The 55,925-nt window shown below is 70.9% G+C and carries 54 protein-coding genes and 1 tRNA gene (2 of these 55 running past the window's edge); 37 read left to right on the top strand and 18 right to left on the bottom strand.

Annotated elements, in window-relative coordinates; genetic code table 11:
- Together dprA and DJ010_RS17095 are read left to right on the top strand one after the other, a co-directional pair.
- Positions 1-1,190: the 3' portion of a DNA-processing protein DprA gene (gene dprA / locus DJ010_RS17100; RefSeq protein ID WP_109695979.1), read on the top strand. 7 nt of this gene lie to the left of the window's left edge; the window shows 1,190 of its 1,197 coding nt (coding positions 8-1,197); the start codon falls outside the window, past its left edge; it ends in the stop codon at positions 1,188-1,190.
- Positions 1,187-2,140, top strand: coding sequence for a tyrosine recombinase XerC (locus DJ010_RS17095; RefSeq protein WP_245927646.1), 954 nt, complete (start codon positions 1,187-1,189; stop codon positions 2,138-2,140). Before dprA ends, DJ010_RS17095 begins: the two co-directional genes overlap by 4 nt.
- Before the next feature lie 12 nt (positions 2,141-2,152).
- Here DJ010_RS17095 and DJ010_RS17090 read toward each other — a convergent pair whose 3' ends face one another.
- Positions 2,153-2,716 carry a M23 family metallopeptidase gene (locus DJ010_RS17090; protein ID WP_109695976.1) on the bottom strand — a complete coding sequence of 188 codons (564 nt, stop codon included), beginning with the start codon at positions 2,714-2,716 and terminating at the stop codon, positions 2,153-2,155.
- Positions 2,717-3,021: 305 nt separating this feature from the next.
- Here DJ010_RS17090 and rpsB point away from each other — a divergent pair, with 305 nt between their 5' ends.
- The 10 genes from rpsB to rlmN all read left to right on the top strand — a co-directional run bounded on the left by rpsB (position 3,022) and on the right by rlmN (position 11,768).
- Positions 3,022-3,999, top strand: coding sequence for a 30S ribosomal protein S2 (gene rpsB / locus DJ010_RS17085; protein ID WP_109695974.1), 978 nt, complete (start codon positions 3,022-3,024; stop codon positions 3,997-3,999).
- A gap of 51 nt (positions 4,000-4,050) precedes the next feature.
- Positions 4,051-4,860, top strand: a complete 810-nt coding sequence (gene tsf / locus DJ010_RS17080; protein ID WP_109695971.1) for a translation elongation factor Ts — start codon at positions 4,051-4,053, stop codon at positions 4,858-4,860.
- Between the two features lie 155 nt (positions 4,861-5,015).
- A complete protein-coding gene (locus tag DJ010_RS17075) occupies positions 5,016-6,206 on the top strand; it encodes an SHOCT domain-containing protein (RefSeq protein WP_109695969.1) in 1,191 nt (396 codons plus the stop codon).
- Position 6,207: 1 nt separating this feature from the next.
- On the top strand, positions 6,208-7,536 hold the full coding sequence (locus DJ010_RS17070; RefSeq protein WP_109695967.1) for a TFIIB-type zinc ribbon-containing protein: 1,329 nt from the start codon (positions 6,208-6,210) through the stop codon (positions 7,534-7,536).
- Positions 7,533-7,817: a hypothetical protein gene (locus DJ010_RS17065; protein WP_211318846.1), complete on the top strand. Its 285-nt coding sequence runs from the start codon at positions 7,533-7,535 to the stop codon at positions 7,815-7,817. The genes DJ010_RS17070 and DJ010_RS17065 overlap by 4 nt, the downstream gene beginning before the upstream one ends.
- A gap of 34 nt (positions 7,818-7,851) precedes the next feature.
- Positions 7,852-8,565 carry a UMP kinase gene (gene pyrH / locus DJ010_RS17060; RefSeq protein WP_109695965.1) on the top strand — a complete coding sequence of 238 codons (714 nt, stop codon included), beginning with the start codon at positions 7,852-7,854 and terminating at the stop codon, positions 8,563-8,565.
- A gap of 52 nt (positions 8,566-8,617) precedes the next feature.
- Positions 8,618-9,172 carry a ribosome recycling factor gene (frr, locus tag DJ010_RS17055; RefSeq protein ID WP_211318857.1) on the top strand — a complete coding sequence of 185 codons (555 nt, stop codon included), beginning with the start codon at positions 8,618-8,620 and terminating at the stop codon, positions 9,170-9,172.
- A 20-nt stretch (positions 9,173-9,192) separates the two neighbouring features.
- Positions 9,193-10,119 carry a phosphatidate cytidylyltransferase gene (locus DJ010_RS17050; RefSeq protein WP_109695963.1) on the top strand — a complete coding sequence of 309 codons (927 nt, stop codon included), beginning with the start codon at positions 9,193-9,195 and terminating at the stop codon, positions 10,117-10,119.
- A gap of 70 nt (positions 10,120-10,189) precedes the next feature.
- Positions 10,190-10,621: a hypothetical protein gene (locus tag DJ010_RS17045; RefSeq protein ID WP_245927644.1), complete on the top strand. Its 432-nt coding sequence runs from the start codon at positions 10,190-10,192 to the stop codon at positions 10,619-10,621.
- Positions 10,622-10,625: 4 nt separating this feature from the next.
- The gene (gene rlmN / locus DJ010_RS17040) at positions 10,626-11,768 is read left to right on the top strand and encodes a dual-specificity RNA methyltransferase RlmN (RefSeq protein ID WP_109695962.1); all 1,143 of its coding nucleotides are present in this window, start codon (positions 10,626-10,628) and stop codon (positions 11,766-11,768) included.
- Positions 11,769-11,775: 7 nt separating this feature from the next.
- Here the strand turns inward: rlmN and DJ010_RS17035 are convergent, their stop codons facing one another.
- The 3 genes from DJ010_RS17035 to DJ010_RS17025 are packed head-to-tail and all read right to left on the bottom strand — an operon-like array spanning position 11,776 to position 15,123.
- Entirely contained in the window at positions 11,776-13,470 is a 1,695-nt protein-coding gene (locus DJ010_RS17035) for a TIGR03767 family metallophosphoesterase (protein WP_211318845.1), read from the bottom strand.
- Positions 13,471-13,522: 52 nt separating this feature from the next.
- Positions 13,523-14,410 (bottom strand): LOG family protein, encoded by an 888-nt coding sequence (locus DJ010_RS17030; RefSeq protein ID WP_211318844.1) that lies wholly within the window; start codon positions 14,408-14,410, stop codon positions 13,523-13,525.
- Positions 14,407-15,123 (bottom strand): winged helix-turn-helix transcriptional regulator, encoded by a 717-nt coding sequence (locus DJ010_RS17025; protein WP_109695960.1) that lies wholly within the window; start codon positions 15,121-15,123, stop codon positions 14,407-14,409. Before DJ010_RS17025 ends, DJ010_RS17030 begins: the two co-directional genes overlap by 4 nt.
- 102 nt (positions 15,124-15,225) lie before the next feature.
- Here DJ010_RS17025 and DJ010_RS17020 point away from each other — a divergent pair, with 102 nt between their 5' ends.
- The gene (locus DJ010_RS17020) at positions 15,226-16,371 is read left to right on the top strand and encodes an acyl-CoA dehydrogenase family protein (RefSeq protein WP_109695958.1); all 1,146 of its coding nucleotides are present in this window, start codon (positions 15,226-15,228) and stop codon (positions 16,369-16,371) included.
- A gap of 36 nt (positions 16,372-16,407) precedes the next feature.
- Here the strand turns inward: DJ010_RS17020 and DJ010_RS17015 are convergent, their stop codons facing one another.
- Positions 16,408-17,271, bottom strand: a complete 864-nt coding sequence (locus DJ010_RS17015) for a serine protein kinase RIO (RefSeq protein ID WP_109695956.1) — start codon at positions 17,269-17,271, stop codon at positions 16,408-16,410.
- A 187-nt stretch (positions 17,272-17,458) separates the two neighbouring features.
- Between DJ010_RS17015 and DJ010_RS17010 the strand changes: the two genes are divergently transcribed.
- The 6 genes from DJ010_RS17010 (at position 17,459) to DJ010_RS16990 (ending at position 21,963) form a co-directional block, all read left to right on the top strand.
- Positions 17,459-18,859, top strand: coding sequence for a M1 family metallopeptidase (locus DJ010_RS17010; protein ID WP_109695954.1), 1,401 nt, complete (start codon positions 17,459-17,461; stop codon positions 18,857-18,859).
- A gap of 83 nt (positions 18,860-18,942) precedes the next feature.
- Positions 18,943-19,110, top strand: a complete 168-nt coding sequence (locus tag DJ010_RS22130; protein ID WP_158283047.1) for a hypothetical protein — start codon at positions 18,943-18,945, stop codon at positions 19,108-19,110.
- A 10-nt stretch (positions 19,111-19,120) separates the two neighbouring features.
- Complete coding sequence (locus DJ010_RS17005; protein ID WP_109695952.1) at positions 19,121-19,645, top strand: PH domain-containing protein; 525 nt, start codon at positions 19,121-19,123, stop codon at positions 19,643-19,645.
- Between the two features lie 25 nt (positions 19,646-19,670).
- Complete coding sequence (locus DJ010_RS17000; RefSeq protein WP_109695950.1) at positions 19,671-20,177, top strand: MarR family winged helix-turn-helix transcriptional regulator; 507 nt, start codon at positions 19,671-19,673, stop codon at positions 20,175-20,177.
- A gap of 23 nt (positions 20,178-20,200) precedes the next feature.
- A complete protein-coding gene (locus tag DJ010_RS16995; protein ID WP_109695948.1) occupies positions 20,201-21,199 on the top strand; it encodes a co-chaperone YbbN in 999 nt (332 codons plus the stop codon).
- A gap of 17 nt (positions 21,200-21,216) precedes the next feature.
- The gene (locus DJ010_RS16990; RefSeq protein WP_109695947.1) at positions 21,217-21,963 is read left to right on the top strand and encodes an EI24 domain-containing protein; all 747 of its coding nucleotides are present in this window, start codon (positions 21,217-21,219) and stop codon (positions 21,961-21,963) included.
- Here DJ010_RS16990 and DJ010_RS16985 read toward each other — a convergent pair.
- Entirely contained in the window at positions 21,941-22,831 is an 891-nt protein-coding gene (locus DJ010_RS16985; protein ID WP_109695945.1) for a LysR family transcriptional regulator, read from the bottom strand. The two genes, DJ010_RS16990 and DJ010_RS16985, sit on opposite strands and share 23 nt — an antisense overlap.
- Positions 22,832-22,904: 73 nt before the next feature.
- On the opposite strand from DJ010_RS16985, the gene DJ010_RS16980 reads away from it, so the two are divergent.
- Together DJ010_RS16980 and DJ010_RS16975 are read left to right on the top strand one after the other, a co-directional pair.
- The gene (locus tag DJ010_RS16980) at positions 22,905-23,816 is read left to right on the top strand and encodes an EamA family transporter (RefSeq protein WP_109695943.1); all 912 of its coding nucleotides are present in this window, start codon (positions 22,905-22,907) and stop codon (positions 23,814-23,816) included.
- A gap of 855 nt (positions 23,817-24,671) precedes the next feature.
- Positions 24,672-25,910 carry an HNH endonuclease gene (locus DJ010_RS16975; RefSeq protein WP_109695941.1) on the top strand — a complete coding sequence of 413 codons (1,239 nt, stop codon included), beginning with the start codon at positions 24,672-24,674 and terminating at the stop codon, positions 25,908-25,910.
- A gap of 375 nt (positions 25,911-26,285) precedes the next feature.
- Here the strand turns inward: DJ010_RS16975 and DJ010_RS16970 are convergent, their stop codons facing one another.
- The 8 genes from DJ010_RS16970 to DJ010_RS16940 all read right to left on the bottom strand — a co-directional run bounded on the left by DJ010_RS16970 (position 26,286) and on the right by DJ010_RS16940 (position 36,675).
- The gene (locus DJ010_RS16970) at positions 26,286-27,056 is read right to left on the bottom strand and encodes an NUDIX domain-containing protein (protein WP_109695939.1); all 771 of its coding nucleotides are present in this window, start codon (positions 27,054-27,056) and stop codon (positions 26,286-26,288) included.
- 42 nt (positions 27,057-27,098) lie between these two features.
- Positions 27,099-27,641, bottom strand: a complete 543-nt coding sequence (locus DJ010_RS16965) for a hypothetical protein (RefSeq protein WP_109695937.1) — start codon at positions 27,639-27,641, stop codon at positions 27,099-27,101.
- Positions 27,642-27,729: 88 nt separating this feature from the next.
- Positions 27,730-28,284, bottom strand: coding sequence for a hypothetical protein (locus DJ010_RS16960; protein WP_109695935.1), 555 nt, complete (start codon positions 28,282-28,284; stop codon positions 27,730-27,732).
- Positions 28,285-28,360: 76 nt separating this feature from the next.
- On the bottom strand, positions 28,361-30,262 hold the full coding sequence (gene glgB / locus DJ010_RS16955) for a 1,4-alpha-glucan branching protein GlgB (RefSeq protein WP_245927643.1): 1,902 nt from the start codon (positions 30,260-30,262) through the stop codon (positions 28,361-28,363).
- Positions 30,259-31,644, bottom strand: coding sequence for a maltokinase N-terminal cap-like domain-containing protein (locus DJ010_RS22495; protein ID WP_158283046.1), 1,386 nt, complete (start codon positions 31,642-31,644; stop codon positions 30,259-30,261). The genes glgB and DJ010_RS22495 overlap by 4 nt, the downstream gene beginning before the upstream one ends.
- Before the next feature lie 3 nt (positions 31,645-31,647).
- Positions 31,648-33,378 carry a maltose alpha-D-glucosyltransferase gene (treS, locus tag DJ010_RS16950; protein ID WP_211318842.1) on the bottom strand — a complete coding sequence of 577 codons (1,731 nt, stop codon included), beginning with the start codon at positions 33,376-33,378 and terminating at the stop codon, positions 31,648-31,650.
- Positions 33,375-35,378 (bottom strand): alpha-1,4-glucan--maltose-1-phosphate maltosyltransferase, encoded by a 2,004-nt coding sequence (locus tag DJ010_RS16945; protein ID WP_109695929.1) that lies wholly within the window; start codon positions 35,376-35,378, stop codon positions 33,375-33,377. The genes treS and DJ010_RS16945 overlap by 4 nt, the downstream gene beginning before the upstream one ends.
- A gap of 40 nt (positions 35,379-35,418) precedes the next feature.
- Positions 35,419-36,675 carry a molybdopterin molybdotransferase MoeA gene (locus DJ010_RS16940; RefSeq protein WP_245927641.1) on the bottom strand — a complete coding sequence of 419 codons (1,257 nt, stop codon included), beginning with the start codon at positions 36,673-36,675 and terminating at the stop codon, positions 35,419-35,421.
- Between the two features lie 174 nt (positions 36,676-36,849).
- Here DJ010_RS16940 and glgP point away from each other — a divergent pair, with 174 nt between their 5' ends.
- Positions 36,850-39,465 carry an alpha-glucan family phosphorylase gene (gene glgP / locus DJ010_RS16935; RefSeq protein WP_109695927.1) on the top strand — a complete coding sequence of 872 codons (2,616 nt, stop codon included), beginning with the start codon at positions 36,850-36,852 and terminating at the stop codon, positions 39,463-39,465.
- Positions 39,466-39,476: 11 nt separating this feature from the next.
- On the opposite strand, the gene glgX is transcribed toward glgP, so the two are convergent.
- Positions 39,477-41,612, bottom strand: coding sequence for a glycogen debranching protein GlgX (gene glgX / locus DJ010_RS16930; RefSeq protein ID WP_109695925.1), 2,136 nt, complete (start codon positions 41,610-41,612; stop codon positions 39,477-39,479).
- 74 nt (positions 41,613-41,686) lie between these two features.
- Between glgX and DJ010_RS16925 the strand changes: the two genes are divergently transcribed.
- From DJ010_RS16925 to DJ010_RS16910, 4 genes are all read left to right on the top strand, one after another.
- Positions 41,687-42,469 carry an enoyl-CoA hydratase/isomerase family protein gene (locus DJ010_RS16925; protein WP_109695923.1) on the top strand — a complete coding sequence of 261 codons (783 nt, stop codon included), beginning with the start codon at positions 41,687-41,689 and terminating at the stop codon, positions 42,467-42,469.
- Positions 42,470-42,474: 5 nt separating this feature from the next.
- A complete protein-coding gene (locus DJ010_RS16920) occupies positions 42,475-42,825 on the top strand; it encodes a hypothetical protein (protein ID WP_109695921.1) in 351 nt (116 codons plus the stop codon).
- 172 nt (positions 42,826-42,997) lie between these two features.
- Positions 42,998-43,786, top strand: a complete 789-nt coding sequence (locus DJ010_RS16915; protein ID WP_109695920.1) for an electron transfer flavoprotein subunit beta/FixA family protein — start codon at positions 42,998-43,000, stop codon at positions 43,784-43,786.
- 14 nt (positions 43,787-43,800) lie between these two features.
- Entirely contained in the window at positions 43,801-44,754 is a 954-nt protein-coding gene (locus DJ010_RS16910; protein WP_109695918.1) for an electron transfer flavoprotein subunit alpha/FixB family protein, read from the top strand.
- Between the two features lie 75 nt (positions 44,755-44,829).
- Here the strand turns inward: DJ010_RS16910 and DJ010_RS16905 are convergent, their stop codons facing one another.
- Positions 44,830-46,332, bottom strand: coding sequence for a lysyl oxidase family protein (locus DJ010_RS16905; RefSeq protein ID WP_109695916.1), 1,503 nt, complete (start codon positions 46,330-46,332; stop codon positions 44,830-44,832).
- A 113-nt stretch (positions 46,333-46,445) separates the two neighbouring features.
- On the opposite strand from DJ010_RS16905, the gene DJ010_RS16900 reads away from it, so the two are divergent.
- From DJ010_RS16900 to DJ010_RS16865, 9 genes are all read left to right on the top strand, one after another.
- Positions 46,446-47,696 carry a glutamate-5-semialdehyde dehydrogenase gene (locus DJ010_RS16900; RefSeq protein WP_109695914.1) on the top strand — a complete coding sequence of 417 codons (1,251 nt, stop codon included), beginning with the start codon at positions 46,446-46,448 and terminating at the stop codon, positions 47,694-47,696.
- 22 nt (positions 47,697-47,718) lie between these two features.
- Entirely contained in the window at positions 47,719-48,366 is a 648-nt protein-coding gene (locus DJ010_RS16895) for a CDP-alcohol phosphatidyltransferase family protein (RefSeq protein WP_109695912.1), read from the top strand.
- A complete protein-coding gene (locus DJ010_RS16890) occupies positions 48,363-48,824 on the top strand; it encodes a hypothetical protein (protein WP_109695910.1) in 462 nt (153 codons plus the stop codon). Before DJ010_RS16895 ends, DJ010_RS16890 begins: the two co-directional genes overlap by 4 nt.
- Positions 48,825-48,859: 35 nt before the next feature.
- On the top strand, positions 48,860-49,018 hold the full coding sequence (locus DJ010_RS22310; protein ID WP_170124660.1) for a hypothetical protein: 159 nt from the start codon (positions 48,860-48,862) through the stop codon (positions 49,016-49,018).
- A gap of 4 nt (positions 49,019-49,022) precedes the next feature.
- On the top strand, positions 49,023-49,646 hold the full coding sequence (nadD, locus tag DJ010_RS16885) for a nicotinate-nucleotide adenylyltransferase (RefSeq protein WP_109695908.1): 624 nt from the start codon (positions 49,023-49,025) through the stop codon (positions 49,644-49,646).
- Complete coding sequence (gene rsfS / locus DJ010_RS16880) at positions 49,643-50,032, top strand: ribosome silencing factor (RefSeq protein WP_109695906.1); 390 nt, start codon at positions 49,643-49,645, stop codon at positions 50,030-50,032. Before nadD ends, rsfS begins: the two co-directional genes overlap by 4 nt.
- 5 nt (positions 50,033-50,037) lie before the next feature.
- Positions 50,038-50,688: a histidine phosphatase family protein gene (locus DJ010_RS16875; RefSeq protein WP_158283045.1), complete on the top strand. Its 651-nt coding sequence runs from the start codon at positions 50,038-50,040 to the stop codon at positions 50,686-50,688.
- An 83-nt stretch (positions 50,689-50,771) separates the two neighbouring features.
- Positions 50,772-50,844: transfer RNA gene (locus DJ010_RS16870), tRNA-Ala, on the top strand.
- A gap of 100 nt (positions 50,845-50,944) precedes the next feature.
- A complete protein-coding gene (locus DJ010_RS16865; protein ID WP_109695904.1) occupies positions 50,945-51,883 on the top strand; it encodes a S1 family serine peptidase in 939 nt (312 codons plus the stop codon).
- On the opposite strand, the gene DJ010_RS16860 is transcribed toward DJ010_RS16865, so the two are convergent.
- Positions 51,869-52,546, bottom strand: coding sequence for a LuxR C-terminal-related transcriptional regulator (locus tag DJ010_RS16860; protein ID WP_211318841.1), 678 nt, complete (start codon positions 52,544-52,546; stop codon positions 51,869-51,871). The two genes, DJ010_RS16865 and DJ010_RS16860, sit on opposite strands and share 15 nt — an antisense overlap.
- 191 nt (positions 52,547-52,737) lie before the next feature.
- On the opposite strand from DJ010_RS16860, the gene DJ010_RS16855 reads away from it, so the two are divergent.
- Positions 52,738-54,333, top strand: coding sequence for an AMP-binding protein (locus tag DJ010_RS16855; RefSeq protein ID WP_109695902.1), 1,596 nt, complete (start codon positions 52,738-52,740; stop codon positions 54,331-54,333).
- Here the strand turns inward: DJ010_RS16855 and DJ010_RS16850 are convergent.
- Positions 54,330-55,703, bottom strand: a complete 1,374-nt coding sequence (locus tag DJ010_RS16850; RefSeq protein ID WP_211318840.1) for a UDP-glucose dehydrogenase family protein — start codon at positions 55,701-55,703, stop codon at positions 54,330-54,332. The two genes, DJ010_RS16855 and DJ010_RS16850, sit on opposite strands and share 4 nt — an antisense overlap.
- Positions 55,704-55,879: 176 nt before the next feature.
- Here DJ010_RS16850 and DJ010_RS16845 point away from each other — a divergent pair, with 176 nt between their 5' ends.
- Positions 55,880-55,925, top strand: partial view of a glycosyltransferase family 4 protein gene (locus DJ010_RS16845; protein ID WP_109695900.1) — the 5' end (the start) only. Its footprint extends 1,097 nt past the window's final position; 46 of the gene's 1,143 nt are visible here — the first part of the coding sequence; its start codon is at positions 55,880-55,882; its stop codon lies beyond the right edge, outside the window.

Here is a 55,925-nt window from a genome sequence, read left to right as displayed (position 1 = left end):
CGGAGGAGACCGACGAGCGGCGCGCGCGGGTCGTCCTGAGCCTGATCAGCGAGCCGGGTGACCCGCGGTTCACCGACCTCGCCCACGAGGTCGGGGGCGTGCGCCTCCTCCAGGCGATCCGCACCGACCCCGAGCGGCACGACCTGCTGATGAGCGCGGCGGCCCGCCTGCGGGAGCTCGACGTCGACGCCGAGCTCGCGCGGGCCGAGCGCTGCGGCGCCCGGTTCGTCATCCCCGGCGACGGGGAGTGGCCCTCCCAGCTCGACGACCTTGCAGCAGTCGCACCGCTCAACGAGCGGGGTGGGGTGCCGATCGGCTTGTGGGTGCGCGGGCCGCTCCGCCTCGACACCCTCGCGGGGTCGGTGGCGATCGTCGGCGCGCGGTCGGCGACGTCGTACGGCAACGAGGTGGCGGCCGACATCGCCGCGGAGATCGGGCTCGCCGGGGTTCCCGTCGTCTCAGGGGCGGCCTACGGCATCGACTACGCAGCCCATCGCGGGGCGCTCAGCGCGGACGCCCCGACGGTCGCCGTGCTGGCGTGCGGTCCCGACCGGGCCTACCCGGTGGCGCACCGGCGGCTGCTCGAACATCTCGCCACCCACCACGCCGTCGTGTCGGACGCGCCGCCCGGGGCGGCACCCACCCGGATCAGGTTCTTGTCCCGCAACCGCTTGATCGCCGCCCTCGCCCGGGGGACCGTCGTGGTCGAGGCAGCCGCGCGCAGCGGTTCGCTGACCACGATGAACTGGGCGGAGCGCCTCAGCCGGATCACGATGGGCGTGCCCGGGCCCGTCACCAGCGCGGCCTCGGTCGGCGTGCACCAGGCGATGCGCCACGGAGCCTCGATCGTCACGTCCGGCGCCGACGTGCTCGAGCTCGTCGGGGCGGCAGGAGCCAACCTGACCGAGGACCCTCGCGCGCCCCGGACGGCGCGGGACCGCCTGTCCGTGCACGACCGCCAGGTGCTGGACGCCGTCCCGGTGACCCTCGGTGCACCTGCCGACTCGATCGCCAAGGTCGCCGGCCTCGGCATCCTGTCGGTCCAGCCGGCTCTGACCCGCCTGCGCAGGGGCGGCCTGGTCGAGCGCGACCCGCACGGATGGCGGTTGACCGAGGCCGCACGGGAGTCCGGCGGCCACGGCGCGACCTCCCACGTCGCCCGCCCTGCAGTTCCTACGATCGAGGGGTGACCGAGGACCAGGCCCAGCGTGCGGAGGAGGGAGCCTTCCTCCCCGAGAGCCTGACACGGGTGCTGGGCGACTACGAGCGCCACCTCGCGTCCGAGCGCAACCTGGCGCCGCACACCGTGAAGGCCTACGCGGGGGACATCGGCGGGCTGCTCGAGCATGCGCACCGGCTCGGGTTCGCCGACGTCTCTGACCTCGATCTGCGGACGCTGCGGAGCTGGCTGGCGAAGCAGCAGACGATGGGGCGGTCGCGCACCACGTTGGCGCGGCGCGCGACCGCGGCGCGGGTGTTCACAGCCTGGCTGGCGCGCACCGGCCGCGCGACGACCGACGTCGGGTCGGCCCTCGGCTCGCCGAAGCCGCACCAGACCCTCCCCAGCGTGCTCCGCGTCGACGAGGCACACGAGCTGATCGCCTCGGCGACCGCGCTGGCCGACGACGGCAGCCCCGTCGGGCTCCGCGACGTGGCGATGCTGGAGCTGCTCTACGCGACGGGCATGCGGGTCGGCGAGCTCTGCGGCCTCGACGTCGACGACGTCGACCGCGACCGCAACGTGGTCCGGGTGTTCGGCAAGGGCCGCAAGGAGCGCGCCGTCCCGTTCGGGCAGCCGGCGGCTGCGGCGATCGACGCGTGGCTCACGCGGGGGCGCGGTCGGCTCGCGCGCCCCGGCTCCGGGCCGGCCCTCTTCCTCGGCGCCCGGGGCGGGCGGATCGATCAGCGCGCCGTGCGGGGCCTGGTGCACCGGCGGATCGCCGACGTGCCCGGCGCGCCCGACCTCGGGCCGCACGGCCTGCGGCACACGGCAGCGACGCACCTGCTGGAGGGCGGGGCGGACCTGCGGTCGGTGCAGGAGCTCCTCGGCCACGCCTCGCTCGCCACCACCCAGCGCTACACCCACGTCACCACCGAACGGCTGCGCAACGCCTACCGGCAGGCGCACCCCCGGGCCTGACCGGCAGCGCGCTCAGTCCCAGAGCGCCGGCGGCCGCCAGTCGGCGTACGGCCGGGCGAGCAGCCCCACCGTCGCGTCATGGGCCGGCGTGTCCCGCCACAGCGGCAGCAGCCGGACCGGCACGGCGCCGACCAGGCGGAGGGGATCGAGATAGACCTCGCCGCGCAGCCAGCCCCAGTGCAGGCAGGTCCGCGGGGCGCAGTGCGAGGCGAACGACTGGAGCGCGCCGATCACGGCCCCGCGGCCGATCGCATCGCCCACCGACACCCGCGCGGCGACCGGCTCGTAGGTGGTGCGGGTGTCGCCGTGACCGACCACCACGACGCCGCGCCCGGCGAGCATGCCGGCGAAAGTCACCGTGCCGGCCAGGGCGGCCCGGACGGGCTGGCCGGCGCGTCCCAGGAGGTCGACACCCCGGTGGCCCGGACCGTACGGCGTCGCCGGCGGGTCGAACCGCGCCACCACCTCCGGCTCGGGGTGCAGCGGCCACACGCCCACCGGATCGTCCTCGGCCGCTGCCGGCGCGGCGAGGAGCACGAGCAGGGTCACGACCAGGGCCCCGAGAGCGGTTCTCATGAGACGACCCTGGCCCGCGAGGCCGACCCGACGGTCGTCGTACCGCCAGGCCTGTGGACGAGGCGTGTCGCCGGGCGCCCCTGTGCGTGGTTGCCGGCCCGTCCGCGATTGGTCGGAGGCGACTCAGGGCGGGTACGCTGAGCGGACCGGTCCCAGGACCGGAATTCGCACGTCAGCAGACCACGACGGCGCTCTCTCCGAACGCCGACCGCCCGTGGGTGACGGCCCTCAGTCCCGAGCAATCGGGTCCGGCCGCACGCAGGCGTCAGGACCGAACTGAAAACAACCCAACAGGAGACACCATCATGGCTGTCGTGACCATGCGCCAGCTCCTCGAGAGCGGCGTCCACTTCGGACACCAGACCCGTCGCTGGAACCCGAAGATGAAGCGCTTCATCATGACCGAGCGCAACGGCATCTACATCATCGACCTGCAGCAGTCGCTGGCCTACATCGACCGCAGCTACGCCTTCATCAAGGAGACCGTGGCCAAGGGCGGGACGATCATGTTCGTCGGCACCAAGAAGCAGGCTCAGGAGGCGATCGCCGAGCAGGCGACCCGCGTCGGCATGCCCTACGTCAACCAGCGCTGGCTGGGTGGCATGCTCACCAACTTCTCGACCGTGCACCAGCGGATCAACCGTCTCAAGGAGCTCGACGAGATCGACTTCGACGACGTCGCCGGCAGCAGCCGCACCAAGAAGGAGCTGCTGCAGATGCGCCGCGAGCGCGACAAGCTCAACAAGTCGCTCGGCGGCATCCGCGAGATGACCCGGACCCCGTCCGCGGTCTGGATCGTCGACACCAACAAGGAGCACCTGGCGGTCGAGGAGGCCCGCAAGCTGCGGATCCCGATCATCGCCATCCTCGACTCCAACTGCGACCCGGACGACGTCGACTTCCCGATCCCGGGCAACGACGACGCCATCCGCGCGGTCGGCCTGCTGACCCGCGTGGTCGCCGACGCCGTCGCCGAGGGCCTCATCGCCCGCTCCGGTGCGAAGACCGAGGGTGAGACCGCCCCGGGTGCCGAGGAGCCGCTGGCCGAGTGGGAGCGCGAGCTGCTGAGCGGTGACGCCGCTGAGGTCGCCGTCGACGCCACCGGTGGCGACGCAGCCACCGACGCGCCCGCCTCGGAGTCGACCGGCGCGTCCGTCGAGGGCGCCGAGGCCGCTGCCGTCGCCGAGGAGGCCCCGGCCGCGGCCGAGGAGACCCCGGCCGCGGAGGAGGCCCCGGCTGCTGCCGAGGAGACCACCGAGGCCGAGGCTCCCGCCGAGGCCTGAGCCCGGCTACTTCCTGACTCACCCACCACTTGTTGATCCGAGGGAGGATCCATGGCATACACCGCTGCCGACGTGAAGAAGCTCCGTGAGCTGACGCAGGCCGGGATGATGGACTGCAAGAAGGCGCTCGACGAGACCGACGGCGACTTCGACAAGGCCGTCGAGCTGCTCCGCGTCAAGGGTGCGGCGAAGGCCGCCGCCCGCGCCGCCGAGCGCGAGGCCTCGGCCGGGCTGGTCGCGGCCTCGGGCAGCGCCCTGGTCAGCCTCAAGGCCGAGACCGACTTCGTCGCCAAGAACGAGGCGTTCATCAACGCGGCCCAGGCCATCGCCGACGCCGCGGACGCCAACAAGGCGGGCGACGCCGAGACGCTCAAGGCTGTGTCGCTGGGCGACAAGACCGTCGGCGAGACCGTCGAGGAGCTGGCCCGGACCATCGGCGAGAAGATCGAGCTCGGCGAGGTGGCCTACTTCGACGGCGCGACCACGGTGTACCTGCACAAGAAGGCGACCGACCTGCCCCCGACGCTCGGCGTGCTCGTCGAGTACGAGGGTGACGAGGCCGCCGCCCGGCAGGCCGCGCAGCAGGCCGCCGCGCTGAAGGCGCAGTACCTCACCAGCGACCAGGTCCCGGCCGAGGTCGTCGAGGCCGAGAAGGACGTGCTGACCAAGAAGACGCTCGAGGAGGGCAAGCCCGAGGCTGCCGTCGCCAAGATCGTCGAAGGCCGGATCAACGCGTTCTTCAAGGAGATCGTGCTGCTCGACCAGGAGTCGGTGTTCGAGGCCAAGAAGTCCGTCAAGCAGGTCCTGGACGCGGCCGGCACCTCCGTCACGCGCTTCGCGCGGTTCGAGGTCGGCGCCTGACCCAGGCACCCCGCTCCACGACCGAAGGCTCGTCCCTCATCCTGAGGGACGAGCCTTCGGCGTTTTCGGTTTGGACCGCGCGCGCTTCGGATAGTTTCGGATGACGTGCTCGCGTACGGCGCGAGCGCGCCCCATGACTGACAAGGAGATCTGAAGTGGGACTCATCCAGGCTGCCATCGGTGCGATCGGCGGAACCCTCGCCGACCAGTGGGTCGACTTCTTCACCGTGCCTGACGGCATGGGACCGACCGCCGCGGTCTTTCCCGCTGTGAAGCGGGGCGAGAACGCCGGCCGGGGGAGCAACACCGAGGGCTCCGACGGGGTCATCACCAACGGCTCCAAGTTCGTGGTCCCCGAGGGCTACGGCCTGGTCCTGCTCGAGGACGGCGGCTTCACCGGCTTCGCAGCCGAGCCGGGCGCCTACGAGTGGAAGTCCGACGACCCCGCCTCGCAGTCGGTGTTCACCGGCGGCGGCCTGATCGACTCGGTCATCAAGCAGAGCTGGGAGCGGTTCAAGTTCGGCGGCCGCCCCTCCGCCCAGCAGAACGCCATCTTCGTGAACCTCAAGGAGCTGCCGAACAACAAGTTCGGCACCCAGTCGGAGATCTACTGGGACGACGCGTTCCTCAACACCCAGGTGGGCGCGATCACCCGCGGCACCTACACGCTCAAGATCACCGACCCGCTGACGTTCGTGCGCAACTTCCTGTCGGCGGAGGTCATCACCGGCCGCGCGGTCTTCGACTTCACCGACATCGACAACCCCGCGGGCGAGCAGCTCTTCAACGAGGTGATCGGCTCGCTCGCGCCGGCGTTCTCGATGTACACCAACGACCCCGCCAAGGGGAACCGCATCGCCCGCCTGCAGCAGGACTCGATCGGGTTCGCCCAGTCGCTGTCGGCCGCGGTCGAGGACAACTACCAGTGGAAGACGGGGCGCGGCCTCGAGATCGTCAAGGTCGCCCTCGTCTCCATCGAGTACGACGCCAACACCCGCGAGCTGCTCAAGAACGTCCAGCGCGCCGACGCCCTGTCCGGTTCCCGCGGCAACTCGAACCTGCAGGCGTCGGTCGCCGCGGGCTTCGAGGCGGCGGGCGAGAACGCCGGCCCCGGTGGCCTGATCGGCTTGGGCATGGCGGCCGGTGGCGCCGGGATCGGGGGCCTGCAGCAGCCGGCCACGCCCGCCCCCGCTGCCCCCGCTGCCCCCGCTGCCCCGGCTGCTCCTGCGGCGCCCGCTGCCGAGGACCCCATGGTCGTGCTCAAGCGCGCCAAGGAGATGCTCGACGCCGGCCTCATCACCCAGGAGGACTACGACGCGGCCAAGGCGAAGGCGCTCGGTCTCTGAGATGACGCACGAGCCCGTCGACGCCGCGCCGCCGCCCCCGCCGCCGCCCCCACCGCCGCCGCCTCCGCCGCACCAGGACCAGCAGGACCTGCCCCCGAAGCAGCCCACCTTCGACGGCCCCCCGCTGTCGCTGGAGGAGGAGGTCGCCGCGGCGAAGGCCGAGCCGGAGGCCGGCCCGAGCATCGAGACGATCAACGAGTCGCTGAAGGACGGCCTCAACCGCTGCCCGCGGTGCGGCTCGACCGACGTCCAGCTGCGCGGGTCGACCGGCAACCTGGTCTGCCTCTTCTGCCGCAACGAGTGGCACGAGGCGCGGGTCGAGGAGCAGTTCGGCCTGGGCGAGGGCATCCACGACCTCGAGGGCACGGTCATCGCCAGTGGGGCCAAGGACATCCTGGCCGACGCTGCCGACGTGCTGACCTTCAAGTGCGAGTCGTGCGGTGCCGAGGTGGTCGTCGACACGGCGCACTCGCTCAACGCCCGGTGCCACTGGTGCCGGCACACGCTCAACGTCAACCAGCAGATCCCGAACGGCGCCGTGCCGGACGCCGTGCTGCCGTTCAAGCTGACCAAGGAGCAGGCGGTCGAGCAGATCCGGGCGTTCGCCGCGAAGCGACGCCTGTTCGCCCACCGCCAGTTCAAGAAGGAGTTCGTGCCGGAGAACGTGCTGGGCGTCTACCTGCCGTACCTGGTGGTCGACGCCCGCGCCGAGTCCCAGTACTGGGGCAAGGGCGAGGTGCAGACCCGGCGCTGGACGGAGAAGAGCGGCGACAACACCGTCACCTACTACGCCGCCGACGTCTACCAGCTGACGCGACAGGTGAGCTTCATCGTCGACGACCTCACCCTCGAGGGGTCGGTCGAGCGGTCCCAGTTCGGGCCCGCCAACACCAACAACATCATCAACACGATCCTGCCGTTCGACACGAAGAACGCCGTCCAGTGGAACTCCAGCTATCTCGTCGGTTTCACCAGCGAGAAGCGGGACGCCAACGTCGACGCGGTGCGGCCGGTGCTCGAGAACCAGCTGCTGTCGATCGGCCGGTCGCAGGTCCAGGGCTCGCTCGGGATGTTCGGCCGTGGCGTTCGGTGGGAGCAGGAGAAGCTCGACGTCGGCGGCTCCCGCTGGGTGTCGATGTACCTGCCGGTGTGGCTCTACTCCTACCAGCAGGAGAGCAACAAGCTCCTGCACTACATCGCGGTCAACGCGCGGACCGGCGAGACGATGGGCAGCGTGCCCGTCTCCAAGCCGAAGCTGCTGCTCGCGGCCCTCACGGTCGGCACCTTCATCGAAGGCATCGCCGGTGCGTTCCTGGTGGCGACGGTATGAGCGCCGACATCATCAGCGCGCTGCTCCCGATGGCCGCCGACGACGGGATCCTCTGGCTGCTCGCCGCCGGGCCTGCCGGGGGAGCCGCGACGTACTGGGCGATCTACCGCTACTACCGCAACCACGACAAGTCGCACGCCTACGAGCGGGACACGATCATCGAGGCGCAGCCCGTGCAGGGCGGCGAGGAGAAGGTCGGCCACATCTCGAAGACCCGCGACTCCGACATCAAGGGCGACAACAGCCGCAACCACCGGCAGCGGGTGCAGCGGATCCCTTGATCGCTGCTGGTGACTGCCCGGTAGTGTCGCGTGCGTGACGGGTTACCAGCGCGTACTTCTCAAGCTCTCGGGTGAGGTGTTCGGCGGCGGGGAGGTCGGCCTCGACCTCGACGTCATCAACCGGATCGCGGGCGAGGTGGCGTCCGTCGCCAAGTCCGGGGTGCAGGTCGGCATCGTCGTCGGCGGCGGCAACTTCTTCCGCGGCGCCGAGCTGCAGCAGCGCGGCATGGAGCGTGCCCGTGCGGACTACATGGGCATGCTCGGCACGGTCATGAACTGCCTGGCGCTGCAGGACCTGACCGAGAAGCACGGCGTGGAGACCCGCGTCCAGACCGCGATCACGATGGGGCAGGTCGCCGAGCCCTACATCCCGCGCCGGGCGATCCGGCACATGGAGAAGGGGCGGGTCGTCATCTTCGGCGCCGGTGCCGGCATGCCGTTCTTCTCGACCGACACCGTCGCCGCCCAGCGCGCGCTGGAGACGCGGTGCGAGGTGATCCTCATGGGCAAGCAGGGGGTCGACGGCGTCTACGACTCCGACCCGCACCAGAACCCGTCCGCGGTGATGTTCGAGCGGCTGACGTACGACGAGTACCTTGCTCGCGACCTGAAGGTCGCCGACGCGACCGGCATCGCGATGGCGCGCGACAACCGGATGGACATGGTCTTCTTCAACCTCTCGACCGAGGGCAACATCCTGCGCGTCGTGCAGGGTGAGAAGATCGGGACACTGGTCAGCGCGGGCTGAGCGTGCAGGTCTCGACCGGCTCGACCGCCGAAGGACGAAGGAGCAACAGGTGATCAACGACATCCTCAACGAGGCCGACGGCAAGATGGACAAGTCGGTCGCGGCGACCCGTGAGGAGTTCGCGACCATCCGGGCCGGTCGCGCACACCCGAGCATGTTCAGCAAGATCATGGTCGACTACTACGGCACGCCGACCCCGATCCAGCAGCTCGCCTCGTTCACCGCCCCCGAGGCGCGGGTGATCCTGGTCCAGCCCTACGACATGGGCGCGATGGCCAACGTCGAGAAGGCGATCCGCGACTCCGACCTCGGCGTCAACCCCGCCAACGACGGCAAGCTGCTGCGGTGCGTGTTCCCCGAGCTCACCGAGGAGCGCCGCAAGGAGTTCATCAAGCTCGCCAAGGAGAAGGCCGAGGGCGGCAAGGTCGCCGTACGCCAGGTGCGGCAGAAGGCCAAGCAGAACCTCGAGCGCCTCGAGAAGGACGGCGAGGCCGGCAAGGACGACGTCACCGGCGCCGAGAAGCGGCTCGACGGCATCACCAAGCAGCACACCGACGCGATCGACGAGCTGCTCAAGGCCAAGGAAGCCGAGCTCCTCGAGGTCTGACCTCGACGGACGAATCCTCGATGACCGACGCGCCGCCGCCCTCCGAGGCTGCCCAGCCGACCCAGCCGACCCAGCCGACCCAGCCGACCCAGCCGACCCAGAAGGACCACGGCCGGGCCGGCCGCGACCTCAAGGCCGCGGTGGCCTCGGCCGTCGTCCTGCTGAGCGCCATCGCCGCCTCGCTCCTCTTCTGGAAGCCGGCGTTCATGCTGATCGTCGCCGCGGCGGTGGTCGTGGCGGTCTGGGAGCTCCGCAAGGGGATGCTCGCCAAGGACATCGACCTCCCCGAGCAGCCGCTGATGCTCGGCGGCGTGGTGATGGTCGTCGTCGCCTACGCGTACGGCGCCGCCGCGCTGGTCACGGCGACGGCGGTGACCGCGCTCGTCATCATGCTGTGGCTGCTGCGCCGGGGCGTCGACGGCTACGTCAAGAACGCCACCGCGTCGGTCTTCACGCTGGTCTACCTGCCGTTCCTCGGCTCGTTCGTGGCACTGCTGCTCGCCGAGGGCGGGGACCTCTGGACCGGTGGCGGGATCGAGGACGACGGCGTGGCCGGCATCATCACCTTCATCCTGGTGACGATCGCCTCCGACATCGGCGGCTACGTCGCCGGCGTGCTCTTCGGCAAGCACCCGATGGCGCCGGTGATCTCCCCGAAGAAGTCGTGGGAGGGCTTCGCGGGGTCCTTGCTGGCCTGCCTCGGCGCCGGCTGGGCGCTCGTGGTCTTCCTGCTCGAGGGGGACTGGTGGGTCGGTCTCTGCCTCGGCCTGATTGCGGTCGTAATGGCGACGCTCGGCGACCTCTGCGAGTCGGTGATCAAGCGCGACCTCGGCATCAAGGACATGAGCCAGGTCATCCCGGGCCACGGCGGGCTGATGGACCGGCTCGACTCGCTGCTCGCGACGATCGCGCCGATCTGGCTGCTGCTGCACTACGCCGTCTTCTGACGGGCTTCCCGGCGGCGGGCGGGGATCGAGGATCACGCTTCTCGCAGGTCCGGCCGCTACGATCGCAGTGATGGACCAGGCTGTGGAGACCCCGGGGACCACCGCGACCGACCCCGCCCGGGGCGCCGCGGTGGTGGACGCTGCCCCCGACGACGCCGACCCGACTGCGTCGTCGAGCGAGAAGCGCTCCCGGCTGCCCGACTGGTGGCACCGCGACCACCCCGTCTTCGTACCGCTGGCCGGGTTCTTCACCGGCATGCTGTTCATCATCCTGGTGCCCGGCACCTACGCGGCGATCCTCAAGGCGGTCGTCGGTTACGAGCGGGCAGAGGAGCTGTTCGCGTTCGTCGCCCTGACCCTCGTGGTGCCGCTCGGGCTGCTCGTCCCGCCGCGCACGCGCAGGTTCGGTCGCTACATGGTCTTCGGCGTGGTCGCCACGGCGATCGTGGTGATCGGCGTCGCGCTCGCCGTCCTCTGGTACCTCCTCAACCGTGACCGCTGATCCGATGTCCGCACCGGAGCCCGCCCCGACAAAGCAACTGCCCCTCGTCTTCGACGAGCCGCGCGGCCGCCGCAAGCCGCCCCCGCACCTGGCCGACCTCGCGCCGGCCGAGCGGAAGGCACGGCTGGAGGAGCTCGGCCTCCCCGGGTTCCGCGCCAAGCAGCTCAGCACCCACTACTTCGGCCGGCTCGTCGACGACCCGGTCGAGATGACCGACCTGCCGGCGGCGCAGCGCGAGGAGCTGGTGTCCGCGCTGCTCCCGGACCTGATGACGCCGCTGCGCACGCTCGAGGCCGACCGCGGAAACACGCGCAAGACGCTCTGGAAGCTCTTCGACGGGGCGCTGGTCGAGTCGGTGCTGATGCGCTACCCGGGCCGGGCCACGATGTGCGTGTCCAGCCAGGCCGGTTGCGGCATGGCCTGCCCGTTCTGTGCGACCGGACAGGGCGGCCTGCAACGCAACATGTCGACCGCCGAGATCGTCGAGCAGGTCGTCGCCGGCGCCCGGGCGCTCGCGCGTGGCGAAGTCGCGGGCGGGCCGGGCCGGGTCTCCAACGTGGTCTTCATGGGCATGGGGGAGCCGATGGCCAACTACAAGGCCGTGCTGGGCGCCGTACGACGCCTCACCGATCCCACCCCCGACGGCCTCGGCATGTCGGCCCGCGGCATCACGGTCTCCACGGTCGGCCTGGTGCCGCGGATGCGCCAGCTGGCCGACGAAGGCATCCCCGTCACGCTCGCGCTCAGCCTGCACGCGCCCGACGACGAGCTGCGCAACGAGCTGGTCCCGATCAACACCCGCTTCTCCGTCGCCGAGACCGTCGATGCGGCGTACGAGTACTTCGCGAAGACCGGACGCCGGGTCTCGGTCGAGTACGCGATGATGCGCGGCATCAACGACCAGGCGCACCGCGCCGACCTGCTGGCCGACGTGCTCAACAAGCGTGGTCGCGGTTGGGTGCACGTCAACCTGATCCCGCTGAACCCCACGCCGGGGTCGAAGTGGACGGCGTCCGACCCCGCCGACGAGCGCGAGTTCGTGCGGCGGCTCGAGGCCAAGGGCGTGCCCACCACGGTGCGCGACACCCGGGGGCGCGAGATCGACGGCGCCTGCGGGCAGCTTGCCGCTGCTCCCGAACCCTCGTAGGCCCGCCTCAGGCCAGCGGGTTGTCCACGAGCAGCTCGGTGTTGCGGTCGAGCGGCGAGCCGGTCGACGTCGTCAGGTTGTTTTGTGGGTCGTTGGCTGACAGCTCCCGGCCCAGCGCGGCGAGCTGGAGCGTGTTGCCGAGGTGCGAGTGGCTGGGCGGTGCCCCGTGGTCCATGATCGTCGTGAGGATCGACCAGGTGCCGTCGGCGTTGTCGGCGACCTCGATGATCCGGGCCTGCTGGGGGAAGTCCACGTGCGAGGCGGTGTTGATCTCCCAGAACCCGCCCGAGCCGTCCGCGCGGGTGTGCGCCTTGATCTCGTTGTTGTGGGTGTGGCCGTTGACCCACGCGATCACGTGCGGCTGGGTCAGCAGGTACTCCACCACCGTCCCGCCGAGCACGCGCGGCCGGATGTCGCCGCCGGTGCCCACGAGCGGGTTGCCCATCGTCCAGCTGGTGTGGTGGCTGTAGACGACGACCGCCTTGCCCGTGGCGCCGCCGATGGTGGCCTTGAGCCACTCGAACTGGGCTGGGTCGAGCGAACCGTCGGAGTAGCCGTTCGGGTTGACCGAGTCCATCACGACGTGCCGGAGGGGTCCCTCGTCGAAGAAGTAGTACGCCGTGCCCTTGGCCCGGTTCTCGGCCGTGAAGCCGTGGCCGACGGGCAGGCCGGTGGTCTTGAAGTGCTCCTCGACGACCTCCTTGCGCCGCAAGGTGCGCCGCCGCTTGTCCACGGTCACTGCTCGGATGTAGGGGGAGACCACGAGGTCGCCGACGAGACCGAGCGGGTCGAAGTTCTGGATCGCCTCGATGACGTCGGTGTCGCTGATGCCGAGCGGCGGGGAGATCACCTTCAGCGGACCGACCGCCAGCACGTTGAGCTGGAGCGTGTGCGGGAAGTTGCCCTGCACGAGGCCGTCGTGGTTGCCGAAGACGGAGTACCACTTGACGTCGAGACCAGGGGCGATGAACGCCCGTCGCGCCGCGTTGAGCAGGTTGGGGACGGTCGGGAAGCCGTGCTCGGTCTTGTAGTTGTCCGGCTGCTTCTTCCGCGGGTGCGGGTGCGGGTGCCAGTAGTGCTTGTCGTAGTAGTTGGGGTTGTCGTCGTTGACGCCTTCCCACTTGGTCACGCTGCCGCTGTCGGGCCGGACCACCCCGCCGTCGAGGATGCCGATGTTCCAGCGGATCTCGTTGTACTGGCAGTTGTCGGAGTTGTCACCGGTCTCGATGACGAAGGAGAACGGGACGCCGGTCGCCGGGCCCTTCTTCTGCGCGTTGACGGCCTGGACCATCGCGTCGGCGATCTGCGGGGTGAGCATCTCCTGCGGCCGGTACGACGACGACAACAGCCCCGGCGTCTCGAACCGGTCCAGCCACTCCACCCGCGCCGGCGACTGGGCATCGATGATGTGCAGGTCGCTGAAGTGGACGAAGGACTGGAGGCCGACCCGTCGGGACTGCCGGCCGTCCTGGGCCGGCACGCCGAGGTCGGTGCGCACCAGGCGCACCTCACCGGGACCGGTGACGATCTTGGAGTAGCCCAACGCGTTCGGCGGGCCGAGCCGGAGCGTCTGGTTCAGCGTGGTTCGGGGGGCAACGGCTGCGCTGGAGAGGGTCGGCAGGGCGACACCGCCCACACCGGCAGCCGCCACACCTCCCCCGAGCAGGCCGGCGCGCATGAGGTCGCGACGTGAGAGCTTCACGGCGGCCCAACGACGCACCTGTGAGGCAGGTCACGCGACCCGACCAGGTGGACTAGTCACCCTCGCCGACGAGCGCCGCGGCCTCCTCGACGGAGTCGACGAGGTGGACGTGCCGCTCCATCGCGCGCCCCCGCGCGAGCGCCTCCAGCAGCGGCCAGGCGGGCAGCGTCTCGGTCCAGTAGCGGGCCCCGACGAGCACCATCGGCGCGACCTTGTCCTCGGCCGCGTAGTAGTTCTCGCACGCGTCCTGGAAGACCTCCTGGACGGTCCCGCCCGCGCCGGGGAGGAACACGATCCCCGCGTCGCAGACCTGCAGCAGGATCGCCTCGCGCTGCGCGTTGCGGAAGTACTTGGCGATCGCGGTCGCGAAGAGGTTGGGCGGCTCGTGGCCGTAGTGCCAGGTGGGCACGCCGAGGCTCGCGGCGGGATCGGTGACGAGCGCCTTGGCCCGCCACGCCGAGGCCACCCAGTCGTCGATCGAGGGGCGGAACGTCGGCACCTCGGCCAGTACGGCGAGTGCCCGGTCGAGTGCGTCCTCGTCCGCACCCGCGAGGGACGCGCCGAGGTTGGCTGCCTCCATCGCACCCGGCCCACCGCCGGTAGCGACGGTGTGCCCGCGCCCGAGCAGCCGCCCCAGCCGGGCCGCGGCGACGTACACCTCGCTGCCGCGGAGCGCGGCGTGCCCGCCCATCACGCCGACCAGGTCGCGGTCCGCGCACCAACGGCCGAGCGCCTGGTCGACGCCCTCGTCGTGCAGGGCGCGGCTGAGCAACGACTCCGGCGAGTGCTCCTCGATCGCCCAGGCGTAGGCGCGGGAGTCCAGCGAGTCGGCGTACGGCGTGACGTCGTACAGCTCGGCGGGTGAGTAGAGCCCGTCGCGGCCCGGGTCGGCTGGCGAGCTGTCGCGGACGACCAGGACCCGCTTCGGGAGGGACCTCACCCCTGGGCCACCTCGGGGTCCCGAGCGGCGCGCTCGGCGCGCTCGCGGGTGACCTCCGCCCACGGGCTCCACAGGAACCAGCGGGGCAGCGCGTTCGTGAGCCGGGGCGGACCGAGCACCTCGATGCGGCCCTCGTCCACGGCCTCCGTCCAGGTGCGGTAGCCCTGGAAGACGTCGGCGAAGTCGGCGGTGGTGCCGATCGCGGTGACGTCGACCTCGAAGCCGGGGTGCTGGTGGCAGACCGAGACGTCGCCGCGGTCGAGCACCAGCCAGATCGTCTGCGCGACGGGCGCGGTGTGCCGGAACTCCACGACCGTCCGCACCGGCGGGAACGCCTCAACGTTGACCCGTCGGCGCATCCACCACATCAGCGTCGTGGGCGGCACGTCGTGGGGTCGCAGGTCGTCGAAGAGCCACTCGATCGCCCAGCGCCCCAGGCTGTCGATGACGTTGACCAGGTCCTTGCCGGCAGGCGTCAGGTGGTACTCGTGGCCGCGTCCCGCAGCCGCCGGCCAGGTCTCGAGGACACCCTTCTTCTCCAGGTGCCGCAGCCGCTGGACCAGCAGCGAGCGGGAGATGCCGGGCATGGCGCGCGCGATGTCGTTGAAGCGCGTGTTGCCCAGGACCAGCTCGCGCACGATCAGCGGCGTCCAGCGGTCGGCGACGACCTCGGAGGCCATCTGGACCGGGCAGTAGTCGCCGTAGTCGGGCATGCCCCAGGATGGCACGTCCGGAGGGCCGAGGTCGCGAATCAGGACCAGCAAGGTCACGATCGTGGACTGGTTGCCGTTCCAGCGCGGGCGGACATTGCTCCTATGACCACTACTGCACCCGCCCCGACCTCTGTCTCCCTCCTCGACCGTGCCGCCGAGATCGGCCCGACGATCGCCGAGCACGCCGCCCGTCATGACGCGGAGGGCTCCTTCGTCACCGAGGCCTACGACGCGCTCCGCGACGCCGGGCTGCTCAAGGCCGCCGTGCCCGCCGAGCTCGGCGGCGACGGCGCCTCTGTCGCCGAGCTCACCGCACTCCAGCGCGCGCTCGGTCACCACTGCGGTGCGACCGCGCTCGCCAGCTCGATGCACCAGCACGTCGTCGCGTTCACCGCGTGGCGCTACCGGCGTGGTCTCCCCGGCGCCGAGGCGACCCTCCGCCGGGTGGCGGAGGAGGGCATCCTGCTCGTCTCGACCGGTGGCGGCGACTACACCCACCCGCGCGGCGAGGCCGTGAAGGTCGACGGCGGCTACCGGGTCTCCGGCCACAAGCGGTTCGCCAGCCAGTCCGGCCACGGCACGGTCATGTCCACCATGTTCGTGCTGGACGACCCTGAGCAGGGCCGGCGCGTGCTCAACGTCGCCGTGCCGATCGCCGCCGAGGGCGTCCGCGTCGCCGACAACTGGGACACGCTCGGCATGCGCGGCACCGCGAGCCACGACATCGTCGTCGACGACGTCTTCGTGCCCGAGGAGCGGGTGCTCGCCAACCGTCCCTATGGTGTGGTCGACCCGCCGCTGCAGGTGATCTCGGAGGTGGCCTTCCCGATCATCAGCGGCGCCTACCTCGGCATCGCGGAGGCGGCGTACGGCGCCGCGCTCGCCGCCGCCGCTCCCAGGGCCGAGAGCCCGCTCGTCCAGCGCCAGCTCGGCCTGATGAAGCAGCGGCTGCAGGTCGCCTCGTGGGCGCTCGACGGCGCGCTCGCATCGCTCGGTGAGGACGACGTCGCTCCCTCGCACGAGGCCTACCTCGCGGTGATGATGGCCAAGGCCGAGGTCGCCGCCGCCGGCGTCGAGATCTGCGACCTGGCGATGGACGTCGCCGGCGGGCCGGCCTTCTTCAAGGGCTCGGTCGTCGAGCGGGCCTACCGCGACATCCGCGCGATCCGCTTCCACCCGCTCACGCCCGAGGCCACCCTCGTCGAGGCCGGCCGCCACGAGCTCGGCGTCACCGGGATCCTGGCCTGATCGTGGCCCGGATCCCGGTGGCCGCGGTGGTGCACCTCAGAAGGCGTGCGCCATCAGCTCGCCGAACAGCTCCTGCCCGTCCACCTCGAGCCCCCGCCGCGCGAACCAGTCGCACACGTTGGTGCAGTCGCGCAGGAGGTAGTCGAACCCCGCCGCGTTGCCGACGAGGTCGACCACCTGGGGGAGGTCGATGATCACGAGCCGGTCACCGGCCGCCAGGATGTTGTAGGGCGACAGGTCCCCGTGCACGAGTCCGGCCTGGACGAGCGTCGCCATGGCGTCGCGCAACTGGTCGAAGTACGACGTCAGCAGGGCCCGGTCGGGCCGCGTCTGCGCGAGCCGCGGCGCCGACTCGCCGTCGACGGTGATCCACTCCATCAGGATCTCGGTGCCGTCGATCTGGACCGGGTAGGGGACCGGGAGGCCCAGACCCCAGCAGCGGACCATCGCGGACCACTCCGAGACCGCCCACTCGCCGGCCGCCACCTCGCGGCCGAACGTGCTCTTGCGCTTGATCGCCCGCTCGTCGCGGGACCGCTTCATGCTGCGGCCCTCGGTGTAGCTGGCCGACCGATGGAACGAGCGGTGCTCGGGGGCGCGGTAGCGCTTGGCGGCCATCACGACCGCCTGCTCGGGGTCAAGCGGGTCCGCCCGCTCCAGCAGGAAGACGTCGGCCTCCTTGCCGGTCTTGAGGATGCCGAGATCGGTGTCGACGGCCCCCTGCGAGGTGACCACCCAGTCCGGGCGGGGCTCGGGGCCACGGCTGAGCGGCTCGACGCTCAGCCAGGTCGACCAGCGCTGGCCCTCGCCGACCTCGTCGTAGGCGACGAAGTCGAAGACGAACCGCGGGTCGAGAGAGGTGTCGGCGTCAGCCGACGTGGAGGGTTGCTCCAGAAACATGGTGGTTGCTCCGGGTAGAGAGGAAGAGTTGGTCTGCAGGCAGGCCAAGGACAGTCGTGGACATGTCACGCTCCTCTCGACTCGGACCCACGCTCGCTCGTAGGTCGGCGACGCCATCATCCCGAGGCCCGGCGATCGCGCGCAACGCATTTATCCCCGCGCCCGGGCCGCGGGTTAGGTTGGGCGGGTGCTGCGCCGTCCCCGGATCACCGCCCTGCTCTCGGTCGCCCTCGCCGGGGCCCTCTCGTACGGCGCCTTCGCCGCGCCGGCGCCCGACGAACGAGCGGCTCCGCAGGTGCCGGACCCCTACTTCCCGGCGGACGGCAACGCCGGTTACGACGTGCAGCACTACGACATCCGTGACCGTTACCGGATGGGCAGCCGGTTCCTGTCGGGCGTGACGACGGTCCGGATGGTGCCCGGCGAGCAGCTGTCCACGTTCAGCCTCGACCTCCTGCTGACCGTGGACGCCGTGCGGGTCGACGGCGTCGCGGCGGAGTTCGAGAAGTCGAACAACCACGAGCTCGTCGTGACCCCGGCCGAGCCGCTCGCCGAGGGCGAACCGGTCGACGTCCGGGTGCGCTACCACGGCTACCCGGACCGCCTGGCGTGGGGTGGCGAGCGCAACTGGCTCGCCAACGACCGCGAGGTCGTGACGATGAACGAGCCGCACATGGCGGCCTGGTGGTTCCCGAGCAACGACCACCCGAGCGACAAGGCGCGGTTCGACATCCGGATCACCACCGCCAAGGGACGCGAGGTCATCAGCAACGGCGTCCGTGTCGGTCGGACCGTGAAGGGCGGTCTGGCGACCACGCACTGGCGGATGACGCACCCGATGACGACGTACCTCGCGTACTTCGCTGCCGGCGACTTCATCATCGAGAAGGGCAGGGCCCGCGGCCTGCGCTACTACAACGCGGTCTCGAAGCAGCTGGGCGAGCGCGCCGAACGCCAGGGTCTCCGGATGCTGCGCAGGTCGGCTCGGATCACGGCCTGGCTCGAGGACGAGCTGGGTGACTACCCGTTCGCGACGACGGGCGGGCTGATCACCGCCCTGAGCCCCGGCTTCGCGCTGGAGAACCAGACGCGTCCGACGTACCCGTCCTTCCCGTCGGTCCGCCTGCTCGTGCACGAGCTCGCCCACCAGTGGTTCGGCGACTCCGTCGCGGTGCAGCGGTGGCAGGACATCTGGCTGAACGAGGGCTTCGCCACCTACATGGAGGTCCGCTACCGCGAAGCCCAGGGCGGACAGACGACGAAGCGCTGGCTGCGCAACGCCTACGAGAGCTCGGGCTCCTGGCTGTGGAACATCGAGATCGCGGACCCGGGTCCCCACCGGATCTTCGACCCCGCGGTCTACCAACGGGGTGGGATGACGCTCGCCGCGCTGCGGAACGTCATCGGCGGTCAGGACTTCCGCCGCCTCCTGCGGCGCTGGGTCGACGTCCATGGAGGCGGCAACGCGACCTCGGAGGAGTTCGAGGCCCTCGCCGAGACGGTCTCGGGCGAGGATCTCGGAGACTTCTTCCACGCCTGGCTCCGCGACGACCAGGCGCCTCCGCGGACCGCTGACTACGGCCTCTGAGCCGCGCGCCTCCCGCGCCAGCGGTGTGCCGGCTGGTACCAATGTGGCGACGTGTGCCCGCCTGCTCGGACGGAGAACCTCTGATGGACGCCAAGAAGCTGATCGCCGTGGTGGTCGTCGTCTTTCTCGGTTTCTGGATGCTCCAGGACCCGAGCGGACTGGCCGACACCGCGAAGACCGCTGGCGGCGAGGGCTGGGGCGCGACCGAGAAGGTCTTCTCCGGCGTGATCGACTTCGTCGGCGCCCTCTGACGGGCTGCCCATGGGCTTCCTCGCCTGGGTCGGAGACCCGAAGGTCACCCGGCACCTCCTGCGCGAGGAGGGCGAGGTCGTCGTCGACGAGGTGCGCCACCACTGGGTCGCGTTCGTACGACCTTCGGTGGAGGGCCTCGGGGCGCTGCTGCTGCTCGTCTGGTCGCCCTTCGTCGACGTCAACGTCGCGTGGTTCCTCCTCGTCGTCGCCTTCCTGCTGGCAGCCCACGCCGGGTGGTGCGCGCTGCGGGAGCTCCGGGACCGGTTCGTCATCACGAACATGCGGGTGTTCCGGGTGCACGGCGTGCTCTCCCAGCACCTGGCGACGATGCCGCTCAGCCGGATCCTCGACATCTCGGTGAAGAAGCCGCTGCACGGGCGGCTGCTCGGGTTCGGACACTTCTGCTTCGAGTCCGCCGCGCAGGAGCAGGGCCTGCGCGACATCAAGTACGTCGGTCGGCCCGACGAGCGCGACCTCGCCATCCAGCGCGTCGTGCAACGCTCCGGCCTCCGTGGTCCTCGGGTGCCGAACTAGGAGTGGACTCCAGGAGGATGGTCTGATGCTCCCGTTCGATCCCATCGACGAAGCGGCCCGTCAGTGGGGCCTGCGGTGGGGTGCCGTGCCCGCCATGCACGCGGTCACGTCGCTGATGCGCGTGCAGCAGCTGGTGCTCGGCCGGCTCGACGCGCTGCTCAAGCCGCACGGACTCAGCTTCGCCGGCTACGAGGCCCTGGTGCTGCTCGTCTTCTCCTCGCGCGGCTCGCTGCCGCTCGGGAAGATGGGGGAGCGGCTGCAGGTGCACCCGACCTCGGTCACCTCGATCGTCCGGCGGCTCGAGTCCCGCGGCCTGGTCCGCCGGCTCCCGCACCCCGACGACGGCCGAGCCGTGCTGGCCGAGATCACCCAGGAGGGACGCGACCTGGTCGACAGGGCGACGGCCGACCTGGTGGCCGCGGGCTTCGCGATGGACGGGATCGACGAGGCGCAGATGGGCGAGCTGTCGGAGCTGCTGCGACCGGTCCGGGCCGCGGCGGGCGACTTCGAGCAGCCCCGTCGGGCTCGATAGAGGCTCCCAATAGAATCGGGGGCATGACGCAGCAGCCGTTCGCCGGCCGAGGAGCGATCGACCTCTCCGCCCTGAAACGCCCCGCCCCGCAACCGGCCGCCGCCCCCGCCGGCGGTGGTCCCGGCGGCGGTCCCCGCGGTTCCGGTGGCTCCGGAGGCGGCGCGGCCGCCGGCTCGGCGTACGCCGTCCCGGTCGACGAGCAGAACTTCCAGACCGTGCTCCAGGCGTCGACGACGGCGCCGGTCGTGCTGGTGTTCTACTCACCGGCCCAGGCTCCCGAGAGCGCCCGGATGGCCGAGGACGTCGCCGACCTGGTCGGGCAGTACGACGGCCGTTTCCTCGCCGGTCTCGTCGACGTCGACGCCGTGCCGCAGATCGCCCAGGTGATCGCGCAGGCCAGCCAGCTGCCGCAGCTGCCGGTGCCGCTGCTCATGGTCTTCCTCGACGGCCGCCCGGCGATCCAGCCCATCCCGGGCATGGTGCCGCGCGACGAGCTCAACACCCTCTTCAACGAGCTCGGCCAGCAGCTCACCGCGCAGGGGATCACCGGCCGCCACCAGCCCCTGGCGTCCGCCCCAGGTGGCGAGGACGAGAACGGCGAGGCCGGTCCCGACCCGCGCTACGCGCCGGCCCAGGACGCGCTGGCGGCGGGTGACATCGACGCGGCGGTCGCGGAGTACCAGAAGCTGGTCGACTCCAACCCGGCAGACGCCGAGGCCGCCGCCGGGCTGGCCATGGCGAAGATCCTCCAGCGGACGCAGGGCGTCGACCTCAACGCGGCGCGCGCTGCGGCGGCCGCGGACCCCGACGACGTCGACGCGCAGATCATGGTCGCCGACCTCGACCTGCTGGGTGGCCACGTCGAGGACGCGTTCGCGCGCCTGGTCGAGCTGGTGCGCCGTACGTCCGACAAGGAGCGCGACCGCGCCCGCGAGCACCTCGTGGGACTCTTCGCCGCCGTCGGCAACGACGACCCCCGCGTCCTCAAGGGCCGCCAGGCGCTGGCTTCGGCCCTCTTCTGAGCAGCCAGTCGACGGGCATGGGCTTCGCGCACGGGGCGGGGTTCCTGTTCCGGGGCTTGAGGATGTGGCGGCAGCGGCCCGGCCTGATGGCACTGGGTCTGGTGCCGGCGGTGCTGGTGCTGGTCGTCCTCGTCGGGCTCTTCGTCGCTCTGGTCGTCCTCGCCGACGACCTGATCGAGTGGGCGACGCCGTTCGCCGACGACTGGTCCGACCCGTGGCAGGCCGTGCTGCGGATCGGTCTCTACATCGCGGTGGTGCTCGGCTCGCTGTTCCTCTCCGCCGTCGTCTTCACCGGCCTGACGTTGGCCGTCGGCGACCCCTTCTACGAGAAGATCTGGAAGGAGACCGAGCTCATGCTCGGTGGCGACGTGCCCGACAAGGGCGTCGGCTGGTTGCGCGGCGCGATCGACGGCGTCGGCCTGATCGCGCTCGGCATCGCGACGACCGTCGCGGTCTTCGTCATCGGGCTGGTGCCCGTGGTCGGACCGATCGTCGGCCCGGTGCTGGGCTTGGTCGTCGCGGGCCGCCTACTCGCCGGCGAGCTGGTCTCCCGTGCGCTGGAGGCGCGAGGGATGGACCGCGCCACGCAGAAGGCGCTGCTGGCCGGCCACCGCTCGACGATGCTCGGCTTCGGCGTCGTGGTGCAGCTGTGCTTCTTCATCCCGTTCGGTGCGGTGGCGATGATGCCGGCCGCCGTCGTCGGGTCGACGATGCTGGCGCGGGAGGTCCTCGACGCAGAGGTCAGACCGCCCGCAGCGCGCTGAGCACTGCGGCGACCGCGGGGGAGTCGGCCATCGTGCGGCGGTGCAGCGCGTCGACGAGCCGGGTCGGCACCGGGTCGGTGACCTCAACGGCCGTCACCTCGGGTCCGAGCGGAGCCCGGCCCAGGCGCGGGACGAGCGCGACGCCGAGGCCCGCAGCGACCAGCGCGAGGTGGGACTCGAACTCCATCGACTCGTGGGCGATCCTCGGCGGGCGCCCGGCGCCGTCGTACATCCGGTGCAGCCACTGGCGACAGATCGTGCCCTCCGGGGTCGCGATCCAGCCGACGTCGAGCAGGTCGTGCGGGGTGACGCTGCGCCTCTGCGCGAGCGGGTGGCCGCTGGGCACGATCAGGTCGGCGACGTCGTCGGCGACGCGGGTGGCGACGACGTGGTCGGGTACGGCGAACAGCACGCCGCCCCAACGGTGCACGATCCCGACGTCGCACTGACCGGCCGCCACCAGGTCGACGGCGTCCCAGGGCTCGCGCTCGTCGAGGGTCAGCCGCAGGTCGGGATGGTCGTCCAGCAGCCGCCGAGCGACCGGCGCCACCAGCCCGCGCATCGCGGTGGAGAACGCCACCAGTCGCAGCGAGCCGGTCACGACGTCGGCGCGGTGCTGGAGCTCGGCCTCGAGCTGCTCGAGGTCGGCGAGCACCTGCTCGCCCGCCTCGACCAGGTGCCGGCCGTGGCTGGTGAGCATCACGCCGCGGCCGACCCGCTCCAGGAGGGGCACGCCGACCTGTCGCTCGAGGCGCTTCACCTGCTGCGAGACGGCGCTCGGGGTGAAGCCGGTGGCCTCGGCGGCCGCGATCACCGAGCCGTGGGTCGCGACCGCGCGGAGACCGCTGAGAGCAGCCAGGTCGATCATGCAGCGATGCTACATGGAATCAGACAGGTTCGATCGCTGGTGCTTCACGGTCGCCGGACCGAGGATGGATGCCATGAGTCGCCGGGACTGCCTGCTCGCCGCCCTCGTCGCCGGGCTGTGGGGCTTCAACTTCGTCGTCATCGAGTGGGGCATGGGTGACGTACCGCCGCTGCTATTCGTCGCCATCCGGTTCGTCGCCGTCCTGGTTCCAGCTATCGCCTTCGTGCCCCGGCCCGACGCGCCGTGGCGGACGATCCTGGCCGTCGGGCTGTTCATGTCGCTCGGCCAGTTCGCGCTGCTCTACTCCGCGATCGCCGCCGGAATGCCGGCCGGCCTGGCCGGGCTGGTGCTGCAGGCGCAGGTCGTGCTCACGATCCTCCTCGCCGCGGTCGCGCTGCGGGAGCGCCCCACGCGTCCGCAGGCTCTCGGCGTCGGCCTCGGCGTCATCGGCCTTCTCGTCGTCGCCCTCGGCCGCGGCGGCCACGTCCCGCTCCTCGCCCTGGTCCTTTGCCTGCTCGCTGCCCTGTCGTGGGCGGTCGGCAACGTCGTCTCCCGGGCCTCCAGCGTGCCGGGTGGGCTCTCGCTCACGGTGTGGTCCGCACTGGTCGTGCCGGTGCCGCTGTCGGTGCTGGCCGTAGGGATCGACGGGCCTTCGGTCCTGTCGGATGCCGTCGGTGCGTTCGGCTGGGAGGCGGCGCTGTCCACCCTCTACACCGCCGGCCTCGCCTCCCTCGTCGGCTACGGCATCTTCAACGGCCTGCTCTCCCGCAACCCCTCCGCCGCCGTCGTGCCCTGGATCCTCCTCGTCCCCCCGGTCGCCATCGGGTCCGCCTGGCTGCTCCTCGACCAGCAACCCACCGCCGGCGAGCTGGCCGGCGGCGCGCTGCTCGTCCTCGGCGTGCTCGTCGCACTGCGCCCGGCGCGCGCGGTTGCCGAGGAACGGGCGGCGAAGGCCGACGAGCTGCGGCTCTCGGTGGTCGAGTAGGCCGAGCGCGTCGGTCGTCGAGTAGGCCGAGCGCTCGGGCGCCCTTCGATCGTCGAGTAGGCCGAGCGCTCGGGCGCCCCTCGGTCGTCGAGTAGGCCGAGCGCTCTGGCGCGAGGCCGTATCGAGACGCGGTGCGATCCCTGCGGCCTTCGGGCTGTGGGTGGTGGCGACCGAAAGGGCTTTGGACGGGAGCGGAGGGAGCGGGTGGTTGCGCGCCGCCGCCGGCTTACGGACTCGTCGTCGGTGGTCGAGTAGGCCCAGCGCTCTGGCGCCCTTCGGTCGTCGAGTAGGCCGAGCGCTCTGGCGCGAGGCCGTATCGAGACGCGGTGCGATGCCCGCGGCCTTGCAGTTGTGGGTGGTGGCGACCGAAAGGGCTTTGGACGGGAGCGGAGGGAGCGAGTGGTTGCGCGCCGCCGCCGGCTCCCGGGTCGTCCTCGGTGGTCGAGTAGGCCGAGCGCTCTGGCGCCCTTCGGTCGTCGAGTAGGCCGAGCGCTCTGGCGCGAGGGCGTATCGAGACGCGGCGCGACGCCTGCGGCCTTGCGGGCTGTGCGTGGTGGCGGCCGAAAGGGGCTTTGGACGGGAGGGAGGGGGGCGGGTGGTTGCGCGCCGCCGCCGGGCTGCCGGTCGGTGGTCGAGTAGTCCGAGCGCTCTGGCGCGAGGACGTATCGAGACCCCGCAAGCCAAGAAACCGCCGTACTTTCGTGCAATCCGCCGCGTTCAGTACTTCCATCTTGAGTCGAACTGGTGTACGATCGACGTACGTCGAACCCCTCGACCAGCCGTCCACGAGACTCAGATCTAGGACACCCCGGCACCAGGCCACCGGACCCATCGCCTGAGCAGCTGGGAGTCCGGATGAGCCACCACACCGCCCTCCATCCGATCCGTGCTGCCGCCGCGACCGCGAGGGCCGCGTTCAAGGACGTCCGCGACGTCCAGCCGGTGTTCATGTCCCCGGCCGACCAGGAAGCAGCGGTCCGCGAGCTCGCCGAGCTCGAAGCGATCGTGGCCGAGGCACGGCTGCGGGTGGTGGCAGCAGCCCAGGACACCGCGTCGCGTTCCGGTGCCCGCGACCTCGGCGCCTGGCTCTCCACCCTGACCCTGACCGACTTCAACCACGGTCGTGCCGACGCCCGCCTGGCCGAAGCACTCGACCGCAGGTGGTCGAAGGTCGCCGCCGGCATGGCCGACGGATCCGTCTCCGCCGACCAAGCACAGGTCGTCGTGCACGCGCTCGATGCGTTGCCCAAGGACCTCGACCCCGAGCTCGTGACCAAGGCCGAGCAGCAGCTGGTCGACTACTGCAAGGACTTCCGTCCCCGCGACCTCCGACGCCTCGGCCGGCGGATCCTGGAGATCGTCGCCCCCGACATCGCCGAGGCAGAGGAAGCCAAACGCCTCGAGGACGAAGAGCGCCGGGCGCGGGAGAAGTGCCGGCTGGTGTTCAAGCCGATCGGGGACGGCACCACCCGACTGACCGGCGTCCTGCCCGACCTCGACGCCCACCGTCTGCGCACCTACCTCGACGCCTTCACCTCACCCCGCAAAGCAGAACACGCTGCGGGTGGGGAGGAGGACCGCATCCCCTACCCCCGCCGCCTCGGCCACGCCTTCTGCGCACTCCTGGAGCACCTCGCCCCCAACAACCTGCCGATGCACGGCGGTGACACCACCACCCTGCTCGTCACCATCCCGCTGGAGTCACTGAAGAACGACCTCGGCACCGGCACCATCGTCGGCGGCGAACCCCTCTCCGCCGGAGCCATCCGCCGCCTGGCCTGCACCGCGAACATCATCCCCGTCGTCCTCGGCGGCCCGAGCGAGGTCCTCGACCTCGGCCGCACCCGCCGACTGTTCTCACCCGCCCAACGCAAAGCCATGCGCTGGCGCGACCAACACTGCCGAGCCGAGGGCTGCACCATCCCCGCCGGCTGGTGCGAAGCCCACCACATCGACCCCTGGTCGCGAGGCGGAAAGACCGACCTCTACCGCGGCGTGCTCCTCTGCTCCTGGCACCACCACCGCGCCCACGACCCCACCCACACCACCGAACACCTCCCCAACGGCGACATCCGCTTCCACCGACGACCCTGAGGGAACGTCGGAGCGGCGTCGCCCGTCGGACACGCGTGAACCGTCCTCTCCTCGCCGGTGTGCTTGCAGTGCCGCTGTTCATCGGTTCTTGTAGCGAGGAGGAGCGGGGATTTCCTCAACCTGACCCCGGATCCTGCGCCACCGTGACTCGGTCTGAGCTCCCACCGTCGTCGAAGGGAGGCCCTGGTCGAGGCATCGTCGCCTGCATGTGAGACGAGTCGGCCAGAGCGGTTGTGCGCCTCGTGCCGGTGTCCTAGCCTCCCGTGCCAGACCGCTCGGGCGGTTCGCGTGTGTCCGAGCTCGTCCCCCGAATCTCGAACGCACGCGGGGCCGCTCGGACGTGTTTGGGGACGCGCACGGGCGGCCCCACCCCCGCTACCGGCCGGACTCGGTGTAGGCCGGGCCGGCGCCGAGGTTGGCGAGGGCGGCGCGGATCCGGCGGGCACTGAAGTCGGCGGCCCGCTCGTCGATCTCGTCGAGGGTGAGGAACGCGGCGGTGCGGATCTCGCGGGCCTGGGGGATGATCCGGTCCACCAGGGAGGCGTCGTGGGTGCCGCCGTCGAAGACCAGGCACAGCGCGTCGTCCCAACCACCCCACGGCGGCAGCCAGTCGGTGAGGAGGAGCGGACCGGCGGGCATGTCGAGGCCGAGCTCTTCCTCGACCTCACGCGCCACGGCCAGCTGCGGGGACTCGCCGACCTCGACGACTCCGCCGGGAAGGTCCCAGTCGGTCTTGTAGGTGAGCTGGCACAGCAGCACCCGCGGCTCGGGGGAGGTGTCCCGGACCAGCATCTGGCTGATCGCCCGCTTCCGCGGCAGGAACGAGTTCAGCAGGGCCCGGAAGCCGCCGGGCTCGTGGACCGGTACGTCGTCGACCAGCCGGGCGTAGACGACCAGGTCGCCGCCGACCGTCCGTTGGATGCCTTCACGCCGCAGCCCCGACCAGGTCGCGATCCGCTGCGCCTGGTCGTCGCCGACCGGCACCAGCGCCTCGACACGGTCGTGGTCGACGAGGGCGGCCGCCACGTCACGACGTACGACGTCGACGGCAGCCTGCCAGCCGCGCTCGGTCAGCTCGGTCGACCACTCGATCCGAGCGACCCGGTCGGACACGGTGGAGAGCTGCGTGTCGGGCTGATCGGGCACAGACTCACCTTAACCAGCCCGACCACGCGCCGGGATCGGGTGTCAGCCCCGCTGGAGGACGAGGTGCTTGCGCGGGTTGTCGACCTCCGAGCGGGCCTCGGTGGAGTAGCGGAGCCGGCTGAAGGTGCCGTACTGCCAGACTTCGGGCAGCTCGGCGTGGAAGCAGCTCTGGCGGTACGAGAGCCGGATCAGGTCGCGGCCCCTGTCCCACCGGACCTTCGAGCTGGTGCACGCCCGCGCTTCGGACCAGCCGTCGCCGAACTCCCTGAACCGGTCGACGACCTTTCCGTCGCGCCTCTTGCGGACCTCGATCTCGAGGCCGTAGACGGCTTCGGGCGAGTTCTCGACCTGGTAGAAGTGGAACCGGCCACGGTCCGTCAGGTCGCGCACGTGGAGGACGAGGACGACGCGTCGCTCGCCGCTCGAGACGTGGAGGCCGGAGAGGTCGATGGCAGCGACCTTGCCGCCTCCCGTCTCGAAGGTGAGGTCGCCGCTCTCCGCGGCGGCCGGGGACGGGACGGCCAGTGCAAGGCCGCTGAGCACCAGGGCCGCGAGCAGGCTGACGAGCGTGCCGATCTTCTTCATGATCTTCCTTTCGATTTCTCTTGGTCGAAAGTAGGACGCAAGAACGGCGAGAAAGTTGCGATCCGGACCAACCGGCTTCCGGAGCCGGTCAGCCGCGGCGAAGCCGCCCGGTGCCGAGCGCGTCGTACTGCAGGTCGCCGTCGACGAAGCGGTAGGTGCTGGCGTAGGCGCCCCAGTTGTGGACGACGCGGATGTGGTCGAAGGCGTGCAGGCAGGCGTGGGGCACCGCGAGAACGACCCGGTCCTTCCTGGTGTCGTAGTCGAACCGGCCGTGGTTCTCGGCGCAGGTCCACCGCGGGCTGGAGTCGCCTCCGAGCGTCTCGCGGCGGAAGCTGGCCTTCAGGCCGTCCCGGGTGTGCCGGACCCGGACGAAGTACGAGTAGCCGAACTCGAGCCCGCGGTGCCAGTGGAAACCGACCTCGACCTTGCCGCGCCTCTCGAGGTTCCGGACCTGCACCACGGCGCGCATCCGGTGCTCCTTGTTGTCGCCGCGCAGCCGCACCAGGTCCATCCACGCCGGCAGGTCGTCTGGTTTGTCGCGCACCGTCCGCGACTCGGCGGCGGCGGGGGCGGGTAGCGACAGCACGAGGCCGGCGGACAGCAACGCGCAGGCGAGGACGACGAGGGCCCCGATCTTCTTCATGACGCCTCCTTCTCGAGTGACTGTTGCACTCTGAGACGCAGGAGGCGGCGCAAAGTTGTGTCGGCGCCCGATCCGGTCAGTCGGCCGTCGGTGCCTGCAGCCACAACGTCGCCAGCGGCGGCAGCGTGAGCACGGCGCACGCGGGGCTGCCGCCGGGTGCACGGGCCTCCAGGTCCGGGGTCGGCTCCGCCGTCACCACGCCGAAGTTCCCGACGCCGGAGCCGCCGTAGAGCGTCGCGTCGGTGTTGAGCACCTCGGTCCACTTCCCGGCGACAGGGAGGCCGAGCCGATAGTCGACGTGCGTCTGGTTGGCGAAGTTGGTGACGCACACCAGGTCGGGCTCGCCGGACCCCTCGGGCGCGCGACGCACGAACGAGAAGGTGTTGTGGCCGGCGTCGTTGGCGTCGATCCATGCGAACCCGGCGGGGTCGTTGTCGAGCCGCCACATCGCGGGCTGCTCGACGTAGCGGTGGTTGAGGTCGCGCACCATGTTCTGCATCCCGCGGTGCGCGGGGTCGGTGAGCGCGCCCCAGTCGAGCTCGCGCGACTCGGCCCACTCCGAGACCTGCGCGAACTCGGTGCCCATGAAGACCAGCTGCTTGCCGGGGTGCGCCCACATGTAGGCGAGGTAGGCCCGCAGGTTGGCCAGCTGCTGCCACTCGTCGCCGGGCATCTTGCGCGGCAGCGAGCCCTTGCCGTGGACGACCTCGTCGTGGCTCAGCGGCAGCACGTAGTTCTCGGAGTAGGCGTAGACGAGCGCGAACGTCAGCTCGCCGTGGTGGTACGCGCGGTGGATCGGGTCCCGCTTCAGGTAGCCGAGCGAGTCGTGCATCCAGCCCATGTTCCACTTGAAGCCGAAGCCGAGCCCGCCACCGGAGGTGGCTCCGGTGACACCCGGCCACGAGGTCGACTCCTCGGCGATCGTGACGACACCCGGCGTCCGCTTGTAGACGGTGGCGTTGAGCTCCTGCAGGAACTGGACGGCCTCGAGGTTCTCGTGACCGCCGTACTTGTTGGGCACCCACTCGCCGTCGTTGCGCGCGTAGTCCAGGTAGAGCATCGACGCGACCCCGTCGACCCGAAGCCCGTCGGCGTGGAACTCCTCGATCCAGTAGAGCGCGTTGGCCACCAGGAAGTTGCGGACCTCGTGCCGACCGAAGTCGAAGATGTGCGAGCCCCACTCCGGGTGCCAGCCGCGCCGCGGGTCCGGGTGCTCGTAGAGCGGGGTGCCGTCGAACCGCACCAGCGCCCACTCGTCGGTCGCGAAGTGCCCCGGCACCCAGTCGAGGATGACGCCGATGTCGGCCTGGTGCAGGGCGTCGACGAGCCGCCGGAAGCCGTCGGGGTCGCCGAACCGCGCGTCCGGCGCGAAGTACGACGTCACGTGGTAGCCCCAGGACCCGCCGAACGGGTGCTGCATCACCGGCATCAGCTCGACGTGGGTGAACCCCAGGTCGGCGAGGTACGACGGCAGCTCGGCCGCGAGGTCGTCGTACGACCAGAACGACCCGTCGAGGTGGCGCTTCCACGAGCCGAGGTGCATCTCGTAGACCGCCATCGGCTCGTTGACCGCGAGCTTCTTGCTCCGTTGGGCGATCCACGCGTCGTCCTGCCAGACGTGGCTCGACGTGAAGACCCGCGACCCGGTGGAGGGTGGCCGCTCGGCGAAGGACGCGAGCGGGTCGGCCTTCTGCCGCCACACGCCGTCGGCGCCCTCGATGAGGTACTGGTAGTAGGCGCCGTCGCCGACACCCGCGACGTGCCCGCTCCAGATGCCGCCGGAGGGAGCGGGGGCGAGTGCGTTCGCGTTGCTGTCCCAGCCGTTGAAGTCGCCGACGACCCGCACCGAGCGGGCGTTGGGCGCCCACACGGCGAACGACGTGCCGTCGGCGTCCGTGTGGGCGCCGAGCACCTGCCACAGCTGCTCGTGCCGGCCCTCGCCGATCAGGTAGAGGTCGAGCTCGCCCGGGCCGCTCACGGCGTGCCCACCTTCGCGATCGCAGCGAGCGGGATCGGGAGCCACGTCGGGCGGTTGCGGGCCTCGTAGACGCACTCGTAGACCGTCTTGTCGGCGACATAGGCCGCCACCTGGATCCCCTCCTCGGGTGTGAGTGATGCGCCGGCGTACTCCTCGAGGAACGCCGCCTTGTTGCGGGCCGCCCACTCCTCGGCGCGGTGGTCGCGCTGGGCGGCGATGTCGGGGTCGTCCTCGGGGAGCGAGCGCGCCATGGCGTGCGGCGCGTAGTCGAAGGACCGCAGCATCCCGGCCACGTCCCGCCACGGGCTGTCGGGCAGCAGTCGTTCGGCGAGCGGCTTGGCCGGCTCACCCTCGAAGTCGACGAGCTTCCAGCCCCTGATCGTGCGGAGCGTCTGGCCGAGGTGGAGGTCGCCGTGGACGCGTTGGACAGGCAACGTGCCGAGGTCGGCCAGCGCGGCGTAGGCGCCGCGCAGGCGGTCCTTGTGCTCGGCGAGCTCGGGCACGACCTCGATGGCCCGCTCGAGCCGCGCGGTCATCTGCGCGGCGACGTCGGACGCCTCGGCGACCTCCGTGCCGAACGCCGTCCGCATCTGCTCGTGGACCTCGGCGAGGGCGGCACCGAGCCGACCTGCCTCCGCGGCGAAGTCGCCGCCCACCTCGTCTGCGTGCAGGTCGGCCTCGGAGAAGAGGTTCCGCACGCTGGCGAGCGCGATGTCCCAGCCGTCGCTTGCGGTCCGCAGGAACTGCTGCAGCATCGCGAGGTGGATCGGCGCACCGTCCTCGGTCCGCGCCTCGATCCACCCGTAGAGCGCAGCGACGTGCTCGGAGCCGGCTTCGGTGAGCACCTTGTGGGTGGTGATGTCCGGGTTCTCGCCGCGGGTGATCTTGCGGAAGACCTTGAGCACCGAGTCCTCGCCGAACAGGACCGAGGAGTTGGACTGCTCGCCGCTGAACAGCGAGGGTGGCGCCTCGAGGTCGAGCTCGTGGCCCGGCACCCGGACGAAGGTCAGCTCGTCGGTGCTGACCTCCTCGGCGATGGCCGCGAGTGCCAGCGTCATGCTCGGCCGGTCGTGGACGGCGTCGTAGGCATGGACCCAACCGTGGTCGGGGTCCTCCCACCAGCCGACGAAGGCGTTGTCGAGGTCGGTCTCGGGCTCGGCGACCAGCACCAGCGGCACCTGGTAGAGCTCGCGCTCCTCGGTCCCCGAGCCGGTCGGGTCCTCGTAGGCCAGCTCGACGATGTCGACGACGACGGTCCCGCCCTCGCGGCCGGGCACGGTGCCGATCCGGTGGATGTCGGTGACGGTGAACTCGCGTCCCTTGCCGCCGAACCACCGCGCCTCGCTGAGGTAGGCGTGGAGGGACTCGCTGCGGGTGGACATGGCCTAGATCACCGGCCGCTCGTCGGACTGCGGGTCGGTCAGGCGGAACCACAGGAAGCCGTGGCCGCCGAGCGTCAGCAGGTAGGGCAGCTCGCCGATCGCCGGGAACGGCACCCCGCCGAGCAGCTCGACGGGGACCCGGCCCTCGTAGCGGCGCAGGTCCAGCTCCACCGGCTGGGGGAACCGGGAGAGGTTGTTGACGCACATGATGACGTCCTCCTCGCCCGACTCCGAGGTGTGGGCCCGCACGTAGGACAGCACCGTCGGGTTGGAGCCGCCGAGGTCGGCGAAGCTGCCCAAGCCGAACGCGGGGTGCTTGCGACGGGCGTGGATCATGCGACGGGTCCAGTGGAGCAGGGACGACGCGTTCTCGAGCTGTGCTTCGACATTGACGCTCTGGTACCCGTAGACGGGGTCCTGGATAACGGGCAGGTGCAACTTGCCGGGCGTCGCGGCGGAGAAGCCGGCGTTGCGGTCCGGCGTCCACTGCATCGGCGTGCGGACACCGTCGCGGTCACCGAGCCAGATGTTGTCGCCCATGCCGATCTCGTCGCCGTAGTAGAGGACGGGGGAGCCCGGCAGGGAGAGCAGCAGCGCGGTGAACAGCTCGATCTGGTTGGTGTCGTTGTCGAGCAGCGGCGCCAGCCGGCGGCGGATCCCGATGTTGGCCTTCATGCGGGGGTCCTTGGCGTACTCGCCCCACATGTAGTCGCGGTCCTCGTCGGTGACCATCTCCAACGTCAGCTCGTCGTGGTTGCGCAGGAAGATGCCCCACTGGCAGCCACTCGGGATGTCCGGCGTCGCGGCCATGATCTCCGAGACCGGATAGCGCGACTCACGTCGTACGGCCATGAAGATGCGCGGCATCACCGGGAAGTGGAAGGCCATGTGGCACTCGTCGCCACCGACCTCCGGGTCGCCGAAGTACTCCACCACGTCGTCGGGCCACTGGTTGGCCTCGCACAGCAGGACGGTGCCGGGGTACTTCTCGTCGACGAACCGCCGCACCGCCTTGAGGGCCTCGTGGGTCTCCGGCAGGTTCTCGCCGTTGGTGCCGGGCCGCTCGTACAGGTAGGGCACGGCATCGAGCCGGAAGCCGTCGAGGCCCATCGACAACCAGAAGTCCATCGCCTCGAGCATCGCCTCGAGGACCTTCGGGTTGTCGAAGTTGAGGTCGGGCTGGTGGTGGAAGAACCGGTGCCAGTAGTACTGCCCGCGCACCGGGTCCCAGGTCCAGTTCGACGGCTCGGTGTCGACGAAGATGATCCGGGCTTCTTCGTAGAGCTCGTCGGTGTCCGACCAGACGTAGAAGTCGCCGTAGGGCCCGTCCGGGTCGGTACGTGACGCCTGGAACCACGGGTGCTGGTCGCTGGTGTGGTTCATGACGAAGTCGATGATCACGCGGATGCCGCGCTTGTGCGCCTCGTCGATGAAGTGGTGGAAGTCCTCGACGGTGCCGGCCTCCGGGAGGATGTCGGTGTAGTCGGCGACGTCGTAGCCGCCGTCGCGCAGCGGCGAGGTGAAGAACGGCGGCACCCACAGGCAGTCGACGCCGAGCCACTCGAGGTAGTCGAGCTTCTCGGCGAGACCGCGGAAGTCACCGGTGCCGTCGGCGTTGGAGTCGCGGAACGAGCGGACCAGCACCTCGTAGAAGACGGCGGTGCGGAACCACTCGGGGTTCTCGCCGATCGAGACGTTCCCGGTGATCGAGCCCGTCGAGATCCCTGCGGTCACGACACCGGTCCCACGGTCAGGACGTGGGCCACCTCGACGTGCGGGTCGAGCCGCACGTAGTTGTCGGCGCCCCAGTGCCAGGACTCGCCCGAGATCTCGTCGTGGACGGGGAACGTGGCGCCGGGATCGAGCCCGAGCGCGCTGAGGTCGAGGTGGACCATGGTGTCCCGGGTCGCATGGGGATCGAGGTTGATCACGACGATCACCCTGTCAGCGTCTCCGTCGGCGGTGGGAGTCGCGACCTTGCTGAAGCAGAGGATCCCGTCGTCGTCGGTCGGGTGGACCACCAGGTTGCGCAGCAGCTGGAGCGCCGGGTGGCTGCGGCGGAGCTCGTTGAGCTTGGTGAGGTACGGCGCCAGCGAGCGCCCCTCGGCCTCGGCGGCCTCCCAGTCGCGCACCCGCACCTGGTACTTCTCGGAGTCGAGGTACTCCTCGCTGCCCGGCTTCACCGCCACGTGCTCGAACAGCTCGAAGCCGCTGTAGACGCCCCAGCTCGGCGAGCCGGTCGCTGCGAGCACGGCCCGGATCTTGAACGCGGCCGGTCCGCCGTACTGGAGGAACTCGTGGAGGATGTCGGGGGTGTTGACGAAGAAGTTCGGCCGGATCCGGTGGGCCGACTCGGTCGCGACCTCGGTCAGGTACTCGGCGACCTCGTCCTTCGCGGTGCGCCAGGTGAAGTACGTGTAGCTCTGGTGGAAGCCGATGGAGCCGAGGGTCTGGAGCATCGGCGGCTTGGTGAACGCCTCGGACAGGAACAGCACGTCGGGGTCGGTGGCCCGCACCTGAGCGAGCAGCCACTGCCAGAACGCGACCGGCTTGGTGTGGGGGTTGTCGACGCGGAAGATCCGCACGCCGTGCGCCATCCAGTGCCGCACCACGCGGAGCACCTCGCGGGAGAGCCCTTCGGGGTCGTTGTCGAAGTTGAGCGGGTAGATGTCCTGGTACTTCTTCGGCGGGTTCTCGGCGTAGGCGATGGTGCCGTCCGCACGGGTCGTGAACCACTCGGGGTGGGCCTCCACCCACGGGTGGTCGGGCGCGCACTGCAGCGCGAGGTCGAGCGCGACCTCCAGGCCGACCGTCTTCGCGTGCGCGACGAACGCGTCGAAGTCCTCGAGGGTGCCGAGGTCGGGGTGGACGGCGTCGTGCCCGCCGTGCCGGCTGCCGATCGCCCACGGCGAGCCGGGGTCGTCGGGTCCCGGGGTGAGGGTGTTGTTGGGGCCCTTGCGGTTGATCTCGCCGATCGGGTGGATCGGCGGCAGGTAGATCACGTCGAAGCCCATCGCGGCCACGGCGTCGAGCCGCTTGGCCGCAGTCGCGAGCGTGCCGCTGACGACCTTGCCGGTCTTCGGCTCGCGGTAGGAGCCCTCGGAGCGCGGGAAGAACTCGTACCAGCTGCTGAAGAGGGCGCGCTCCCGGTCGGCGTAGGCGGGGTAGGGGCCCTCGACGGTCACCAGCTCGCGGAGCGGGTGGGCGGCGAGCACCGCGCCGAGCTCGGGCGCCTCGAGCTGCGCGAGCCGGGCCTCGACGGGGCGGGTGGTGTCCTGGGCAGCGTCGATGGCGCCCTTGAGGATCTTGTGCTCGGGCGTCGTCCTCTTGCCGAGGCCGGCCAGGACCCGCTCGAAGAGGAGCCGGCCCTCGGTGAACATCAGCTCCACGTCGACACCGGCGCGGATCTTGATGCCCGCGTCGTGCTGCCAGGTGCCGATCGGGTCCGACCAGGCGTGGATCTCGAACTGCCACGCACCGGGCAGGTCCGGGGTCACCCACGCGGCGTAGCGGTCGACGGTGTGCCGGTCGAGCACCGGCTGCGGTTGCAGCCGCACCGGCGGTCGTCGAGAGCCGTCGGGTGCGATGAGCACGACTTCGGCGCCGAGCAGGTCGTGACCCTCCCGGAAGACCGTCGCCGAGACCGGGAACGGTTCACCGACCGTCGCCTTCGCAGGCAGGCGGCCGTTGTCGACCAGGGGCATCACGTCGATCACGGGGATGCGTCCGACCATGTCCCCAGCCAACCACTTCGGCGGTGACGGTGCGAGACGGCTAAGAGCCGCCCGATCGGGTAGCCGGCCGTCCCCAGCTTGTGAGGTCCCACACGTCGACCGGGTCGCCGCCGGCGAGCTCGGTCACGTCCTCGGGAACGTCGATGAGGCAGTCCGCGCCGGCCATCCATCCCAGGAAACCCGAACCCGGCGGGCCCCAGGGTCGGACCGCCCCCGCGACGGCGTCGAGCCGTCCGCGCCGCAGCTGGCGCTTCCCGCCGGGGGAGGTGATCGCCTCGGTGAGAGCGGCACGGACGATCGGCCGGTGAGGGCGGGGATGTCCGTACGACGCGCGCAGCGCGGGCCGGACGAAGACCTCGAACGACACCAGTGAGCTCACGGGGTTGCCGGGGAGGCAGACCACGGCCGCCTCGCCGTACGTCCCCGACCCCTGGGGCATGCCGGGCTGCAGGGCGACCTTGGTGAACTCGACGCCGCGTGGGGCGAGCGCGTCCTTGACCACCTCGTAGGCGCCGGCGCTGACGCCGCCGGAGGTCAGGACCAGGTCGACGCCCGCCTCGAGCTCGGCGTCGAGGGTGCTCAGGAAGGTCGGGACGTCGTCGGCGACCCACAACCGCCGGATCGCGACCGCGCCGGCGTCCTCGACGGCGGCGGCGAGCATGTGGCTGTTGGAGTCGCGGATCTGGCCCGCGGCGGGCACCGGGTCGTCGGTGAGCTCGGACCCGGTCGAGCAGACGAGCACCCGCGGCCGCGGCCGTACGACGACCGCGCGCACCCCGAGCGCCGCCAGCAGCCCGATCTGCGCCGCGCCCACCAGCGTGCCCGCCGGCAGCACCTCGGTCCCGGCCGTCACGTCGCTGCCGGCGGTGCGGATGAACGATCCGGGCTCCCGCGCCGCGGAGACCGTGACCACGTCGGTGCCCGCGTCGGTCCGCTCCACCTCGACCACCGCGTCGGCGCCGCGGGGGAGCGGCGCCCCGGTCATGATCCGGTGCGCGGTGCCGGGCTCCAGCACGCCGATCCCCGCGCCGGCCGGGATGTCGGCGGCGACCGGCAGGCGCACCGGCGCCGCCTCGCTCGCGCCCGCGACGTCGACGGCCCGCACTGCATAGCCGTCCATCGCGGAGTTGTCGAACGACGGCAGCTCCTCCGGTGCCGTGACCGGCTCGGCCAGCACCAACCCGCGTGCCTCGGCCGGCGCGACCCTGGTCGGCGTGAGCAGCCCCAGCAGGTCGGCGATCCGGCGCTGGTGCTCGGACACGGGACGCAGGGCAGTCGGGGCGGGGTGCTGGGCCACCGGCAAAAACTAGCGTGACGGGCGAGGCAGCCCCCATGACTCCGCCTCGCCCGTCAGCTATCTCCCACAACGGGCGGACGACGCGCGGGTTACGCGAGCCCTGGACAGTCTGTCGCGGGAATCACGTCGGCCGTTCTTTGGATCGTTCAAGTCCCACTGGGTTAACGTCGACCTGTGCGTGCGATCCGACGTTTCACAGTCCGTCCCCTCCTGCCCCCGGCGTTGGCCCCGATCGGCGAGCTGGCCGCCAACCTGCGGTGGTCCTGGCATCCCGAGACCCAGGACGTCTTCGCCGCCGTCGACCCCGACCTGTGGGCGGCCAGCGGCCGCGACCCGGTGCGGCTGCTCGGCGAGGTGCCCGCGGGGCGTTGGGACGAGCTCGCCGCGGACGAGGGGTTCGTCCGCCGGCTCGGCGAGGTCCGCGCCGACCTCGAGAGCTACCTGACGGCTCCCCGCTGGTACCAGCGGGCCTCCGAGCGGCAGCCCGACGTCGCGTGGCCCCGCCAGATCGCCTACTTCTCCCCGGAGTTCGGCATCACGGCGGTGCTTCCGCAGTACTCCGGCGGTCTCGGCATCCTCGCCGGTGACCACCTCAAGGCCGCGAGCGACCTAGGTGTGCCGATCCTCGGCGTCGGCCTGCTCTACCGGCACGGCTACTTCAAGCAGTCGCTCTCCCGGGAGGGCTGGCAGCAGGAGACCTACCCGGTCCTCGACCCCGACGGGCTGCCGATCTCGCTGCTCCACGAGCCCGACCCTTCGACAGGCTCAGGAGGGACCGGCAAGCGGGCGACGATCTCGATCGCGATGCCCGACGGCCCGGACCTGCTCGCCCGGATCTGGGTGGCCAGCGTGGGCCGCGTCCCGCTGCTGATGCTCGACACCGACGTCGAGGGCAACCCCGACCACTACGTCGACATCACCGACCGGCTGTACGGCGGCAACAGCGAGCACCGGCTCCGCCAGGAGCTGCTGCTCGGCATCGGCGGGGTCCGCGCCATCCGCACCTACTGCCGGATCACCGGCGCCCCCGAGCCCGAGGTCTTCCACACCAACGAGGGCCACGCCGGCTTCCTCGGCATCGAGCGGATCCGCGAGCTCACCGTCGCCGAGGACGGTCCGCGCCTCGACCTCGAGACCGCGATCGAGGTCGGGCGAGCGTCCACCGTGTTCACCACCCACACCCCGGTGCCGGCCGGCATCGACCGGTTCCCGCGGACGATGGTCGAGCAGTACTTCGCCGACGCCGGCCCGACCCCGGGCGTGCCCGTCGAGCGGATCCTGGCCCTCGGTGCCGAGGACTACGAGGGCGGCGACCCCGGCGTCTTCAACATGGCGGTGATGGGGTTCCGGCTGGCACAGCGCGCCAACGGCGTCTCCCAGCTGCACGGCCACGTCAGCCGCGGCATGTTCAACGGCCTGTGGCCGGCCTTCGACGAGGCCGAGGTCCCGATCGGGTCGATCACCAACGGTGTGCACGCGCCGACCTGGGTCGCGCGTGAGGTCCTCGCCGTGGCCGCGTCCTACGGCGCCGACCCCGAGAGCGACGACACCGAGGGCTTCTGGGCCGCGGTCGACAAGGTCCCCGCCGGCGAGCTGTGGGGCACGAAGCGGATGCTGCGCTCGCGGCTCGTCGACGAGGCCCGGCGCCGGCTCGCACGGTCGTGGGAGAAGCGCGGGTCCGCCCGCGCCGAGCTCGGCTGGATCGACTCCGCCCTCGACCCCGACGTGCTGACGATCGGCTTCGCGCGACGGGCGGCGTCGTACAAGCGGCTCACGCTGATGATGCGCGACCCGGAACGGCTCAAGCGCCTGCTCCTGCACCCCGAGCGCCCGGTCCAGCTGGTGATCGCCGGCAAGGCACACCCGGCCGACGACGGCGGCAAGAAGCTGATCCAGGACATCGTCCGGCTCTCCGACGACCCGGAGATCCGCCATCGGATCGTGTTCCTGCCCAACTACGACATCGCGATGGCGCAGCCGCTCTACCCCGGCTGCGACGTGTGGCTCAACAACCCGTTGCGTCCCTACGAGGCCTGCGGAACGTCGGGCATGAAGGCCGCGCTCAACGGCGGCCTCAACCTGTCGGTGCTCGACGGCTGGTGGGACGAGTGGTTCGACGGCGACAACGGCTGGGCGATCCCGACCGCCGACGGCGTGGACGACGTCGACCACCGCGACGACCTCGAGGCCGCCGCGCTCTACGACCTGATCGAGCACGAGGTAGCCCCGCGGTTCTACGACCTCGACCACGACGGCATCCCGGTCCGCTGGGTCGAGATGCTGCGTCACACCTGGAAGTCGCTCGGCCCCAAGGTGCTGGCGACCCGGATGGTCAGCGACTACGTGCGCCAGCTCTACGCCCCCGCTGCGACCAACGCCCGGGCGCTCAACAGCGACTACGCGGGTGCCCGCGAGCTCGCGCAGTGGAAGGCCCGCGTCCGCGCCGGCTGGTCGGGCGTGCGGGTCGAGCACGTGGAGACGCACGGGGTGGGCGACGAGCCGCTCGTCGGCTCGCCGATGACGGTGCGGTCCTACGTCGCGCTCGGCGAGCTGTCGCCCGACGACGTCGAGGTGCAGCTGGTGTCGGGGCGGGTCAACGCCGAGGACGTCCTGGTCGACCCGGTCACCACGGTGCTCCAGCCGACGGAGTCGTACGACGGCGGCCGCCACCGCTTCGACGCCGAGGTCGGTCTCGCCCGCAGCGGTCCGTTCGGCTACACCGTGCGGGTGGTGCCGTCCAACCCGTTGCTGGTCGCCCCCGCGGAGCTCGGGGTCGTCACCGTCGCCTGACCTGGGTCCGGCTACTCCGTCTCCTGCAGCACGACCACGCAGCGCGGGCCGATCGACAGCTCCTTCCCGGCGACGGCCTCGGCGCCGATAGGGAGGTCGGGGTCGGTGGAGATCACGACCCGACCGCGGCGCACCCAGTCGTTGTCGGGAAGGAACACCGAGCACGGCTCGGGGCCGGCGTGGAACCACATGAGGAACGACGCGTCGATCACCTGCTCTCCGCGCGGCCCGGGCTCGCGCAGGGGCTTGCCGGTGACGAACATGCCGATCGTGCGCAGGCCCGAGTCGTGCCAGTCGTCGTCGCTCATCTCGCGACCGGTCGGGTGCAGCCAGGCCACGTCCTTCGGTCCGCCCACGATGGTGGGACGGCCCTCGAACCAGTGCCGCTGCCGCAGGGTCTGGTGGTCCCGCCGCAGCCGGAGCGCCGTCTTGGTGAGCTCGTAGACGTCGAGCCACGCGTCGTCGGCGCTCCAGTCGACCCACGAGATCTCGTTGTCCTGGCAGTAGGGGTTGTTGTTGCCGCCCTGGGTGCGGCCGCGTTCGTCGCCGGCGGTCAGCATCGGGACGCCGTTGGACAGGCAGAGCGTCGCCATCAGGTTGGCCGCCTGCCGCCGCCGCAGCGCGACGACGGCGAGGTCGTCGGTCTCGCCCTCCACGCCGTGGTTCCACGACCGGTTGTTGTCGGTGCCGTCGCGGTTGTCCTCACCGTTGGCCTCGTTGTGCTTCCGGTCGTAGGAGACGAGGTCGCGCACGGTGAAGCCGTCGTGCGCGGTGACGAAGTTGACCGAGTTGAAAGCCGACCGCCCGTCGTCCGCGTAGAGGTCCGAGGAGCCGGCGAGGCGGGTGGCGACGCCGTGCACGCCGTCGGTCTGACCGACCCAGAAGTCGCGGATCGTGTCGCGGTACTTGTCGTTCCACTCCACCCACGGCGGCGGCATCCGGCCCACCAGGTAGCCGTTCATCGAGACGTCCCAGGGCTCGGCGATGAGCTTCACGTGCCGGAGCACCGGGTCCTGGCCCATCGCGACGAGCAGCTTGCACGACATGTCGATCTCGGTGCCGCTGCGGGTGAGCGCCGACATCAGGTCGAAGCGGAAGCCGTCGACGTGCATCTCGGTCACCCAGTAGCGCAGCGAGTCCAGGATCAGCCGGAGCGCCAGCGGGTCCTCGGTGTTCACCGTGTTGCCGCAGCCGGTGACGTCCCAGTACGTGTCGTCGAACTCCGGCGCCGGCTCGTCAGCGTCCTCGTCCACGGGATCGGCCGCGGGCGGCACCCGTCGGTAGAACCCGCGGTCGTCGAGGCCGCGGAACGACCAGGTCTCCCCGTCCGAGCCCGCCTCCGCCGTGTGGTTGTAGACGACATCGAGGATGACCTCGAGGCCGGCCCGGTGCAGGGCCTTCACCATCTCCTTGAACTCGGTGACCTGCTGCCCGCGGTCACCCGAGGCGCTGTAGTCGGCGTGCGGGGCGAAGAAGCCGATGCTGTTGTAGCCCCAGTAGTTGGTCAGCCCGCGCTCGCGCAGGGCCGGCTCGGAGAAGAACTGGTGCACCGGCAGCAGCTCGACCGCGGTGACGCCCAGGTCGCGGAGGTAGTCGGTGACGACGGGGTGGCCCAGTCCGGCGTAGGTGCCGCGCAGCTCCTCGGGCACCCGGTCGTGCAGCTGGGTGAAGCCCTTGACGTGCAGCTCGTAGATGACGGTGTCCCGCCACCGACGGCCGATCCGGATGTCCCCCTCCCAGTCGAACGACGGGTCGACCACGACGCTCGTGGGTGTGGTCTCCGTCGCGCCGACCGGTCCCGTGCTCACCGCCAGGCCGTAGGGGTCGAGCAGCAGCTTGTCCGCGTCGAAGCGGAACCCGTGGGCCGGGTCGTGGGGACCGTCGGCGCGGAAGCCGTAGCGGGTCCCGGGTGCGATGCCGGGCAGGGCGCCGTGCCAGATCCCGAGTGAGTGCTCGGTCAGGGGGTACCTGCGCTCTCCTCCCGACTCGTCCTCGTCGTCGAAGACGCAGAGCCAGACCTCTTCGGCGTCGGGGGAGTAGACCGCGAAGTTGGTCGACTCGGGGCTCCAGGTGGCCCCCAGGGGCCAGTTCCGCCCCGGCCAGACCGGGGCGGTGTCGCCGAGGTTGCGCCAGAGTCCGGGAGTCATGGACTCGATTCTGCCGGGTCCGGCACAATGCGCACTCAGATCCCCTTCCGCATCACTGATCACAGAGGAGTGCAATGGCGAGCGAGTTCGTGCGACTCGAGGTGGCCGACGGCGTGGGGACGATCCGCCTGGACCGGCCCAAGATGAACGCCATCAGCTTCCAGGTGCAGGACGAGCTCGTCGCGGTCGCCGCGGAGGCGACGGAGCGCTCCGACGTCAAGGCGGTCGTGGTGTGGGGCGGCGAGCGGGTGTTCGCGGCCGGCAACGACGTGAAGGAGATGGCCGAGAAGTCGTACGTCGACCTCGTCGACCGCGGCGACAAGGTGCAGGGCGCTGTTTCAGCGATCGCCCGGATCCCCAAGCCGGTGGTGGCGGCCGTCAACGGCTACGCCCTCGGCGGCGGCTGTGAGCTCGCGATGGCGGCCGACCTCCGCTTCGCCGCGGAGGACGCGGTCTTCGGGCAGCCCGAGGTGCTCCTCGGCATCATCCCCGGCGCCGGCGGCACCCAGCGGCTGAGCCGGCTGGTGGGGCCGGCGAAGGCCAAGGAGCTGATGTTCACCGGCCGGTTCGTGAAGGCCGACGAGGCACTCGAGATCGGGCTGGTCGACCAGGTGTTCCCGGCCGAGCAGGTCTACGGCGCCGCGGTGGCCTGGGCCTCGAAGTTCAGCGAGGCGGCGTCGTACGCCCTCCGCGCGATCAAGGAGAGCGTCGACCGCGGCCTGGAGACCGACCTCGAGACCGGACTGGCGATCGAGCGGCAGCTCTTCGCCTCGGTGTTCGCTACCGAGGATCGGACCACCGGCATGCAATCCTTCATCGAGAACGGGCCCGGCAAGGCCAGATTCGAGGGACGATGAGCAGGATGGCAGACAAGCCCACCCGGGAGGACTCGTCCCGCAGCAGCGCGCTGACGGTCGCTCGCGTCCGCGGCACCGTCGCGCGCGTGGTGTGGGTGGTGTGCCTCACCCTGGCGCTGATCCTCGCGATCGCGGCGTTCAGCTTCGCGCTCGACGCGAACGAGGAGAACGGCCTCGTCCAGCTGGTCCGCGACCTGGCGGACGCCTTCGACCTGCGGGCCTTCGACCTGGAGAAGCCGGTCAAGGAGTTCGACGACCCCAACAGCGAGGTCAAGACCGCCCTGTTCAACTACGGCATCGCGGCGGTCGTCTACATGATCGTGGGCCGGTTCCTCGAGCGGCTGATCCGGCCGTAAGACGGCGCCGGGACCGAGTGTGATCCCGGTTACCGTGTGAGGTAGTCCACGCTCGAGCGGTTACCTGTGCTCCCGAACTGGGCGGTAACCTGCGAGCGCTGTCCAGCTATGGACCCAAGGTCGACCCTGCGAGGTCGCACGAGCTCAGGAAGGGGCCGGTCCGGCCACAACCATGAACATTGTCGTCTGTGTGAAGTACGTCCCCGACGCCACCGCGGACCCGCGGTTCGAGTCGGACAACACCGTTGACCGGGTGGGTGTCGACGGACTCCTCTCGGAGCTCGACGAGTACGCCGTCGAGCAGGCGCTCCAGCTGAAGGAGGGCGCCGAGGAGGACGTCACCGTCACCGCGCTGACCGTCGGTCCCGAGAAGGCCGCGGACGCCGTGCGCAAGGCGCTGCAGATGGGCGCCGACCAGGGTGTCCACGTCCAGGACGAGGCGATCGCCGGCTCCGACTCGATCGCCACCTCGCTGGTCCTCGCCAAGGCCGTCGAGAAGATCGGTGACGTCGATGTCGTCATGTGCGGCATGGCCTCGACCGACGGCGCCATGAGCGTCGTCCCCGCGATGCTCGCCGAGCGGCTCGGCCTGCCCCAGGTCACCCTGGGCTCGCGCATCGAGCGCAAGGAGAACCAGCTCGCCGTCCAGCGCGACGGTGACACCGCGACCGAGGTCGTCATCGGCACGATGCCGCTGGTCGCGTCCGTCACCGACCAGTCCGGTGAGGCGCGCTACCCGTCCTTCAAGGGCATCATGGCGGCGAAGAAGAAGCCGCTGGAGTCCTACAGCCTCGCGGACCTCGGCGTCGACGCCGGCGAGGTCGGTCTCTCGGTCGCCTGGTCGACCGTCGAGGAGACCAACGAGCGTCCCCCGCGGACCGCCGGCGAGATCGTCAAGGACGAGGACGGCTCGGGCGCCACGGCGCTGGTCGACTTCCTCGCCTCGAAGAAGTTCATCTGAGGAGCGAATACGTTATGTCTGAAGTTCTGGTTCTCGTCGACCACGTCGACGGAGCGGTCCGCAAGCCGACCTTCGAGCTCCTCGCGATCGCGAAGCGGCTCGGCGAGCCGTCCGCGGTCTTCATCGGTGCGTCCGACAAGGCCGAGGCGGCTGCCGCCGACCTGGCGAAGTACGGCGCGGAGAAGGTCTACACCGTCGACGACGCCGAGGTGAAGGGCTTCCTGGTGGCGCCCAAGGCCGAGGTCCTGCAGCAGGTGGCCGAGAAGGCGCAGCCCGCCGCGATCCTCATCGTCTCCTCCGCCGAGGGCAAGGAGATCGCCGGTCGTCTCGCGATCAAGCTGCAGTCCGGCCTGATCACCGATGCGGTGGACGTGGACGGCGACGGCAGCACGACCCAGTCCGTGTTCGCCGGCAACTACACCGTCAAGGCCAAGGTCACCCAGGGCACGCCGATCATCACCGTGAAGCCGAACTCCGCCAACGCGGAGGAGGCCGCCGGCGCCGGCACTGTCGAGCAGTTCTCGGCGACCGTCTCCGACGCGGCGAAGACCGCCCGGATCGTGGCGTCGAACCCGCGCCAGGCCAGCGGCCGTCCCGAGCTGGCCGAGGCCGCGATCGTCGTCTCCGGCGGTCGCGGCACCGGTGGTGACTTCGGTGCGGTCGAGGGCCTCGCGGACGCGCTCGGCGCCGCCGTCGGTGCGTCGCGCGCCGCCGTCGACTCCGGTTGGCAGCCGCACGCCCTCCAGATCGGCCAGACCGGCAAGACCGTCTCGCCGCAGCTCTACATCGCCAACGGCATCTCCGGTGCGATCCAGCACCGCGCCGGCATGCAGACCTCGAAGACCATCGTGGCCGTCAACAAGGACGAGGAGGCCCCGATCTTCGAGCTCGTCGACTTCGGTGTCGTGGGCGACCTGCACTCCGTGCTGCCCGCCGCGACCGAGGCGATCAACCAGAAGAAGGGCTGACCCTCCCGCCACGCACACGACGAAGCCCCCGGCACCGAGGTGCCGGGGGCTTCGCCGTTCTAGAGGGAGACGGGGTCAGCGGGCCTCGTCGTAGATGCCGCCGTTCTCGTCGACCACGCCGACCTTGGCGACCTTGACCTTCCGCTCGCCGTTCTTGTTGGTGAACAGACGGATCTTGCGGAGGGACTCGTTGTTCGTCGTGTCGGACTCGATCAGCGTGCCGTCCGGGTTCGCGAGGACGCGGACGTAGTAGATGCCGTCGGGCAGGTTCTTGATCGGGAACGACTGGCCGGCGCGGAACTGGGCGTAGGTGTCACCCCAGCCGGACGAGAGCACCTCGCGGATGGAGCGGATCTCGTAACCGCCGCAGACGCTGCCGAGGTCCTCCTGCCAGGCCTCCCAGGCCGCGCCCTCGACGGTCAGGTCGACCGCGTCGGTGTTGGCCAGGCAGAACGACTCCTTGCCCGAGCGGACCGCGTGCGACTGGTCGGCGTTGAGCAGCTCGTAGGTGGCGAAGTCGTTGAAGTGCCAGTGGTTGTGGCTCGGGGCGTCGTGCCAGATCATCGTGCCCACCTCCTGGTAGGCCACCTGGTTGCCGTCCTCGTCGAGGAAGTACTGGTAGGCGTCCATGACGTCCTCGCCCGCACGGCGGAAGCCGTCGACGACGAGCGGGGAGTTGCCGGCGTTCCACACGTTGGCGGCGAACTGCAGCTGGGTGCCCTTGCCGTTCACCTGGATGCTGAACGCCGGGAGGGAACGCAGGTCCGGCACCGGGGTCTCCGGCGGCAGGTCCGCGAGCGAGTCGATGCCGCCGGCCGGGTCGGGCTCCTGCCGGTTGGGGGTGAGCCGCGGGTTGGTGCCCTTGTCCCGGCAGCCGCGGCCCCGGCAGTCGTCCTCGCTGATGACGGTGAGGACGGTGGTGGCCGAGCGCTGCTCGGCGGTCAGCCCGAGCGCGTCGGCGTACCCCCTGGCGATCGACACGGTCAGGTCGTACTCGCCGGGCTTCACCCGCAGACCGGACTCGTAGCCGAAGACGCTGGCGCCCCAGCCGGCCGGGATGCCCTGGACCGCGCCGAGGGCGAAGGAGTTGTAGTAACAGGTGCGCGGGTAGGGATTCCTGAACTCCGCGTCGGGCGTCAGCCGCTCGGAGGACTCCCCGAGGCAGGTGCTGCGCTTGCGGGTGACCGGCTTGGCGTCCGGGTCGTTGCGGTCGACGAGCGTGACCCGCAGCAGGTTGTGGAGCTGGCCGACCGTCTTCTGCTGGGGGAGGTCGACGTCACCGAGGGGGAGCTTCGCCACGGCGGTCGGCAGGGACTCGTAGTCCGGAGCCCGCTGGGTGATGATCTCTAGCGGAGCGTCGTTCACCTCGAGCCGGAAGCCCAGGTCGGAGTAGATGGCGCGTCCGTAGGTGTAGGCGGTCACGCTCGGCGGGGCGACGAGGTCGATCGTCGGGTTCGTGGGCTCCGCGCCGGCCGCCGGGGTGGTGGTGGTCGCAGCGACGAGCGGGACGCCGAGCGCGGCGGTGGCCAGCAGGGCGGCGCCCCATCGCTTCCGGCGGGGGGACAGGTGGTGGATCACTGGCATCTCCTCGAGCAGGCATGGCTGAGCGGTGTGGCACGTGGGCCGTGCCTGACTGGTAGACGCCCGAGACGACCGGACGGTTGCGTCGACCGGCAACTAACCTTCCACAGGTGAGCATCACGGAGGACGTAATTGACGCAGCCCGTCGAGCGCGCGTCGCCGGGCGGGACCTCGCCCTCGCCACCCGGGCGACCAAGGACGCCGCCCTGCACGCGATGGCGGACGCGCTCCTGGCGCGCGAGACCGAGCTGCTGGCCGCCAACGCCGACGACATCGGCCGCGCGGAGGCGGGCGGCACGCCGGCGAACATCATCGACCGGCTGCGGTTGACGCCGGACCGGCTGGCCGGGATGGCGCAGGGCCTGCGCGACGTCGCCGGGCTGGCCGACCCGGTCGGCGAGGTCGTCCGCGGCGGCGTCCTCGCCAACGGGCTGGAGCTTCGTCAGGTGCGGGTGCCGTTCGGCGTGGTCGGGATCATCTACGAGGCCCGGCCCAACGTGACGGCCGACGCCGCCGGGATCTGCCTCAAGTCCGGCAACGCGGTGCTGCTGCGCGGCAGCTCCAGCGCCCGCTCGAGCAACGCCGCCATCGTGGACGTCCTCCGCGAGGCGCTGGCGTCGGCAGGCCTCCCCGCCGACGCCGTGCAGCTGGTGCCGGGCGACAGCCACGAGAGCGTGAAGGCGCTGATGCGGGCCCGCGGGCACGTCGACGTGCTCATCCCCCGCGGCGGCGCCGGACTGATCCAGTCGGTGGTCGAGGAGTCGACCGTTCCGGTGATCGAGACGGGCGTGGGCAACTGCCACGTCTACGTCGACGCGGCGGCCGACCTCGACAAGGCCCTCGCGATCGTGCTGAACGCCAAGACCCACCGCACCAGCGTCTGCAACGCCGCCGAGTCGCTCCTCGTGCACGAGGCGGTCGCCGCCGAGCTCCTGCCCCGGGTCGTCGCGGCCCTCCAGGACGCCGGAGTGACGTTGCACGGCGACGAGGCCTTCGCCGCCCACGACGGCGTGGTGCCGGCCACCGACGAGGACTGGGCCACGGAGTACCTCTCGCTCGACATCGCCGCCCGCGTCGTACCCGACCTCGATGCGGCCCTCGAGCACATCCGCCGCTGGTCGAGCCAGCACTCCGACGCCATCGTGACCGAGGACCAGGCCGCGGCCCGCCGGTTCGTCGCCGAGGTCGACTCGGCCGCGGTCCTCGTCAACGCCTCGACCCGGTTCACCGACGGCGGCGAGTTCGGCTTCGGGGCCGAGATCGGCATCAGCACCCAGAAGCTGCACGCCCGCGGGCCGATGGGGCTGCCGGAGATGACGTCGACGAAGTACGTCGTGGTGGGCGAGGGTCACGTGCGTTAGACCGCACGGTAGGTTTCGCGCCATGGCAGGTGCGTCCGATCGGATCTACGCGGACGCGTCGTCCGAGCGGCTCCTGACCGGGGCGACCGTGATCACGTTCATCCGGACGATCGCGACGTTGGCGCTCAGCCTCTGGGCGGCGTACGACGAGAGCCTGACCCTGCTGGTGATCGGGCTGGTCGTCTACTGGGTCGGTGACTCGCTCGACGGCGAGTGGGCACGCTGGTTCGACTGCGAGACCCGCATCGGCGGCGTCATCGACATGTGCTGCGACCGGTTGAGCTGCGGGGCGTTCTACGTCGGCCTCGCCTGGCTGCAGCCGGCGCCGTTCTTCTTCAGCGACGAGCCGATGGAGCTGATCGCGATCCCGATCGCGGTCTACCTCTTCGAGTTCATGGTCATCGACATGTACCTGTCACTGGCGTTCCTGGCCTGGCCGATCCGCAGCCCCAACTACTTCCACGTCGTCGACCGCCGGATCTACCTGTGGAACTGGTCCCGGGTCGGCAAGGCGGCCAACTCAGGCCTGTTCGCCGTGCTGCTGCTCGCCACCGGCTGGTGGTGGCTCGGACTGATCATCGCGGTCGCCCTGCTGGCACTGAAGATCATGTCCCTGCGGTGGCTCCTGCAGCTCGGGATCCCGGTCCCCGAGAGAGTGCCCTCGGCATGATCCTGTGGCTGACGACCTTCGCGGTCAGCATCGCGTCAGCTCTCCTGCCCTTCCTCCCGATGGAGGTCTACATCGTCGGCGCGGCCGCGACGTCGCCGAGCGTGCCCGCCGCGATCGGGCTCGGCATCGCCGCCGGCGCGGGCGCGACGGTCGGCAAGATCATCTGGTACGAGGCGGCCCGCCGCGGGATCGACTCGAAGTGGGCGCAGAAGAAGCTCGCCAACCCGAAGGTGAAGGCCGGCTACGAGAAGTGGATCGAGCGGATGCGGGGCCGCCCGTTCTACGCCGCTGCGATCATGTTCGTCGCAGCGTCGGCCGGCCTCCCGCCGCTGCTCGTCATGGCGGCCGTCGGCGGGCTGCTGAAGATGCCGATGTGGGTGTTCGTGCCCACCGTCTTCGTCGGCCGGACCATCCGCTTCTCCTTCCTCTTCCTCGGCGTGGACTTCGCGATCCACTGAGCGGGACCACCGGTGGGGTCCGATACGATCCGCGCATGCAGATCAGCCAGACCGCTCTCGCCGTCATCCTGGCCGCCGAGGAGCACGGCGAGCCCGCCGTGAACCCGTGGATCATCGGTGGCGGCACGCTCGCGATCCTGCTGCTGGCCCTGATGGCGCTCGTCTGGTTCGGCGGCGGCCGCGACCACAGCTGATCCCATGACGGACCCCGCTCGGCGTCCCCGGGTCGGGGTGATGGGGGGCACGTTCGACCCCATCCACCACGGCCACCTGGTGGCGGCCTCGGAGGTTCAGGGCTGGTTCGACCTCGACGAGGTCCTGTTCGTGCCGACCGGGCAGCCGTACCACAAGCCGGACCGTGAGGTCTCGCCCGCCGAGCACCGCTACCTGATGACGGTGATCGCCACCGCCGCCAACCCCCGGTTCAAGGTGAGCCGGGTCGACATCGACCGCGACGGTCCGACGTACACGATCGACACGCTGCGCGACCTGCGCGCCCAGCGCCCCGAGGCCGACCTCTTCTTCATCACGGGTGCCGACGCGCTGACCGACATCTTCAGCTGGCGCGACGCCGACGACGTCTTCGAGCTCGCCCACTTCGTCGGTTGCACCCGCCCCGGGTCGGACATGGACCCGGCCACGCTTTCGGCTATCCCGCACGAGCGTGTCACGATGTTGGAGGTGCCCGCACTGGCCATCTCCTCCACCGACTGCCGGCAGCGGCAGGCGGAGGGGCAGCCGATCTGGTACCTCGTTCCCGACGGGGTCGTGCAGTACATCACCAAGCACGGCCTCTACGCCGCAGAACCCGGAGAGAAATGACCGCGACCGAGCACGCCGTCGAGCTGGTGCACGCGGCGGCACGCGCCGCCGCCGACAAGCTGGCCACCGACCTCCTCGCCTTCGACGTGAGCGAGCAGCTCGCCATCACCGACGCCTTCCTCCTGGTGTCGGGCGCCAACGACCGCCAGGTCAAGGCCATCGTCGACGAGGTCGAGGACAAGCTGCGCGAGATCGGAGCCAAGCCGATCCGGCGCGAGGGGGAGCGGGACGGCCGCTGGGTCCTCATCGACTACGGCGAGATCGTCGTCCACGTCCAGCACAGCGAGGAGCGGCAGTTCTACGCTCTCGAGCGGCTCTGGCGCGACTGTCCGACCATTCAGCTCCCCGCCGAGGTCCACGGCCCCCCTGGCTCGGTCGTCGAGTAGCGGTCGTGAGGGACGAACGACCGCGTATCGAGACGCTGCCCGCACGACGGCTGGTCCTCCTGCGGCACGGCCGCACGGAGTGGAACGCGCGCAAGCGGGTCCAGGGCCAGCTCGACCCCGACCTCGACGAGACTGGCCACGCGCAGGCGCAGGCGGTAGGTCCGGCCGTCGCGGCGCTGGCGCCGGTGACCCTGCTGTGCTCCGACCTCGCCCGGGCCCGTCAGACCGCCGACCACGTCGCCCGCGCGACCGGCCTGACGCCGTCGTACGACGAACGGCTGCGGGAGTACCACCTGGGGGAGCGGCAGGGCCTGACCCACGACGAGTACGCCGTCCTCGAGCCGGAGGAGTTCACCCGCTTCCGTGCCGGCGACTGGGACGACGTCCCCGGCGCCGAGACCCGGGCGCAGGTCGCCGACCGGTTCTCCGCCGTCCTGAAGGAGGCCGCCGCCACCCTCGGCGCCGGTGAGACGGCCCTGGTCGTCGCGCACGGCGCCGCCATCCGCACCGGGATGGTGCACTGGCTCGGCTGGCCCTTGGAGCAGGCCGCCGACTTCCGCGCCCTCGGCAACTGTTGCTGGGTCGAGCTCGACGAGCGCCCGGGCGGACGGTGGGCGCTGGCGGCCTACAACCGCACCGCACCGGTGGTCGAGTAGTCCGAGCACGGCCGGCGAAGACGGATCGAGACCTCGATTTCTCCCACGAGAGGCGGTTCGGTAAGGTTCTCCGCGTTGTACACGGGGCTGTGGCGCAGCTGGTAGCGCATCTGCATGGCATGCAGAGGGTCAGGGGTTCGAGTCCCCTCAGCTCCACCGAGGGAAGCCGCCTACGGGCGGCTTCCTGCGTTCCCGGACAAGACGCACGAGCGGCGCGTCGGTATCAATGTGCCCGCGACAGGGCAATGATCGAGGTGTGAGCGCGGAGCGCGACACCGGTCCGTGGGGGACGGTACTCGTGCTGCTCGCGATCCTCGCGGTTGCCAACGCCGTCGTCGAGCCGTTCGCCCGCGACGGCGAGCACACGGCCGCGGACCTCACCGGCGACGCGACCCAGGATCCGATGGTCCGGAAGACGAAGGGCTGGGCCTCCGTCCGCCGCGCGACGATCACTCCCGGGATCCAGACGATCACCGGCGGGACGGGGCAGTGCACGACCAACTTCGTCTTCACCGACGCGCGCGGCCAGGTCTACCTCGGCCAGGCTGCCCACTGCGCCCGCACGGACGAGGACCTGAACGGCTGCAGGGCGGAGACCCTGCCGCTCGGCACCCGGGTCTCCTTCGTCATCGGGGCGACCCTGTTCGACGAGGGTCGGAGGCTCGGCCGGGGCAGGGTGGTCTACAGCAGCTGGCGCACCATGCAGGCCCGCCACGTCAGCAACCCTGACCTCTGCGCGTTCAACGACTTCGCCCTCGTGAAGGTGGCACGCGAGCACCACGGACGGGTCAACCCCACGCTGCCCTACTGGGGTGGGCCGACCGGTCTCTCGAAGGCCGCGGTCCGGGTGGGCGACAGCGCCTACGGCTACGGCCGGTCCTCGCTGCGGCCCGAGAAGAGCCGGCTCTCACGGCAGGCCGCGATCGCGATGACCGACTCCGTCGGCGACCAGGGCTGGTCGCACACGATCACCTCGGCCTCACCCGGGCTCCCCGGAGACAGCGGCAGCGCCTACGTCGACCAGGACGGCCGCGCAGTCGGCACCCTGTCGACGCTCCGCCTCGGGCCCCTGCTCGTGTGGAACGGGCTGAGCGACCTCTCGCGCGAGCTGGCCTACGCGCGTCGCCACTCCGGGATCGAGGGGCTGCGCCTCGAGCTCGGCACCGAGCCGTTCCGCGACTCAGTCAGGGACTGACTGGCTGGCGGCGGCCTCCGAGCGGGCCCAGGTGGCGGCGATCATCGCCGCCTGCGTCCGGTGGGACACCCCGAGCCGGCTGAGCAGCGCGGTGACGTGGTTCTTCACCGTCTTCTCGGCCAGGAACAGCCGGCGGGCGATCTCGCGGTTGGTCAGGCCGTCGGCGATGAGGAAGAGGATCTTGCGCTGCTGCGGGGTCAGGTCGGCGATCACCTGGAAGGAGCGCTTGTGGAGCGTGACGTGCTCGACCACGCTCGCTGGCACCGACCAGTCGACGACCGAGTGGCCGCTGGCCACCAGCCGGATGCCGTTGACCAGCGAGCTGGCGTTGACCTGCTCCAACAGGTAGCCGGCGGCGCCCGCCAGCATCGCGCTGGCGATCGCGTCGTCGTCCCGCCGGCCGGCGAGGATCAACCCTCGGATGCTCGGGTCGGCGGTCCGCACGCTCCGGCAGAGGTCGAGGCCGTTCCCGTCGGGCAGCCGGGCGTCGAGGACCGCGACGTCGGGCCGCAGGTCGAGGATCGCCGGCAGCGCCACCGCGGCCAGCGCCGACTGGCCGACGACCTCGATGTCCGGCTCGGCCTCGAGCAGGCTGAAGAGACCGCTGCGCACGATGTCGTGCTGCGCAGCGAGATACACCCGGATCGGTCCCTTGCCAGCCACGGCATCACTTTGCCGAGTCAGGGTCGGGTGCACCGCCCGAACCCGGACAATATCTCGCCCCCGGACCAGGTTCTGGCCGCTCGGTCGCGCCGTACCGGTCAGAAGTGACTAGGCGGGAGGGCGGTTCGGAGGAGCCGCCCAGGCGCTACGGTTCGGGGAACGCCCGCCGTACTGCCGAGAGGACCACTGCTGTGCCGTTCCGTAGCCCGTTCCCGGACGTCGAGATCCCCGACGTCAGCGTCTACGACTTCATCTTCGGTGACCTCACCGACGACGAGACCGGCAGGACCGCGGTCCACGACTCCGCGACCCACGCCGACACGACGTACGGCGACCTCAAGGCCCGTGTGGACGCGTTCGCCGGTGCATTGGCCGCCCGCGGCATCAAGCCCGGTGACGTCGTCGCGCTGCACTGCCCGAACACGGCGGCGTTCATCATCGCCTTCCACGGAATCCTCCGGGCCGGCGCGACCGCGACCACGATCAACTCGCTCTACACCCCGCCGGAGATCGCCAACCAGCTCCGGGACTCGGGAGCTCTCCGCTACGTCACGGTCTCGCTGCTGCTGCCGGGCGCGATGGCCGCGTGCACCGAGGTCGGCCTGGGCGCCGAGCACGTCATCGTGCTCGACGGCGCCGAGGGCCACGAGTCGATGATGGACCTGCTCTCGGAAGGTGCCGCACCTCCCGACGTGACCATCGACGCCGCCACGCACCTCGCGGTGCTGCCGTACTCCTCCGGCACCACCGGCAAGGCCAAGGGTGTGATGCTGACCCACCGCAACCTGGTCGCCAACACGCTGCAGTCGATGTCGGTCATCGCCGAGGAACCCGACGACGTGGTGCTCGCGGTGCTGCCGTTCTTCCACATCTACGGCATGAACGTGATCATGAGCATCACGCTCAAGCTCCGCGCGAAGCTCGTCACGATGCCGAAGTTCGACCTCGACGAGTTCCTCCGGCTGATCCACGAGCAGAAGATCTCCTTCCTCTACATCGCTCCGCCGATGGCGGTCGCCCTGGCCAAGCACCCCGCCGTCGACTCGATCGACACCTCCAGCGTGCGGGCCGTCCTCAGCGGCGCCGCGCCCCTCGACGAGGCGCTCGGTGAGGCGGTCAAGGCGCGCCTCGGCTGCGGGATGCTGCAGGGCTACGGCATGACCGAGCTCAGCCCGGTCTCCCACGCGCTCCCGATCGACCGCACCGACATCTCGGTGGGCTCGGTCGGCCTGGCGGTCGCCAACGTCGAGTTCAAGGTGATGGACCCTGCGACCGGCGAGGAGATCGAGGCCGTCCCGGGCGGCCGCACCGCGCCCGGCGAACTCTGGGTGAAGGGCCCCGGGGTCATGGTCGGCTACCTCGGCAACGACGCGGCCACCCGCGAGACCATCGACGACGAGGGCTACCTGCACACCGGCGACATCGTCGAGGTCGGCCCGGAGGGCGAGGTCTACGTCGTCGACCGGCTCAAGGAGCTCATCAAGTACAAGGGCTACCAGGTGCCGCCGGCCGAGCTCGAGGCCGTGCTGCTGACCCATCCCTCGATCGCCGACGCCGCCGTGGTCCCGCACCCCGACGAGGAGGCCGGCGAGATCCCGCACGCCTTCGTCGTGCTGCAGGAGGGCGCGTCGCTGACCGCCGACGAGGTGATGGACTACACCGCGGAGAAGGTCGCGCCGCACAAGAAGGTGCGGATGGTCGACTTCATCCCGGTCATCCCCAAGTCGGCGTCCGGCAAGATCCTCCGCAAGGACCTGAAGGGGAAGACGGCCGCCGACCTGGGCTAGGACGACGCGAGCGCCCCGCCGGCGGTGAACGGCCGTGCGGCATCCCGGCGGCGGGGGCGCCCGATGGCCTGGATGGTCCACCCCGCCCGGGTCCACCCGTCGAGGTCCAGCTTGTTGCGGCCGTCGATGATGACGGGGCGCGCGACCAGCCCGGCCGCCCACCGGGGGTCGGTCTCCAGGAACTCGGGCCACTCGGTCAGGTGGAGGACGAGGTCGGCCCCGCGGAGGGCGTGCTCCAGGCTCGCGACGTAGGTCAGCTCCGGGGCCACCGAGCGCGCGTTGAGGGCGGCTTCGGGGTCGAAGACCCGGACCTCGGCCCCGCGCCGGTGCACCTGGAGCGCGACGTCGAGCGCGGGGGAGTCCCGGACGTCGTCCGACAGCGGCTTGAACGCCGCTCCGAGCACGGCGACGCGCCGAGCGCCGAGGTCCCCACCGCACAGCTCGAGCGCCAGGTCGACGACCTTGCTGCGGGCGCGGAGGTTGATCTCGTCGACCTCACGAAGAAGGCCCGACACCTGGGCTGCGCCCAGCTCCTCGGCTCGGGCGGACAGCGCCCGGAGGTCCTTGGGGAGGCAGCCGCCGCCGAAGCCGACACCCGCGTCGAGGAAGCGGCGGCCGATCCGGCTGTCGTCGCCGAGGATGTCGGCCAGCGCCACCACGTCGGCGCCGGAGCGGTCACTGATGTCGGCCATGGCGTTGATGAAGGAGATCTTGGTGGCGAGGAAGGCGTTGGCCGCCACCTTCGCGAGCTCGGCCGTCGCGAGGTCGGTGACGTGGACCGGCACGCCCCGCGCGATGGCGTCGGCGTAGACACCTCGGAGCACCAGCTCCGCGTCGGGTGTGTCCACCCCGAGCACCAGCCGATCGGGGTGCAGGGTGTCCAGCACCGCGTGCCCCTCCCGCAGGAACTCGGGGTTCCACGCGAGGACGGTCTCGACGCCGGGCGGGGCGAACCGCTCCAGCTCGCGCGCCACCCGCTCCGCCGTACCGACGGGGACGGTCGACTTCCCGACCACGACGCAGTCGCGGGTGAGGTGGCGCGCCAGGTCGCGGGCTGCGGCGAAGACCGCACCGAGGTCGGCGCTGCGCCCGAGGGCGGACTGCGGCGTACCGACGCAGAGGAAGTGGACGTCGGCGGACATGGCGGCGTCCGCGACCTCGGTGGTGAAGCGCAGCCGGCCGGTGCCGACGTGCCGTGCCAGGAGGTCGTCGAGGCCGGGCTCCGCGAACGGTGCCGCACCCTCGTTGAGGCGCGCCACCTTGCGGTGGTCGTGGTCGACGCCGACCACCTCGAAGCCGAGCTCGGCGAGGCAGGCGGCATGCGTGGCTCCCAGGTAGCCGGTGCCGATGACGCTGATGGTGAGATCCATGGACCCAGCGCAGCGGGCCCACCTGACGCGATGTCACCTGAGTGACGGATGTCCGGTGACGAAGCGGTGTACAGCGGGAGACCGGTCCGCTCGTGGCGTCAGCTCGACCACTGGCAGCGGTCCGACATTGGTCGCGTCGTCATGGTCCGTTCATGCCGGCAGCGGACCTTGGGGACATGAAGGTAGCGATCGTGACCGAGTCGTTCCTGCCCCAGGTCAACG

Source organism: Nocardioides silvaticus, from assembly GCF_003160695.1.
Classification (GTDB): Bacteria; Actinomycetota; Actinomycetes; order Propionibacteriales; family Nocardioidaceae; genus Nocardioides; species Nocardioides silvaticus.
Note: the sequence above shows the minus strand (reverse complement) of the source record. Positions and strands in the feature narration are given on the sequence as shown.

Coding starts and splice junctions, on each gene's coding strand:
- DJ010_RS16960 (WP_109695935.1), bottom strand. CDS start 28,284: ATGAAGAAGATCGGGGCCCTCGTCGTCCTCGCCTGCGCGTTGCTGTCC.
- DJ010_RS17045 (WP_245927644.1), top strand. CDS start 10,190: ATGGACCAGGCTGTGGAGACCCCGGGGACCACCGCGACCGACCCCGCC.
- DJ010_RS17065 (WP_211318846.1), top strand. CDS start 7,533: ATGAGCGCCGACATCATCAGCGCGCTGCTCCCGATGGCCGCCGACGAC.
- DJ010_RS16975 (WP_109695941.1), top strand. CDS start 24,672: ATGAGCCACCACACCGCCCTCCATCCGATCCGTGCTGCCGCCGCGACC.
- rpsB (WP_109695974.1), top strand. CDS start 3,022: ATGGCTGTCGTGACCATGCGCCAGCTCCTCGAGAGCGGCGTCCACTTC.
- DJ010_RS17050 (WP_109695963.1), top strand. CDS start 9,193: ATGACCGACGCGCCGCCGCCCTCCGAGGCTGCCCAGCCGACCCAGCCG.
- DJ010_RS16915 (WP_109695920.1), top strand. CDS start 42,998: ATGAACATTGTCGTCTGTGTGAAGTACGTCCCCGACGCCACCGCGGAC.
- DJ010_RS16990 (WP_109695947.1), top strand. CDS start 21,217: ATGGGCTTCGCGCACGGGGCGGGGTTCCTGTTCCGGGGCTTGAGGATG.
- glgX (WP_109695925.1), bottom strand. CDS start 41,612: ATGACTCCCGGACTCTGGCGCAACCTCGGCGACACCGCCCCGGTCTGG.
- DJ010_RS16895 (WP_109695912.1), top strand. CDS start 47,719: ATGGCAGGTGCGTCCGATCGGATCTACGCGGACGCGTCGTCCGAGCGG.
- DJ010_RS16920 (WP_109695921.1), top strand. CDS start 42,475: ATGGCAGACAAGCCCACCCGGGAGGACTCGTCCCGCAGCAGCGCGCTG.
- rsfS (WP_109695906.1), top strand. CDS start 49,643: ATGACCGCGACCGAGCACGCCGTCGAGCTGGTGCACGCGGCGGCACGC.
- DJ010_RS16985 (WP_109695945.1), bottom strand. CDS start 22,831: ATGATCGACCTGGCTGCTCTCAGCGGTCTCCGCGCGGTCGCGACCCAC.
- DJ010_RS17000 (WP_109695950.1), top strand. CDS start 19,671: ATGCTCCCGTTCGATCCCATCGACGAAGCGGCCCGTCAGTGGGGCCTG.
- DJ010_RS16910 (WP_109695918.1), top strand. CDS start 43,801: ATGTCTGAAGTTCTGGTTCTCGTCGACCACGTCGACGGAGCGGTCCGC.
- DJ010_RS17015 (WP_109695956.1), bottom strand. CDS start 17,271: ATGTTTCTGGAGCAACCCTCCACGTCGGCTGACGCCGACACCTCTCTC.
- DJ010_RS22495 (WP_158283046.1), bottom strand. CDS start 31,644: ATGTCCACCCGCAGCGAGTCCCTCCACGCCTACCTCAGCGAGGCGCGG.
- DJ010_RS16965 (WP_109695937.1), bottom strand. CDS start 27,641: ATGAAGAAGATCGGCACGCTCGTCAGCCTGCTCGCGGCCCTGGTGCTC.
- nadD (WP_109695908.1), top strand. CDS start 49,023: ATGACGGACCCCGCTCGGCGTCCCCGGGTCGGGGTGATGGGGGGCACG.
- DJ010_RS17090 (WP_109695976.1), bottom strand. CDS start 2,716: ATGAGAACCGCTCTCGGGGCCCTGGTCGTGACCCTGCTCGTGCTCCTC.
- DJ010_RS17070 (WP_109695967.1), top strand. CDS start 6,208: ATGACGCACGAGCCCGTCGACGCCGCGCCGCCGCCCCCGCCGCCGCCC.
- DJ010_RS22310 (WP_170124660.1), top strand. CDS start 48,860: ATGCAGATCAGCCAGACCGCTCTCGCCGTCATCCTGGCCGCCGAGGAG.
- DJ010_RS16995 (WP_109695948.1), top strand. CDS start 20,201: ATGACGCAGCAGCCGTTCGCCGGCCGAGGAGCGATCGACCTCTCCGCC.
- tsf (WP_109695971.1), top strand. CDS start 4,051: ATGGCATACACCGCTGCCGACGTGAAGAAGCTCCGTGAGCTGACGCAG.
- DJ010_RS16980 (WP_109695943.1), top strand. CDS start 22,905: ATGAGTCGCCGGGACTGCCTGCTCGCCGCCCTCGTCGCCGGGCTGTGG.
- DJ010_RS16890 (WP_109695910.1), top strand. CDS start 48,363: ATGATCCTGTGGCTGACGACCTTCGCGGTCAGCATCGCGTCAGCTCTC.
- DJ010_RS22130 (WP_158283047.1), top strand. CDS start 18,943: ATGGACGCCAAGAAGCTGATCGCCGTGGTGGTCGTCGTCTTTCTCGGT.
- DJ010_RS16945 (WP_109695929.1), bottom strand. CDS start 35,378: ATGGTCGGACGCATCCCCGTGATCGACGTGATGCCCCTGGTCGACAAC.
- DJ010_RS17025 (WP_109695960.1), bottom strand. CDS start 15,123: ATGCCCGACTACGGCGACTACTGCCCGGTCCAGATGGCCTCCGAGGTC.
- DJ010_RS17005 (WP_109695952.1), top strand. CDS start 19,121: ATGGGCTTCCTCGCCTGGGTCGGAGACCCGAAGGTCACCCGGCACCTC.
- DJ010_RS16925 (WP_109695923.1), top strand. CDS start 41,687: ATGGCGAGCGAGTTCGTGCGACTCGAGGTGGCCGACGGCGTGGGGACG.
- DJ010_RS16850 (WP_211318840.1), bottom strand. CDS start 55,703: ATGGATCTCACCATCAGCGTCATCGGCACCGGCTACCTGGGAGCCACG.
- DJ010_RS17020 (WP_109695958.1), top strand. CDS start 15,226: ATGACCACTACTGCACCCGCCCCGACCTCTGTCTCCCTCCTCGACCGT.
- rlmN (WP_109695962.1), top strand. CDS start 10,626: ATGTCCGCACCGGAGCCCGCCCCGACAAAGCAACTGCCCCTCGTCTTC.